58 protein-coding genes are annotated in these 50,849 nt (G+C 73.5%); 37 read left to right on the top strand and 21 right to left on the bottom strand.

Going from position 1 to position 50,849, the window contains the following annotated elements; translation table 11 throughout:
• Positions 1 to 400 precede the first annotated feature (400 nt).
• The gene (locus VGL20_11980) at positions 401 to 898 is read right to left on the bottom strand and encodes a PadR family transcriptional regulator (GenBank protein ID HEY2704402.1); all 498 of its coding nucleotides are present in this window, start codon (positions 896 to 898) and stop codon (positions 401 to 403) included.
• 178 nt (positions 899 to 1,076) lie between these two features.
• On the opposite strand from VGL20_11980, the gene VGL20_11975 reads away from it, so the two are divergent.
• Both VGL20_11975 and VGL20_11970 read left to right on the top strand, forming a co-directional pair.
• Positions 1,077 to 2,090 carry a carbamate kinase gene (locus VGL20_11975; GenBank protein ID HEY2704401.1) on the top strand — a complete coding sequence of 338 codons (1,014 nt, stop codon included), beginning with the start codon at positions 1,077 to 1,079 and terminating at the stop codon, positions 2,088 to 2,090.
• Positions 2,087 to 3,628 (top strand): protein FdrA, encoded by a 1,542-nt coding sequence (locus tag VGL20_11970; GenBank protein ID HEY2704400.1) that lies wholly within the window; start codon positions 2,087 to 2,089, stop codon positions 3,626 to 3,628. Before VGL20_11975 ends, VGL20_11970 begins: the two co-directional genes overlap by 4 nt.
• A 3-nt stretch (positions 3,629 to 3,631) precedes the next feature.
• On the opposite strand, the gene VGL20_11965 is transcribed toward VGL20_11970, so the two are convergent.
• Together VGL20_11965 and VGL20_11960 are read right to left on the bottom strand one after the other, a co-directional pair.
• Complete coding sequence (locus VGL20_11965; protein HEY2704399.1) at positions 3,632 to 3,946, bottom strand: hypothetical protein; 315 nt, start codon at positions 3,944 to 3,946, stop codon at positions 3,632 to 3,634.
• An 81-nt stretch (positions 3,947 to 4,027) separates the two neighbouring features.
• Positions 4,028 to 4,675: a response regulator transcription factor gene (locus VGL20_11960; GenBank protein HEY2704398.1), complete on the bottom strand. Its 648-nt coding sequence runs from the start codon at positions 4,673 to 4,675 to the stop codon at positions 4,028 to 4,030.
• Positions 4,676 to 4,684: 9 nt separating this feature from the next.
• On the opposite strand from VGL20_11960, the gene VGL20_11955 reads away from it, so the two are divergent.
• Positions 4,685 to 5,803, top strand: coding sequence for a GAF domain-containing sensor histidine kinase (locus VGL20_11955; GenBank protein ID HEY2704397.1), 1,119 nt, complete (start codon positions 4,685 to 4,687; stop codon positions 5,801 to 5,803).
• 2 nt (positions 5,804 to 5,805) lie between these two features.
• Here VGL20_11955 and VGL20_11950 read toward each other — a convergent pair whose 3' ends face one another.
• Together VGL20_11950 and msrA are read right to left on the bottom strand one after the other, a co-directional pair.
• Entirely contained in the window at positions 5,806 to 6,150 is a 345-nt protein-coding gene (locus tag VGL20_11950) for a hypothetical protein (GenBank protein HEY2704396.1), read from the bottom strand.
• A gap of 49 nt (positions 6,151 to 6,199) precedes the next feature.
• A complete protein-coding gene (gene msrA, locus VGL20_11945) occupies positions 6,200 to 6,742 on the bottom strand; it encodes a peptide-methionine (S)-S-oxide reductase MsrA (protein HEY2704395.1) in 543 nt (180 codons plus the stop codon).
• A gap of 215 nt (positions 6,743 to 6,957) precedes the next feature.
• On the opposite strand from msrA, the gene VGL20_11940 reads away from it, so the two are divergent.
• From VGL20_11940 to VGL20_11900, 9 genes are all read left to right on the top strand, one after another.
• Positions 6,958 to 7,176: a hypothetical protein gene (locus tag VGL20_11940; protein ID HEY2704394.1), complete on the top strand. Its 219-nt coding sequence runs from the start codon at positions 6,958 to 6,960 to the stop codon at positions 7,174 to 7,176.
• 124 nt (positions 7,177 to 7,300) lie between these two features.
• Complete coding sequence (locus VGL20_11935) at positions 7,301 to 7,987, top strand: DUF3105 domain-containing protein (GenBank protein ID HEY2704393.1); 687 nt, start codon at positions 7,301 to 7,303, stop codon at positions 7,985 to 7,987.
• 212 nt (positions 7,988 to 8,199) lie between these two features.
• On the top strand, positions 8,200 to 8,547 hold the full coding sequence (locus tag VGL20_11930; GenBank protein ID HEY2704392.1) for a hypothetical protein: 348 nt from the start codon (positions 8,200 to 8,202) through the stop codon (positions 8,545 to 8,547).
• Between the two features lie 92 nt (positions 8,548 to 8,639).
• Positions 8,640 to 9,134, top strand: coding sequence for a PH domain-containing protein (locus VGL20_11925; GenBank protein HEY2704391.1), 495 nt, complete (start codon positions 8,640 to 8,642; stop codon positions 9,132 to 9,134).
• Positions 9,131 to 10,402: a PH domain-containing protein gene (locus VGL20_11920; GenBank protein HEY2704390.1), complete on the top strand. Its 1,272-nt coding sequence runs from the start codon at positions 9,131 to 9,133 to the stop codon at positions 10,400 to 10,402. Before VGL20_11925 ends, VGL20_11920 begins: the two co-directional genes overlap by 4 nt.
• Before the next feature lie 137 nt (positions 10,403 to 10,539).
• Positions 10,540 to 11,136 (top strand): hypothetical protein, encoded by a 597-nt coding sequence (locus VGL20_11915; protein ID HEY2704389.1) that lies wholly within the window; start codon positions 10,540 to 10,542, stop codon positions 11,134 to 11,136.
• Positions 11,137 to 11,350: 214 nt separating this feature from the next.
• Positions 11,351 to 12,394 (top strand): iron ABC transporter substrate-binding protein, encoded by a 1,044-nt coding sequence (locus VGL20_11910; protein ID HEY2704388.1) that lies wholly within the window; start codon positions 11,351 to 11,353, stop codon positions 12,392 to 12,394.
• Positions 12,394 to 13,956 carry an ABC transporter permease subunit gene (locus tag VGL20_11905; GenBank protein ID HEY2704387.1) on the top strand — a complete coding sequence of 521 codons (1,563 nt, stop codon included), beginning with the start codon at positions 12,394 to 12,396 and terminating at the stop codon, positions 13,954 to 13,956. Before VGL20_11910 ends, VGL20_11905 begins: the two co-directional genes overlap by 1 nt.
• Positions 13,953 to 15,083, top strand: a complete 1,131-nt coding sequence (locus VGL20_11900) for an ABC transporter ATP-binding protein (protein ID HEY2704386.1) — start codon at positions 13,953 to 13,955, stop codon at positions 15,081 to 15,083. The genes VGL20_11905 and VGL20_11900 overlap by 4 nt, the downstream gene beginning before the upstream one ends.
• On the opposite strand, the gene VGL20_11895 is transcribed toward VGL20_11900, so the two are convergent.
• A complete protein-coding gene (locus VGL20_11895) occupies positions 15,028 to 15,861 on the bottom strand; it encodes a trypsin-like peptidase domain-containing protein (GenBank protein HEY2704385.1) in 834 nt (277 codons plus the stop codon). The two genes, VGL20_11900 and VGL20_11895, sit on opposite strands and share 56 nt — an antisense overlap.
• A 107-nt stretch (positions 15,862 to 15,968) precedes the next feature.
• Between VGL20_11895 and VGL20_11890 the strand changes: the two genes are divergently transcribed.
• Genes VGL20_11890 through VGL20_11880 form a run of 3 tightly spaced genes read left to right on the top strand, consistent with a single transcriptional unit; the run spans position 15,969 to position 18,217 of the window.
• Positions 15,969 to 16,262, top strand: a complete 294-nt coding sequence (locus VGL20_11890; protein HEY2704384.1) for a UBP-type zinc finger domain-containing protein — start codon at positions 15,969 to 15,971, stop codon at positions 16,260 to 16,262.
• Between the two features lie 34 nt (positions 16,263 to 16,296).
• Positions 16,297 to 17,565, top strand: a complete 1,269-nt coding sequence (locus VGL20_11885) for an FAD-dependent oxidoreductase (protein ID HEY2704383.1) — start codon at positions 16,297 to 16,299, stop codon at positions 17,563 to 17,565.
• Positions 17,558 to 18,217, top strand: a complete 660-nt coding sequence (locus VGL20_11880; GenBank protein ID HEY2704382.1) for an LUD domain-containing protein — start codon at positions 17,558 to 17,560, stop codon at positions 18,215 to 18,217. Before VGL20_11885 ends, VGL20_11880 begins: the two co-directional genes overlap by 8 nt.
• Before the next feature lie 61 nt (positions 18,218 to 18,278).
• Here VGL20_11880 and VGL20_11875 read toward each other — a convergent pair whose 3' ends face one another.
• Both VGL20_11875 and VGL20_11870 read right to left on the bottom strand, forming a co-directional pair.
• Positions 18,279 to 19,097 (bottom strand): ferritin-like domain-containing protein, encoded by an 819-nt coding sequence (locus tag VGL20_11875; protein ID HEY2704381.1) that lies wholly within the window; start codon positions 19,095 to 19,097, stop codon positions 18,279 to 18,281.
• Positions 19,094 to 19,906 (bottom strand): ferritin-like domain-containing protein, encoded by an 813-nt coding sequence (locus VGL20_11870; protein HEY2704380.1) that lies wholly within the window; start codon positions 19,904 to 19,906, stop codon positions 19,094 to 19,096. The genes VGL20_11875 and VGL20_11870 overlap by 4 nt, the downstream gene beginning before the upstream one ends.
• Positions 19,907 to 20,076: 170 nt before the next feature.
• Here VGL20_11870 and VGL20_11865 point away from each other — a divergent pair, with 170 nt between their 5' ends.
• The 6 genes from VGL20_11865 (at position 20,077) to VGL20_11840 (ending at position 24,043) form a co-directional block, all read left to right on the top strand.
• The gene (locus VGL20_11865) at positions 20,077 to 20,637 is read left to right on the top strand and encodes a sigma-70 family RNA polymerase sigma factor (GenBank protein ID HEY2704379.1); all 561 of its coding nucleotides are present in this window, start codon (positions 20,077 to 20,079) and stop codon (positions 20,635 to 20,637) included.
• Positions 20,634 to 21,380: an anti-sigma factor gene (locus VGL20_11860; GenBank protein ID HEY2704378.1), complete on the top strand. Its 747-nt coding sequence runs from the start codon at positions 20,634 to 20,636 to the stop codon at positions 21,378 to 21,380. Before VGL20_11865 ends, VGL20_11860 begins: the two co-directional genes overlap by 4 nt.
• A gap of 62 nt (positions 21,381 to 21,442) precedes the next feature.
• Complete coding sequence (gene tatA / locus VGL20_11855) at positions 21,443 to 21,697, top strand: twin-arginine translocase TatA/TatE family subunit (protein ID HEY2704377.1); 255 nt, start codon at positions 21,443 to 21,445, stop codon at positions 21,695 to 21,697.
• A gap of 18 nt (positions 21,698 to 21,715) precedes the next feature.
• A complete protein-coding gene (tatC, locus tag VGL20_11850) occupies positions 21,716 to 22,459 on the top strand; it encodes a twin-arginine translocase subunit TatC (GenBank protein ID HEY2704376.1) in 744 nt (247 codons plus the stop codon).
• Positions 22,460 to 22,493: 34 nt separating this feature from the next.
• Positions 22,494 to 23,468 carry a TIGR03557 family F420-dependent LLM class oxidoreductase gene (locus tag VGL20_11845; GenBank protein ID HEY2704375.1) on the top strand — a complete coding sequence of 325 codons (975 nt, stop codon included), beginning with the start codon at positions 22,494 to 22,496 and terminating at the stop codon, positions 23,466 to 23,468.
• A gap of 92 nt (positions 23,469 to 23,560) precedes the next feature.
• Positions 23,561 to 24,043, top strand: a complete 483-nt coding sequence (locus VGL20_11840; protein HEY2704374.1) for a transcriptional repressor — start codon at positions 23,561 to 23,563, stop codon at positions 24,041 to 24,043.
• 71 nt (positions 24,044 to 24,114) lie between these two features.
• Here VGL20_11840 and VGL20_11835 read toward each other — a convergent pair whose 3' ends face one another.
• Positions 24,115 to 24,546 (bottom strand): hypothetical protein, encoded by a 432-nt coding sequence (locus tag VGL20_11835; GenBank protein HEY2704373.1) that lies wholly within the window; start codon positions 24,544 to 24,546, stop codon positions 24,115 to 24,117.
• Between the two features lie 172 nt (positions 24,547 to 24,718).
• Here VGL20_11835 and VGL20_11830 point away from each other — a divergent pair, with 172 nt between their 5' ends.
• From VGL20_11830 to VGL20_11815, 4 genes are all read left to right on the top strand, one after another.
• On the top strand, positions 24,719 to 25,873 hold the full coding sequence (locus tag VGL20_11830) for a multicopper oxidase domain-containing protein (protein ID HEY2704372.1): 1,155 nt from the start codon (positions 24,719 to 24,721) through the stop codon (positions 25,871 to 25,873).
• A gap of 93 nt (positions 25,874 to 25,966) precedes the next feature.
• The gene (locus VGL20_11825) at positions 25,967 to 26,314 is read left to right on the top strand and encodes a YciI family protein (GenBank protein HEY2704371.1); all 348 of its coding nucleotides are present in this window, start codon (positions 25,967 to 25,969) and stop codon (positions 26,312 to 26,314) included.
• Positions 26,315 to 26,343: 29 nt separating this feature from the next.
• A complete protein-coding gene (locus tag VGL20_11820) occupies positions 26,344 to 27,570 on the top strand; it encodes a DUF6596 domain-containing protein (protein ID HEY2704370.1) in 1,227 nt (408 codons plus the stop codon).
• Positions 27,571 to 27,653: 83 nt separating this feature from the next.
• Positions 27,654 to 28,481 (top strand): CHRD domain-containing protein, encoded by an 828-nt coding sequence (locus VGL20_11815; protein HEY2704369.1) that lies wholly within the window; start codon positions 27,654 to 27,656, stop codon positions 28,479 to 28,481.
• A 1-nt stretch (position 28,482) separates the two neighbouring features.
• Here the strand turns inward: VGL20_11815 and VGL20_11810 are convergent, their stop codons facing one another.
• From VGL20_11810 to VGL20_11790, 5 genes are all read right to left on the bottom strand, one after another.
• Positions 28,483 to 29,475 carry a G1 family glutamic endopeptidase gene (locus VGL20_11810; GenBank protein ID HEY2704368.1) on the bottom strand — a complete coding sequence of 331 codons (993 nt, stop codon included), beginning with the start codon at positions 29,473 to 29,475 and terminating at the stop codon, positions 28,483 to 28,485.
• 297 nt (positions 29,476 to 29,772) lie between these two features.
• Positions 29,773 to 30,696: a carbohydrate kinase gene (locus VGL20_11805; GenBank protein ID HEY2704367.1), complete on the bottom strand. Its 924-nt coding sequence runs from the start codon at positions 30,694 to 30,696 to the stop codon at positions 29,773 to 29,775.
• A 17-nt stretch (positions 30,697 to 30,713) separates the two neighbouring features.
• Positions 30,714 to 31,775: an ABC transporter permease gene (locus VGL20_11800; protein HEY2704366.1), complete on the bottom strand. Its 1,062-nt coding sequence runs from the start codon at positions 31,773 to 31,775 to the stop codon at positions 30,714 to 30,716.
• Complete coding sequence (locus tag VGL20_11795; protein ID HEY2704365.1) at positions 31,768 to 33,336, bottom strand: sugar ABC transporter ATP-binding protein; 1,569 nt, start codon at positions 33,334 to 33,336, stop codon at positions 31,768 to 31,770. Before VGL20_11795 ends, VGL20_11800 begins: the two co-directional genes overlap by 8 nt.
• Positions 33,333 to 34,358 (bottom strand): ABC transporter substrate-binding protein, encoded by a 1,026-nt coding sequence (locus VGL20_11790; protein ID HEY2704364.1) that lies wholly within the window; start codon positions 34,356 to 34,358, stop codon positions 33,333 to 33,335. The genes VGL20_11795 and VGL20_11790 overlap by 4 nt, the downstream gene beginning before the upstream one ends.
• 234 nt (positions 34,359 to 34,592) lie before the next feature.
• Between VGL20_11790 and glgC the strand changes: the two genes are divergently transcribed.
• The 3 genes from glgC to VGL20_11775 all read left to right on the top strand — a co-directional run bounded on the left by glgC (position 34,593) and on the right by VGL20_11775 (position 38,953).
• The gene (glgC, locus tag VGL20_11785; protein ID HEY2704363.1) at positions 34,593 to 35,837 is read left to right on the top strand and encodes a glucose-1-phosphate adenylyltransferase; all 1,245 of its coding nucleotides are present in this window, start codon (positions 34,593 to 34,595) and stop codon (positions 35,835 to 35,837) included.
• Between the two features lie 13 nt (positions 35,838 to 35,850).
• Complete coding sequence (glgA, locus tag VGL20_11780) at positions 35,851 to 37,098, top strand: glycogen synthase (protein HEY2704362.1); 1,248 nt, start codon at positions 35,851 to 35,853, stop codon at positions 37,096 to 37,098.
• A gap of 127 nt (positions 37,099 to 37,225) precedes the next feature.
• Complete coding sequence (locus tag VGL20_11775) at positions 37,226 to 38,953, top strand: alkaline phosphatase family protein (GenBank protein HEY2704361.1); 1,728 nt, start codon at positions 37,226 to 37,228, stop codon at positions 38,951 to 38,953.
• A gap of 4 nt (positions 38,954 to 38,957) precedes the next feature.
• On the opposite strand, the gene VGL20_11770 is transcribed toward VGL20_11775, so the two are convergent.
• From VGL20_11770 to VGL20_11760, 3 genes are all read right to left on the bottom strand, one after another.
• The gene (locus VGL20_11770) at positions 38,958 to 39,122 is read right to left on the bottom strand and encodes a hypothetical protein (protein HEY2704360.1); all 165 of its coding nucleotides are present in this window, start codon (positions 39,120 to 39,122) and stop codon (positions 38,958 to 38,960) included.
• A 6-nt stretch (positions 39,123 to 39,128) separates the two neighbouring features.
• Positions 39,129 to 39,800: a GPR1/FUN34/YaaH family transporter gene (locus VGL20_11765; protein ID HEY2704359.1), complete on the bottom strand. Its 672-nt coding sequence runs from the start codon at positions 39,798 to 39,800 to the stop codon at positions 39,129 to 39,131.
• A 142-nt stretch (positions 39,801 to 39,942) separates the two neighbouring features.
• On the bottom strand, positions 39,943 to 40,149 hold the full coding sequence (locus VGL20_11760) for a hypothetical protein (GenBank protein ID HEY2704358.1): 207 nt from the start codon (positions 40,147 to 40,149) through the stop codon (positions 39,943 to 39,945).
• A gap of 158 nt (positions 40,150 to 40,307) precedes the next feature.
• Between VGL20_11760 and VGL20_11755 the strand changes: the two genes are divergently transcribed.
• From VGL20_11755 to VGL20_11745, 3 genes are all read left to right on the top strand, one after another.
• Entirely contained in the window at positions 40,308 to 40,865 is a 558-nt protein-coding gene (locus VGL20_11755; protein ID HEY2704357.1) for a hypothetical protein, read from the top strand.
• A gap of 105 nt (positions 40,866 to 40,970) precedes the next feature.
• On the top strand, positions 40,971 to 41,435 hold the full coding sequence (locus VGL20_11750; protein ID HEY2704356.1) for a hypothetical protein: 465 nt from the start codon (positions 40,971 to 40,973) through the stop codon (positions 41,433 to 41,435).
• Positions 41,436 to 41,583: 148 nt separating this feature from the next.
• Entirely contained in the window at positions 41,584 to 41,736 is a 153-nt protein-coding gene (locus VGL20_11745; protein ID HEY2704355.1) for a hypothetical protein, read from the top strand.
• Here VGL20_11745 and VGL20_11740 read toward each other — a convergent pair.
• The gene (locus tag VGL20_11740; GenBank protein ID HEY2704354.1) at positions 41,733 to 42,263 is read right to left on the bottom strand and encodes a MarR family transcriptional regulator; all 531 of its coding nucleotides are present in this window, start codon (positions 42,261 to 42,263) and stop codon (positions 41,733 to 41,735) included. The two genes, VGL20_11745 and VGL20_11740, sit on opposite strands and share 4 nt — an antisense overlap.
• Before the next feature lie 131 nt (positions 42,264 to 42,394).
• Here VGL20_11740 and VGL20_11735 point away from each other — a divergent pair, with 131 nt between their 5' ends.
• The 3 genes from VGL20_11735 to VGL20_11725 all read left to right on the top strand — a co-directional run bounded on the left by VGL20_11735 (position 42,395) and on the right by VGL20_11725 (position 44,737).
• Positions 42,395 to 42,682, top strand: a complete 288-nt coding sequence (locus VGL20_11735) for a hypothetical protein (protein HEY2704353.1) — start codon at positions 42,395 to 42,397, stop codon at positions 42,680 to 42,682.
• Between the two features lie 116 nt (positions 42,683 to 42,798).
• On the top strand, positions 42,799 to 43,518 hold the full coding sequence (locus tag VGL20_11730) for a peptidylprolyl isomerase (protein ID HEY2704352.1): 720 nt from the start codon (positions 42,799 to 42,801) through the stop codon (positions 43,516 to 43,518).
• 7 nt (positions 43,519 to 43,525) lie between these two features.
• The gene (locus VGL20_11725) at positions 43,526 to 44,737 is read left to right on the top strand and encodes a hypothetical protein (protein ID HEY2704351.1); all 1,212 of its coding nucleotides are present in this window, start codon (positions 43,526 to 43,528) and stop codon (positions 44,735 to 44,737) included.
• Positions 44,738 to 44,773: 36 nt separating this feature from the next.
• Here the strand turns inward: VGL20_11725 and VGL20_11720 are convergent, their stop codons facing one another.
• Together VGL20_11720 and VGL20_11715 are read right to left on the bottom strand one after the other, a co-directional pair.
• Positions 44,774 to 45,220: a Fur family transcriptional regulator gene (locus VGL20_11720; protein HEY2704350.1), complete on the bottom strand. Its 447-nt coding sequence runs from the start codon at positions 45,218 to 45,220 to the stop codon at positions 44,774 to 44,776.
• Positions 45,221 to 45,309: 89 nt separating this feature from the next.
• Positions 45,310 to 46,398, bottom strand: coding sequence for a glucose 1-dehydrogenase (locus tag VGL20_11715; protein ID HEY2704349.1), 1,089 nt, complete (start codon positions 46,396 to 46,398; stop codon positions 45,310 to 45,312).
• Positions 46,399 to 46,537: 139 nt separating this feature from the next.
• On the opposite strand from VGL20_11715, the gene VGL20_11710 reads away from it, so the two are divergent.
• Entirely contained in the window at positions 46,538 to 48,322 is a 1,785-nt protein-coding gene (locus tag VGL20_11710; GenBank protein HEY2704348.1) for a thiamine pyrophosphate-requiring protein, read from the top strand.
• Between the two features lie 240 nt (positions 48,323 to 48,562).
• Positions 48,563 to 49,669: a sigma-70 family RNA polymerase sigma factor gene (locus tag VGL20_11705; protein HEY2704347.1), complete on the top strand. Its 1,107-nt coding sequence runs from the start codon at positions 48,563 to 48,565 to the stop codon at positions 49,667 to 49,669.
• 114 nt (positions 49,670 to 49,783) lie between these two features.
• Here the strand turns inward: VGL20_11705 and VGL20_11700 are convergent, their stop codons facing one another.
• Positions 49,784 to 50,485 carry a DUF4214 domain-containing protein gene (locus VGL20_11700; protein HEY2704346.1) on the bottom strand — a complete coding sequence of 234 codons (702 nt, stop codon included), beginning with the start codon at positions 50,483 to 50,485 and terminating at the stop codon, positions 49,784 to 49,786.
• On the opposite strand from VGL20_11700, the gene VGL20_11695 reads away from it, so the two are divergent.
• Positions 50,472 to 50,849: hypothetical protein (locus VGL20_11695; protein ID HEY2704345.1), on the top strand; the 378-nt coding region annotated here is incomplete at its 3' end. The two genes, VGL20_11700 and VGL20_11695, sit on opposite strands and share 14 nt — an antisense overlap.

The following is a 50,849-nucleotide window of genomic DNA, read 5'->3' as shown; positions in this document are numbered from 1 at the left end:
GAAAATGCTGTAGCCGCGGAAGATCGACGACGTGCTGCGGCAGTCCACGCAGACACGGTTCGCGAAGTCGATCTTCGTGAAGATCCCGAGGCTGCCGACGATCCTGGTGATCGGATCCCAGGAGACGTCGACGACCACCGGTGCCTTCGCCGGGGCTTGCGCCATCTGAACCATGAGCGAGCTCTCCTCAGTGAGGTGTGGCCAGGCCGGTGGTCGGCTCGGGTCTGAAGCGGGGTCGGTGCCGGCCGGATCCCATTCACGGGCGCGTGGATACGGGGGCCCGATTGGCAGATGCGAATCTGATCGGTATTTCGCCGGGGGTCAATACCGCATTTCTGCATGCATGGGCGCGGCGACCGGTAGGTGCAATCCCCAGGTAGGGACTAGGTGCGGATTACAGTTACGGCGCGACGGGAGGAGCGTCGGCGCCCACCGCCTGCGCGACCGCGGGTCGCGGCTCGGCGTCGAGCAGCCGGCGCGACCAGAACGCGTCGTCCGCGGCGTGGTCCCGGGCGGGCTGCGGTGCCTCGGTGCGGTCGCCCAGCTCGTAGCGCCGGAGCAGCCCGTGGAGCAGGACGCTGGCGTTGGCGAGCTCGCTCATCCACGCCTCCCCCGCCCCGCGGCCGGCGTCGGTGATCACGTAGGTGCGGCGCTCCTTGCCCGACTCCGACCGCTCCCAGATCGAGGACACCAGGCCCTGGTCCTCCATCGCGTTGAGCACGCGGTAGATGGTCGGCGAGTCGACCCGCCAGACCAGCAGCGCCTCCAGACGGTGCTGGAGGTCGTAGCCGTGGCCGGGGGCCTCCTCGAGGAGGAGCAGCAGCCCGGGCTGGACGAGGTTCCGGGGTCGGAGCACCTCGGCCACGCCCTTCCAGGTGCCCCCATGCTGCCTGTCCATGCCGACGATCGTCCCCTCCGCCCTGGTGCGATCCCGCCCGCGTGCCCTCAGGCTACCGCCGGGCGCACCCCCCGTACACCCCCGGCCTCCGGGCGCGGCAGGGCGGAGCCGTCTTGCGGCGCACCCGGCCGTTCACTATCCTCCAAGACGCATACGCCATGCGTGACGCTCGCACTGGATGGAGATGGACAGGATCGCGGTCATCGCCCTCGGCGGGAACGCGTTCACACGCGCCGGGCAGGCGGGCACCTACGAGGAGCAGGAGGCCAACGCACTGACCATGGCGCGGGCGGCCAGGGGGCTGCTCCGGGCGGGATGGGGCGTGGTCGTCGTGCACGGCAACGGCCCCCAGGTCGGCAGCCTCGCCATCGCCCACGAGGAGAGCGCCGGGGTCATCCCCCCGCAGCCGCTCTTCAACCTCGGCGCCATGACCCAGGGCCAGATGGGCAGCCTCATCTCGCTGGCGCTCCGGCGGGTGTCGGGCTGGCCGCGGGTGCAACCCGCCGCCCTGGTCACCCACGTCACCGTCGATCCCGCCGACCCTGCCTTCTCCCATCCCACCAAGCCGATCGGACCCTTCCTCGGCCGCGACGAGGCCGAGGCCCTCGCCGGCCGGCGGGGCTGGTCGATCGTCGAGGACGCCGGCCGCGGTTACCGGCGGGTGGTGCCGTCGCCGGAGCCGATCGAGATCCTCGAGACCGGCGCCATCCTCGCCCTCATCGACGCCGGCTACGTGGTGGTGGCGGCCGGCGGCGGCGGCGTCGCCGTGGTCTCCACCCCCGACGGCTATCGTGGCATCGATGCGGTCATCGACAAGGACCTCGCCGCCCAGCGCCTCGCCACCTCGCTGCTCGCGGAGGCGCTGGTGCTGGTCACCGGGGTGGAGACGGTGATGCTCGACTTCGGCACCCCGGACCAGCGCGCCGTCGAGGAGATGACCCTCGAGGAGGCCGAGCGCCACCTCGCGGACGGGCAGTTCCCGGCGGGGAGCATGGGCCCCAAGGTGCGCGCCGCCACCCGCTTCCTGCGGGGCGGCGGCAGGGTGGCGGTGATCACCACCCCGGAGCTGGTGTACCCGTCGCTCGAGGGCCGCGCCTCGCTGCTCGAGGGCACCTGCGGCACCAGCATCGTCCGCCACGCACGGGCCCCGGGCGGCGGCGCCGCCGAGACCTCGGCGCTGGTGGGGTCGTGACCGCGGCCCGCTGCGCCCTGCTGCGCGACACCTTCGTCGACTCAGTGCTGCTGATGAGCGCCACCCGCGCCATGGTCGAGGGCGACGGGGTGGAGTGGGCGACCGCGGTGATGGCCACCCCCGCCAACGTCGGGGCGCTCCTCGCCGAGGGGGTGGCGGAGGCCGACCTCGCCGGCGCCTCGGCGAACGACCTCGCGCTGGCGGCGCGCGCCGGGTCGGAGGAGGCGGCCGACGCCGGGCTGGCGCGGGGCCGCGACGCGCTCTTCGCCGAGCGTCCCTCCCGCCCCGACGGCGGCGAGCAGCGCGGGGCGCGCACCGTCGAGGAGGCGGTCGCCACCCGCCCCGACCTCAACGTCGCGATCGTCTCGGTCAGCGGCGAGTACGCGGCCCTGGCCGCCCACCACGCCCTCACCGCGGGCCTGCACGTGCTCCTCTTCAGCGACCACGTCAGCCTCGACGAGGAGGTCGAGCTCAAGGACCGCGCCGCGCGCCTGGGCCTGCTGGTGATGGGGCCGGGCGCGGGGACGGCGATCCTCGGTGGCACCGGGCTGGGCTTCGCCAACGTCGTCGGGCCGGGGCGGGTGGGCGTCGTCGCCGCCGCCGGCACCGGGGCCCAGGAGGTGTCGTCGCTGCTCGACCGCTGGGGCGCCGGGGTGTCGCAGGTGATCGGGATCGGCGGCCGCGACCTCTCCGCGGCGGTCGACGGCCGGATGGCCCGGGTCGCCATCGCCGCCCTCGAGGCCGACCCCGGGACCGACGCGATCCTCCTCGTCTCCAAGCCGCCGGCCGAGCCGGTGGCCCGCGCGCTGCTGGGGGCGCCCCGCACCAAGCCGCTGGTCGCCGCGGTGCTCGGGGTCGCCCCCGACCTCGAGGTGGCCCCGGGGGTCGAGCTCGCCGGCACCCTGGAGCAGGGGGTGATCGCGATCCTGGGCGGGCTCGGCCTGCCCCTGCCCGACCCCGGTCGGGGGCTCGCCGAGCACGTCGCGGCCGCCTGCCGCGGCCTGCCTGCGAGCCGCACCGCGGTCCGCGGCCTGTTCTCGGGCGGCACCCTCTGCTACGAGGCCCAGCTCATCCTCGCGGCCCACCTCGGCAGGGTGTACTCGAACGCCCCGGTGAGCAGCCGGGACGGCCTGCCCGCGCCCGCCGGAGCCCACGTCTGCCTCGACCTCGGCGAGGAGGAGTACACCCAGGGACGCCCTCACCCGATGATCGACCCGGAGGCACGGCTCGAGCTGATCCGCCGCGAGGCCGCCGACCCCGCCACGGCGGTGGTGCTCCTCGACGTCGTCCTCGGACACGGCGCCCACCCCGACCCCGCCGGGATGCTGGCGCCGGTGTGCGCCGAGATCACGGCGGCGGCGGACGGCCCCCGGGTGGTGGCCTACGTGCTCGGCACCCGGGACGACCCCCAGGGGTACGGCCGGCAGCGCAGCACCCTGGAGGAGGCGGGATGCATCGTCACCCCCACCGCCGCCCGGGCCGCGCTCGCCGCCGCCGGCATCGCCGCCCGCAGGCCGGAGCTGGCCGGCCCAGCCTGAGCCTCAGCCCCCGGCCCGGTCCTCGGCGTCGCGCTCGTCGCCGGCGAAGGCGGCCAGATAGCTGACCGACAGCCCGCCGAGGATCAGCGCGCCGAAGAGGCCGATGGGGAACCACTGCTCCACCCCCAGCCCACCGCTGTGCGCGAACCAGGCGAGCATCACGAAGGCGCCGGCGGCGCAGACCAGCGGTCCCAGCCACACCAGGCCGCTGCGACCGGGCCGGTCGGCGCCGAGCCGGCGCTCCCAGCCCTGGAGGACGGCCACCACGCGCCCCGCGGGACGGGTGCGGCGGGTGACGACACGGTTCGCGACGGTCATGCCTCCAGTCTGCGCCACCGCCGCCACCGGCACCAGCGACCGGGGTCGGCACCGGCATGGGACCTTGGTCGGGGTCCGGCCTCAGGGGGCGCCGCCGGGCACCTCGAGCCCGCCCGCCCCGGAGCGCACCGCGACCAGCGCCGCCTGGGTGCGGCTCCGCACCCCCAGCTTGTCGAGCACCCGGGTGACGTGGGCCTTCACGGTCTTCTCCGCGATGCCCAGCCGGGCGCCGATCTCCTTGTTCGCCAGCCCCTCCGCGACCAGCCCGAGCACCTCCCGCTCGCGCGGGGTCAGGGGCTCGGCCGCCCGCCGCGGCCGGATGGAGGTCGCCAGCCGCCGCGCCGCCTCGGGCGAGAGCTCGACCCTGCCCTCGGCGGCGGCGCGCACCGCGGTGACCAGCGCGTCCCCGCGGGAGTCCTTGAGGAGGTACCCGGTGGCCCCGGCCCCGATGGCGCCGACCACCGCCTCGCCGTCGACGACCGTGGTCAGCACCACCACCTCCACCCGCGGGAACCGCTGCTTGATCCGGCGGGTGGTCTCGACGCCGTCGAGCCGGGGCATCAGCAGGTCCATCAGCACCACGTCGGGACGGAGGGCCTCCACCACCACCAGCGCCTCCTCGCCGTCGGCGGCCTCGCCGACCACGCGGATGCCGTCCTGCTGGTCGAGGAAGAGCCGCAGCCCCTGCCGGACCACCCAGTGGTCATCGACGACCACGACCCGGATCATGGAGGCATCATGCCAGGACCGCCGGACGACTACCGCAGGCTCACCGCGCTGCTCGCCGACTGCGGGACCACCCTGGCCCGCGGCGGGCCGATGTCGGAGGTGCTGCAGCGGTGCGCGGTCGCGATCGTCGACCGGCTCGACGCCGCCTTCGCCCGGGTCTGGGTGCTCGAGCCCGACGGCGAGACCCTGGTGCTCCGCGCCAGCGCCGGCCTGTACACCCACCTCGACGGCCCGCACGGCACGGTCAGGGTCGGTGAGCTGAAGATCGGCAGCATCGCCGCCGAGGGCCGGCCGATGATGACCAACGACGTCGTCCACGACCCGCGCATCGACCACCCCGAGTGGGCGCGCGCCACCGGCATCGTCGCCTTCGCCGGCCACCCGCTGGTGGTCGACGGCCGCACCGTCGGGGTGATGGCGCTGTTCTCCTGCTCGCCGCTGGGGACTGCGGTCATCGACCACCTCGGCTCGGTGGCCGAGGCCGTGGCCCAGTTCGTCGCCCGCACCCGCGCCGTCGAGGAGGAGCGCGAGCGGCTCGCCCGCGAGCTCCACGACTCGGTGAGCCAGGCGATCTACGGGGTCGCCCTCGGCACCCGCTCGACCCTGGCGATGCTGCGGCGGGGCGGGGATCCCGAGGCCGCCGCCGCCGCGCTCGAGGAGGTGGTGGCGATGGCCGACGCCGCCCTCACCGAGATGCGGGAGCTGCTCGTCGAGCTGCATCCCCGCCACCTGCTCGACGACGGGCTCTGCGGCGCGCTCCGGCGGGTCACCGCGGCGATGGCCTCGCGCCATCGCGGCGTCGTGGTGGAGTTCCCGCCGTGCGCCGAGCCCGACCTTCCCGGCCCCGCCAAGGAGGCGCTGTACCGGATCGCCCAGGAGGCGCTGCGCAACGCCCTGCGCCACGGCCGGCCGGCACGGATCACGGTGCGGCTGCTGGAGGAGCCGGACGCGCTGACCCTCGAGGTGGCCGACGACGGCGACGGCTTCGACCCCGCCGCCGTCCCGACGGGGCACCTCGGGCTGGTCTCGATGCGCGAGCGGGCGGCGCGGGCCGGCGGCCGGCTGCAGGTGAGCAGCGCGCCGGGCCGGGGCACCACGGTGCGGGCCTCGCTGCCCCGCGCAGGTTGAGGCTACGCCACCTCGCGGGCCGTGGCCGCCTCCGCGGCGCTGAGCCGGGAGCTGACCACCCGGTGGGCGACCAGCGCGCCGAGCGGCCCCCCGGTCACGAGGACGATGGCGGGGAACCACCATCCCCAGAAGCGCGAGGTCGCGCCGCGCACCGCCAGGAAGAGCTCGATGATGAACCCGACTCCGTGGACGGGGCCGAGGGAGCGGGCGAGCTGATGATGGCCGGTCAGCGCTCCGCCCGCGAGCGGGACGAGGAGCACGAAGTCGACGATCGCCACGATGGCGACCCAGTGGAGCTGGCGGCGGACGGCCGCGGACGCGACGGGTGCGATCGGTGCAGAGGACATCGGGCCGCCATGGTAGCCAGGGGGCCGGGGAGCCCGTCGTTCGGGTGGGTCAGGCGCCGGCGCGGAGCCGGGCGGCGAAGCGCTGTCGCAGCTTCGCGAGCTTCGGGTTGATGACCGCCTGGCAGTAACCCTGCTCGGGGTTCCGCGCGTAGTAGTCCTGGTGGTACTCCTCGGCGGGGTGGAACACCTCGAGGGGGACGATCTCCGTGACCACCGGTCGCGGCCACAGCGACTGGACGGCGTCGCGGGACGCCTCCGCCGCACCTCGCTGGGCGTCGTCGTGGGTGAGGATGATCGACCGGTACTGGGTGCCGACGTCGTGGCCCTGCTGGTTCGGGGTGGTGGGGTCGTGGATCGCCCAGAGGACGTCGAGGATGTCCGCGTAGGAGATGACGTCGGGGTCGTACTCGACCTGCACGACCTCGGCGTGGCCGGTCCGGCCGGAGCACACCCGCTGGTAGGTGGGGTTCGGATCCTGCCCACCGGCGTAGCCCGAGACCACGCCGGTCACGCCCTCGACCCGCCGGTAGGCGGCGTCCAGGCACCAGAAGCACCCGCCACCGAGGGTGGCGACCTCACGTCGCTCGCTCATCGGATCACCCTACCAGCGTCGGGGGAGATCAGGGCTCGGACCCCTCGTGCTGGAGAGACAGGGTGGCGGGCGCGGCGCTCGGCCCTCGCCTGGCGGCGCAGCACGCGCTTCTCCTCGCGCGCCTCCGCTTCCCTTGACAGTCCCCAGGGGGGGACAATTGTGGATGAGGGCACCGGCGCTCCTACGCCGGGCCCGGCGCTGCTCGGGGGCTGGTCATGGGTGACGTCACCGACGAGGATTCCGCCAACAGGGCGGCGGACCCCCACGCCGACGCGTGTCCGCGCTGCCGGACCCCGACGACGGTCGCCGAGTACACCGGCCCGGGAGGGCCCGGCCGCCTCGTCTGCTGCCTCACCTGCGGTCGGGTGCTCTCGGTGGAGACCCATGCGGTGACGGCCAGCCAGCCCGCCTGGAAGTGGAGCTCGCCGGCCTGACCCGCATCCGCATCACCGCGTTGATGAGCGCCAGGTGGGTGAAAGGCCGGCGCCGCTGGGGCGGAATGCCGCCGCCGCGCCCGCCGGCCTGAGCAATGGCGCTGGTCGGTACAGTGACCGGCCGATGATCCGACCGCGCACTCCCGCCCGACGGGGTGCGGCGCTCGCCGGCATCGCCGCGCTGTCCGCCTGCGGGAGCACCGGCGCCACCGGCACGAGGTCGCCGTCCCCCCGCCCCAGCGTCGCGACCCAGGTCGGCACCGCCGGCTGCTCGTACGGCCCCGGCAGCCTGGGGACGTTCCGCCCCGATCCGCCGCGCACCAACGGCGGGTCCGACCACGCCCAGGTCGTCCCCGAGATGCCCCACGATCACGTGACCCCGCCGACCCGGGTGGTCTACGCGCACGACCCGCCCACCAGCGGCTGCCACTACAGCCTCGGCTACGGCCAGGCCCCGATCACCGCGGGCGTCCATCCCGCCACCCCCGTGGTCCCCGCCGAGCACTGGGTCCACAACCTCGAGCACGGCTACGTCGCGGTGCTCTACAACTGCCCCCAGGGCTGCGACGCCGACGTCCAGTCGCTCACCCTGTGGCTGCGCCGGCAGGCGCCCGACCCCGGGCTGAAGGCGCGGCCCGGCGTCACGCCGTACGCGAAGGTGATCGTCATCCCCTGGCCGTCGATGACGCCGCGGTTCGCCGCGGTCTTCTGGGACTACTACGACCCGATGGACCGTCTCGACCTGGCCGAGCTGCAGCGCTTCTACGACAACCACCTCGACACCGGGCCCGAGGGGCCGAACACACCGTAGTCCACGACCTCGCGGACGTGCGTCGCATCGCCGGTGTCGGGGCTCCGCACATAGGTGGGACGGGCATGTAGAGGGCCGCGGGCCGTGCTTGCGTTTCTCCGCAGATCTGTCAGGATCCCGGGCAAGGAGTGACGTCCAGGCGGTGGACGGCGCGAGGGGAGGCACGAGCGGCGGTCGTGTCTCGCGGCACGCCCTGGGGCGGGAGAACGAGCATGACGGCACGCATGGTCACGACGCGGGTGCTGGTGGCGCGCGCCCGCGAGCACGGCCGTGCGCTGACCACGCTCGGCGACTCCGTCGAGTGGTCGGGGATGGCCTGGTCGGATGTGGTCGGCGACCCCGAGTGGGCGTACAACGCGGCCGCACTGGACGCGTGCACGGCGGTGGCCGCCCGGTTCCGAGGGGTCGACGAGCTCCGCCCGGCCGACGTCGCACCGCGCGCGCTCGACCTGAGGGGGGTGCGGGATTCCCGCAGGGGCTCGAGGGTGACCACCGCGCGGATGGGGCTCGGCTGGCTCGGTGTCGGCCGGCGACGGCACACCTCCGGCGCCAACCGATAGTCTGGGCCGCCGAGGAGGAGGCTGGGCTGTCCGCCGGACCGGGTGAGCCACCCCTGATCCGCTGAGGATCGCGTGGGGCATGATCCCCGGCGATGACCACGGACGCGCTCTCCGGCGGCACCGAGGACGGCTGGCGCCGGATCTCCACCCGGGTGCCACGGCTGCGGCTCGTCCAGCTGCTGGTCCTCGCCGTCCCCCCGTTCGCGGCCCTGGCCCTGGGCCTGGGGGTCGCCGGCGCCCTCCCTGCGGCGCTGGTCGTGGCCGTCCTCACCGCCGGCCTCGCCGGCATGACCTACCGGTTCCTGCTGGCACGCTATCGGGCCTGGGGCTATCACGAGCGCGAGGACGATCTCCTGGTGCGGCGCGGCTGCCTGATCCGGCGGGTCTCGGTGGTGCCGTACGGCAGGATGCAGTTCGTCGACGTCGTCGCCGGGCCCTTCGAACGCTCCTTCGGCCTCGCCACGGTGCGGCTCCACACCGCCGCGGCGGCCACCGACGCCCGCATTCCCGGGCTCGACCAGGCCGAGGCCACCCGGCTCCGCGACCGGCTGGCCGCGCTCGGTGAGGCGCGGGCGGCCGGCCTGTGAGCCCTCCCGCGACCGACGGCTGGGTGCGGCTGCATCCCCTGAGCCCGGTGCTCCGGGGCGGACGGCTCGTCATCCCGGCCGTCCTGGTCACCGCCCAGGCGACCGCGCGGGGCGGCAGCACCGGGGTGCGCCTGGCGGTGTTCACCGCCCTGGTCACGTTCGGGGCGGTCGCCGCCATCGTCTCCTGGCTGGTGACCCGCTGGCGGGTCGACGGCGGCACCCTGCGCATCGAGACCGGGCTGGTGCGCCGCGACTCGCGCCAGATCCCCCTGAGCCGTCTGCAGGCGGTCGACATCGTCCGGCCGCTGCTCGGCCGGGTGCTGGGGCTGTCCGAGCTGCGCCTGCGGCTCGCGGGCTCGCATCACGGCGACGCGCGTCTCGCCTACCTCGCCGAGGGCAGCGCCGAGATCCTGCGCGCCCGGCTGCTCGCCCTCGCCCACGGGCTCGCCGAGGAGACGCCCGCTCCCGCCGAGCTTCCGCTGTTTCACCTTCCGGCACCGCGGCTGCTGGCGTCCACCGCGCTGAGCGCCCTGGGGCTGACCGGTGCCGCCCTCGTGGTCGTGGCGGTGACCGTCGTGACCATCTCGCCGCCGGCGGCGGGGGCATTCCTCGCCCCCGTGGTGGGATTGTGGGTGACCGCCTGGAGACGGCTGAACAGCGAGTTCGACTTCGCGGTGGCCGAGGCCCCCGACGGGCTTCGGCTGCGGGCGGGACTGCTGGAGACCCGCGCCGAGACGATCCCCTACGGCCGGGTGCAGGCGGTGCGCATCAGCGAGCCGCTGGTCTGGCGCGCCGCCGGCTGGTGCCGCGTCGAGGTGGACGTCGCCGGCCAGGGCCAGGTCCGGCGGGGCGACCAGGAGGGACGGCGGGTCACCCGGGCGCTGATGCCGGTCGGGTCCCGCGATCAGGCGCTGGGGCTGGTCTCACGGGTGATGCCCTGGCCGCTCCCGGCCTCCACCCGGCCGCCTCGCCGGGCCCGCCTGAAGAGCCCGCTCCGCTATCACTTTCTCGCCGCGGGGTTCGACGGACGCGCGGCGATCACCCAGAGCGGCCGGGTATGCCGGGCAACGGACGTCGTCCCCCTGGCAAAGGTGCAGAGCATCCGCTGGGTGCAGGGGCCGCTGCAGCGCCGCCTGCGCCTCGCCACCCTGCACCTGGACACGGCTGGCCGGAACGTTCACGCGGTGCTGCGCGACCGGGACGCCGCCGAGGCGGACTGGATGATGCGCCAGCTCACCGACCTCTGCAGGGCTGCACGGCGGCGCTGACATGTGACGTCGGCATAGCGACTGCATTCGCGGCCAGAGAAGGGTGCATAATGCGCGGGACTGGAGCGGGTTGTCCGATCAAGTCCGCGCGAAACCGCAGATACGGTCACGCAGTTCGTGTCTTGGGAGGCCTCCGAATGGCGAGAGCCCGTCAGCAGACCGCGGCGCCGGCGCAGCCGACCCGCCGCAAGCGGGCGGTCAACGTCGACGCGATGCGCACCGCCGGTGACGACTTCCTCGCGCGTTTCGGAGGACTGCTCGACGAGGTCGTTTCGCTGCGCGAGGCGGTCGTCCAGGCACAGGACGAGAACGAGCAGCTGCGCGCCGAGCTCGCCGAGGGGATCGACCTCTTCCGTGATGCCCGAGCACTGGTCGCCCGCGCCGAACCCGTCCGGCGGGGACGGCGACGGGGCGCCGCGTCGCCGGCTCCGGCATCCGCACGGCCCGCACGCGGTGCGGCACCTCGTGGCCGCTCCCGCGCGGCGTCGGCGAACGGCACCGGCCGGGTCGCGCGCGCGTCCGCAAACGGCCGGGCCACGCCCGCGTCGGTGACCGCGGACGTGGTCCGTGCCGTCATCGGAAAGCTGGGAACCGCCACCGCCGGCGAGATCGCCGCGCAGATCAGCCAGGCCGGCACTCCCGTCTCCGGGCGCGCGATTCGTCACATCGCCAAGGGTGCGGGCGCGGTCATGCGCCCCGGCGAGGGCGGACGGATGGTCTACTCCCTGAGCTGACCCGCGCCGGGCGGTCCCGCCTCCGCTCGCTGACGCCCGGTCGACGTTCAGCGAGGGTTCACTTCGTGTCGGTGGCGCTGCTCATCGCCTCGGCGATCGCCGTTCGGGCCGAGACCGGCAGGATCTCCCTGAGGCTCTTGCGGCATCCGCCCCGTTAGGCTAGGCTACCCCGGACCTTAGGTCGAACTAAATGCACGGTGAGGGGGGCCAGGGGATGACGTCGAGAAGACCCACCCAGGCGGCCGGGGCGGGGCTCGCCGGCGCGGTCGTGGTCGCGCTCGCGGGCTGCGGCTCGGCGACGCCGGCGGTGACCACCGCGGCCCGGCAGGTCGGCTCGGCGGGCACCATCACCGTGTACAGCGGTCAGCACCAGCAGACCGTGGGCGCCCTGGTGCAGGACTTCCAGAACCGCACCGGCATCGAGGTGCACGTGCGCTCGGGGGACGAGGCCGACCTCGCCAACCAGCTCCTCCAGGAGGGGACCAGCTCGCCCGCCGACGTGTTCTTCGCGGAGAACCCGCCCTCGCTCTCGATTCTCGACGAGAAGCACCTGCTCGCCACGGTGCGACCGGCGACGCTGGCGCTCGTGCCCCGCCAGGCCAGCTCCGCCGCGGGTCACTGGGTGGGCGTCTCCGCCCGCGCCGCCGCCCTCGTCTACAACACCCAGGCGGTCGCCGAGAAGGACCTGCCCACCTCGGTGCTCGACCTCGGCAGGCCGGAGATGAAGGGCAGGGTGGCGGTCGCGCCCTCCGAGACCGACTTCCAACCGGTGGTCACCCGGGTGGTCGGCGCCCGGGGGTCCGAGGCCACCGCCGCCTGGCTGACCGCCCTCAAGGACAACGCGAAGGTCTACGACAGCAACGAGTCGCTGATCAGGGCGGTGAACCGCGGTGAGATCGCCATGGGCCTGGTCGACCACTACTACTGGTACCGGATGCGCGACGAGGTCGGCAACGGCGGCGTCCACTCCGCGCTCCACTACTTCCCCCCGGCTGACGCGGGCGGCCTCGTCGACATCTCCGGCGCCGCCGTGGTCGCCTCCGGCCAGCACCAGGACCTCGCCCAGCGGTTCGTCGCCTACCTGGTGAGCGAGCCGGCGCAACGGATCATCGCCACCAGCGAGAGCTGGGAGTACCCGCTGCTCCCCGGGGTGCCAGACCCGCGGCTGCCCCCGCTGGCGCAGCTGACCAGCCCGGTGGTCGACCTCGGCACCGGGAGGGAGGCACTGGACCTGCTCCAGCAGGCCGGGCTCCTCTAGTGGCGGCGCGGTCCCTGGCCGGCCGGCGCCCGGTGCGGGCGCGCGGGGTCGCGCACCGGCCGGCGCCGGCGGCGCTGACGATCTCGGTGGTCGCGATCACGGCGATCCTCCTCCTCCCCGTCGCCGCGGTGGTGCTGCAGGCGCTGACGGTGAGCCCGCGCCGGGCGGCGCACCTGCTCGCCCTGCCGCTGGTGCCGACGCTGCTGACCAACACGGTGACCCTCACCCTCGGCGTGACCGTCGCCTGCGCGGTGGTCGGCGTCGCCGCCGCCTGGCTGGTGGAGCGCACCGACATCCCCGCCCGCCGCCTGCTCGCGGTGCTGCTGGTGCTGCCCCTGGCGATCCCCGAGTTCGTGGCGGGGAGCAGCTGGGTCTCGCTGCTGCCGTCGGTGCAGGGCTTCGGCGGCGCGTGGCTGGTGATGACCCTCTCCCTCTACCCGTGGGTGTACCTGCCGGTTGCGGCGACGCTCCGGCGCAGCGACCCGGCGCTCGACGACGTCGCCCGCAGCCTCGGGGCCGGCCCGGTGCGCCGGTTCCTCCGGGTCACCCTGCCCTCGGTGCGCACCGCGGTCCTGGGCGGGATGCTGGTGGTCGGGCTCTACCTGCTCGCCGAGTACGGCACCTTCGCGGTGCTGCGCTTCCGCACCTTCGCCACCGCGATCTTCACCCAGTACAGCCTGGGATTCGACGCCGCCTCGGCGTCGGTGCTCACCCTGGTGCTCTGCCTGATGGGGGTGATGCTGCTGGCCGGCGAGTACGCCCTGCGGGGCCGGAGCGGCCATCCCGGCACCCGGGCGGCGCTGCCGGCCGCTCCGGTGCGGCTGGGCCGGGCCGCGCCGCTGGCGGTGCTGGCGATGGCGGTGCTGGTGGTGCTCGCCCTCGGCGTGCCGGTGGGGTCGATCGCCTACTGGATGATCCGCGGCAGCTCGACCACCCTGCCCTCGGGGTCGGTGTTCGCGGCCACCGCCGAGTCGCTGCTGCTGGGGGCCGGGGCCGCGGTGGTGGCGACTCTGCTCGCCCTCCCCGTGGCGCTGCTGTCGCTCCGCCACCCCTCGCGGCTGGCGCACACCCTGGAGCGGGGCGCCTACCTGGTGCGGGCGCTCCCCGGGGTCGCGGTGGGGCTGACCATCGCCGCCTTCGCCATCCACCACCTCCGGCCGCTGTACCAGGGCACCGCGCTCCTCGAGGCCGGCTACGTGGTGCTCTTCTTCCCCCTCGCCCTGATCGCGGTGCGCGCCGCGCTGGCCCGGGTGCCCCCGGAGCTCGAGGATGCGGCCCGCTCGCTGGGCGAGACCTGGCTGGGAACGCTCCGCCGGGTCACCGTGCCGCTGCTGCTGCCCGGCCTGGGTGCGGCGGCGGCGCTGGTCTCGCTGTCCGCGACCACCGAGCTGACCGCGACCCTGCTGCTCCGGCCCACCGGGGTCGAGACCCTGGCGACCCGGTTCTGGCTCTACACCTCGAACCTCGCCTACGGGGCGGCGGCACCGTACGCGGCGGTGATGGTGGTCACCTCGGCGGTGCCGGTGTTCCTGCTGACCCGGCTCGGGCTGGCACGGTCGTGAGGGCGGCCCGCTCGGTCGAGATCGAGAACCTGCACGCCGCCTACGGCGCGGCGCCGGTGCTCCGCGGCGTCGACCTCCGCATCCCCGGGGGGGGCCTCGCCTGCGTCCTCGGACCCTCGGGATGCGGGAAGACCACCCTGCTGCGGGTGCTCGCCGGCTTCCAGCCCGCCACCGAGGGCCGCGTCCGCATCGCCGGCTCGCTGGTCGACGACGGCCGGCGGCGGGTCCGGCCGGAGCGCCGCCGGGTCGGCTACGTGCCCCAGGACGGGGCGATGTTCCCCCACCTGTCGGTCGCCGACAACGTGGGCTTCGCCCTCACCGGCAGGGGGCGGCACCGCCGGGCCGCCCGGGCGGCCCGGGTCGCCGAGCTCCTCGATCTGGTGGGGCTGGGCGGCCTCGAGCGATGGCACCCGCACCAGCTCTCCGGCGGGCAGCAGCAGCGCGTCGCCCTCGCCCGCGCGCTCGCGTGCGACCCCGAGGTGGTGCTCCTCGACGAGCCGTTCTCGTCCCTCGACGCCGCCCTGCGCGTCCGGCTGCGGGCGGACGTGCGCGCCATCCTCGGCGCCACCGGGGTGACCGCCGTGCTCGTCACCCACGACCAGGCCGAGGCCCTGTCCCTCGCCGACCTGGTGGCGGTGATCCGGGAGGGTCGGGTGGTCCAGGCGGGGGCGCCCGCCGAGGTCTACGGGCGGCCCGCCGACGCGGCGGTCGCCACCTTCGTCGGCGAGGCCACGCTCCTCCCCGCGACCGTCGAGGGCGGGGTCCTCCACACCGCGCTGGGCCGGCTGGCCCTCGATCCCGCCTGCCCCGCCGCCGGCGCAGCGCTTGCCGTGCTGCGTCCCGAGCAGGTGCGCCTCGCCACCGGTGCCCGCGATGCGGACGGCGGGCTGACCGGGCGGGTGACCGGCACGGAGTACCAGGGCCACGACAGCCGCGTCGAGGTGCAGGTCCAGCTCCCCGGCGGCCCGCTCACGCTCGCCGCCCGCGGCGGCGGCGTGACCAGGCCGGAGCCCGGCGCGGCCGTCACCGTGGAGATCCCCGGCCCCCTCTGGGCGATGTCAGGTCGGCCGGTCACCGTCCCGATTTTGCGAACGCCTCCGTCCCCATCACCAGCCGCACGGCCGTGAAGGCGGAGTGGAGGTGCATGTAGGCGAGCTCGTGGGCGAGGTCGCCGACGCCGTTGGTGCCGGGGCCGGGAGCGAGGTCGAGGGTGCTGAGCACGCCGAGGGCGTTGCCCTGGGCGTCGAGGAAGCCGCTGCCGGAGTCGCCGGGCACGCCGGGCGGCTGGGTGCTGACGGTGTGGCTCCATCCGCCGCCGAGGTCGCCGTTGCTGGTCCCCTGCTTGCGGCTGATGGCGCCGGTGCCGAGGCCCAGCTGCGAGTTGCCGTACGAGTACACGGGGTCGCCGGCGCTGGTGCCGGCGCTGCGCAGACCGGTGGGACCGCCCCAGACCGGCACCGTCGGGTTCACCGAGCCGACGTCGGCGGGGTCGAGCCGCACCAGCGCGAGGTCGTTGTACTGGCAGGTGTCGGCGTCCTTCTCGTGGAGCCCCTGCATCGAGAGCCAGGAGTTGTAGACGAGCGTGCCCGGATGCTTGGCGCCGGTGATCGAGACCGGGGTGCCCAGGGGCAGGGAGGCCGCCGAGCAGCCGTTGGTCTCGCTGCTGCCGCCGGTGCCCGAGCAGTGCGCCGCCTGGCCGATGTAGGTGTCGGTGCCGTCGACGTAGATGAAGTTCGCGGTGCACTGGGCGCCCTTGGTGAAGAGCTGCACGCCGGGGTGGATGGACGCCGAGCTCGCCGGCGCCCAGCCCGCCGCGGCTGCGGCGGAGGGTGCCCCGCCTCCCCAGCCCAGGGCGGTCGCCACCATGGCGGACACGAGCAGGACGGACCGGAGCTGGGTACGCATGGCGCATGCACTCCCGCTGACGCTGTGCTGGCTGGCTGCACCCGAACTGTAGCGCCGGCGTCACCGCATCACCGGATTCAGTTCGCGGCACTACACTGGACCCTGCCATGGCGACCTGCACCCACCTCGACGAGATCAACGACGTCACCCCCTCCTCCCCCGGCTGCGAGGACTGCCTGAAGCAGGGCCGCCACGACTGGGTCCACCTGCGTGTCTGTCAGGAATGCGGACATGTGGGATGTTGTGACAGCTCCCCAGGGCGCCACGCCACCGGCCACTTCCGAGCCGTCGGGCACCCCCTGGTCCGCTCCTACGAGCCCGGCGAGGACTGGTTCTGGTGCTACCTGGACAACGTCGCCTTCGAGCTCGAGGGCGCCCCCCCGGCACCGTCACACCCCTGAGCCCCCGGCCGCGGCCGCAGCGCTGGAGCCCGCGATGATCGACTACGACACCCAGCCGGTGACGCCGCAGGTGAAGCTGTACGGGTCACGCTCCTCCACCGACGCCTACGCCATCCGCGACTTCCTGACGCGCAACCGCCGGCTCTTCGACTGGTTCGACGTCGACGGCGAGGCCGCCACCGACCCGGCGCTCACCGTGGACACCCGCCTGCCCCTCTGCGTCCTTCCCGACAGGACCCGGCTGGAGGCCGCCACCGTCGAGCGGGTCGCCTCCGGGCTGGGGATGATCGTCCCACCGAAGCTGGCGGAGTACGACGTCGCCATCGCCGGCGCCGGCCCGGCGGGGCTGGCGGCAGCCGTGTATGCCGCCTCGGAGGGGCTGCGCACCGCGGTGATCGAGTCCGTCGCCCCCGGCGGCCAGGCCGGCACCACCTCGATGATCGAGAACTACCTCGGCTTTCCCGGCGGCATCAGCGGCAGCCAGCTCGCGTCGCGGGCCACCGTGCAGGCCGAGCAGTTCGGCGCCGAGATCCTCGTGGCGCGTCCGCTCGCCGACATCACCACCAGCGCCGGCCTCTACCTCAGCCGGCTCTCCGACGGCACCGTGATCCCGGCTCGCGCCGTGGTCGCCGCCACCGGCGTGCAGTGGCGACGGCTCGACGTTCCCGGCGTGGAGCGGCTTCTCGGCGCCGGCGTGTACTACGGCGCGGGGCCGAGCGAGGCGCGGGCGTGCGAGGGCGCGGGGGTCGTGATCGTCGGCGGCGGCAACTCCGCGGGTCAGGCCTGCCTGCGCTTCGCCAGGTACGCGAGGCAGGTGACCCTGCTGGTGCGCGGGCCGGCGCTGGGCGCCTCGATGTCGCAGTACCTCGTCGACCAGGTCACCGCCGTCGAGAACATCGAGGTGCGCACCTCCGCCGAGGTGGCCGCGGTCGACGGCGACGCCCGGCTGCGCACCCTGCGCGTCGCCCTCGACGGCGGCGACAGGGTCCAGACCACGGCGGCGGACGCGCTCTTCATCTGCATCGGCGGCATGCCCTGCACCGGGGGGATGCAGGAGCTGCAGCTGGTGCGCGACCGCGCCGGCTACCTGGTGACCGGGACCGACCTCTCCCCCGGCGGTGGGGTGCCCGACGGCTGGCCCCTGGCGCGTCAGCCGTACCCGCTCGAGACCAGCCTGCCCGGCGTCTTCGCCGCCGGCGACGTCCGCCACGGCTCGATGAAGCGCTGCGCCGCCGCCACCGGCGAGGGTGCGATGGCGGTGGCGCTGGTGCACCGGTACCTCGCCGAGACCGGGGGTGAGTGAGCCGCTGGCGACGGCGACCGCCGGGGAGCCGCCGGCCCCCAACCCGGAGTTCGCGGTGCTCGCCACCGCCGAGCGCATCGCCGCCGCCGCCCGGGCGCTGGGGGCACACGGGATGGACGCCCTGGTCGTGCCGACCGGGCAGGAGGCGCGTCGCGCCGTGCTCGAGCGGCTGCCCGACGGCGCCGAGGTCTTCAACAACACCTCGCGGACCCTCGAGGCCATCGGCGTCGCCGAGGACATCGAGCGAACCGGCCGCTACCGCCCGACCCGGCTCGCCCTCTACCAGATGGACCGGCAGATGCAGGCGAAGGAGATGCGGAAGCTCGGCGCCTCGCCCGACCACGTCGTGGGCAGCGCCCACGCCGTCACCGAGGACGGGTCGCTGCTGGTGGCCTCGGCGAGCGGCAGCCAGCTGGGACCGCTGGCGTCGGGCGCGAGCCGGGTGGTCCTGGTGGTGGGCGGTCAGAAGATCGTGCCCGACATCGCCACCGGGCTGCGCCGCATCCACGAATACTGCTACCCGCTCGAGAACGAGCGCGCGCTGCGGGCCTACGGGGTGCCGAGCGGGGTCAACAACGTGCTCATCGTCACCCGGGTGCTCGCGCCCGAGCGCGTGACCGTCATCCTGGTCGGAGAGGTCCTGGGGTTCTGACCCGCGAAGGACCGCCGCCCGCGGTGGGCGGCGGTCCCAGGCACGTGTGGGGGTCGGCGGGTCAGCCCTCGGTGAGGTCGTTGGGAGAGGCGGCCATGTCGGTCTTGATGAACGTGTCGGGGACCGGGTACTGGCCGAGGACGTAGTTGAGGATGGCGACGTGCTGGGCCTCGACCGGGGCGATGGTCAGCGCCACCAGCCGGTTCTTCTTGTCGGTGACCAGCGCCGCACCGGCGGTGTAGGTCTCCATCGCGACGGTCTCGAGGGTGAGCGCGAGCTTGGCCGCGTCGACGACGGTCTTGACGCTGGGGAGCGCGCCGTCGACGACCTTCTTGTAGTGGGGGTCGGGCGCGGTCTGCGCCGACTGGCCGGCGCCGGTGAGCGCACCGTTCCAGGCGTTGGCGTGGTCGGTGTGCTGTCCCTTGGCGGTGGTGACGAAGGTGCCGATCGCCGGCGGCACGGCTCCGAGGGCACCCTTGCCGGCGGCGTCCAGCACCGTCTGGTAGGTGTTGATCGCCAGGATCTCGAGGCTGGCGGCCAGCCGGGCGACGGTGAGGTCGACGCTCTGCGAGGTGGCGGTCGAGGTGGTGGTGCCCGCGCTCGACGGGCTGTTCGAGCCACCGCAGGCGGCGAGCAGGACGCCGCCGCCGAGCGCGCCGGCGGTCACCAGGCCGCCGCGGAGGAAGTTGCGCCGGGTCGCGTTCATGCGGCTGATCGCCTGCTCGCGCTCGGTCCACTCGCGCCAGCCCTCGGTCATCTCGGCGACCGCGACCTGGAAGCGCGGGAACATGTCCCGGTGCATCTGGTCGAGGTCACTGGTCATCGCGAGCAGCTCGCGCTCCGACAGGTCCATGCTGTTGTCCTTCTTGCCGCGGCTCACTGGACCGCCCCTTCGGCCGCGGGCCGCGCCGCGTCCGTCTTGTAGAAGTTGTTGGGGAAGCCCACCGACCCGGCGGCCGCGGGCAGCTTGCTGGCGTCGACCGCGGGCGTGATCGTGATCAGCTGCGGGGCACCGCCGGCGATGAGCGCGGCCACGGCCAGCAGCACCGCGCTGTGCTGCGCCTCGACCGGCGCGATGGTGGCGAACGCGTTCAGGGCGTTCTTGTCGTCGACGTCACCGCCGAACTTCACGTAGGTCTGCGCGGCGGCATCCTCGAGCGTCTGGGCGAGCGCCACCACGTCGGCTGGGCCCTTGATCTTTCCCAGCGCAGGAGCGACGACCGCGTCGTAGACGACCTGGTCGATCTTGGGCTGCGCCACGCCACCGAGCTGCATCGCCGCGGCGTTGAAGGCGTTGGCGTGGTCGGTGTGCTGCTTGATGGTCATGACCACGAACGCCTTGACCGTCGGGATCGCCGCACCGCTGACGGCGGGGGGAAGGCCGGCCGCCTTGGTGTACACCGCCACCGCCAGGTTCTCGATGGAGGCCGCGGTCTGCAGCATCATCACGTCGGCGGAACTGGCCGCGTATGCGGTGGTCATCATCCGAGAGAACATCGACGCGCCGAGCGCGCCACCGCCGACCACGCCGGCGGCGAGCAGCGAGCGGCGCAGGAAGGTGCGACGGCCGGGATCGGCGGTCTCGATCTCGCCCCGCGCGCGGCGCTCACGGCCGGTCTCGACGATCTCGTCGACGGCCTGGTCGGTGAGCCGCATGGCGGTGCTGTGAAGGTCCTGGGATTCCTCCATCAGGTCCGTCATCCTGGGTTCGTCAAAGGTCACGGTGAACGCCTCCGAGAATGGGTGTTGCGGTGAGTGCCTACGCGGGGCGCCGGGCGGACGGATCACAGACCGCCGCAGTGATCCGCGGGGCCGGTCGCGGCGTATGGGGCACCGTGAGAACACCCACGGAGCCGGCCATGACCACCGACGAGAGAGCCGTCGAGCTGATCGCCCAGGGCTCGCCCGAGGGGATGGAGCTGCTCTACGACCGCTACGGGTCGCTGGCCTATGCGGTCGCGCTCCGCGTCCTCCATGACGCGTCCGCGGCGGAGGACGTGGTCCAGGAGGCATTCCTCTCCGTCTGGCGGGGGGCGGCGACCTACCGTCCCGACCGCGGTGGGGTGCGCTCCTGGCTCTGCACCGTGGTGCGCAACCGCTCCATCGACCGCACCCGCGGGCGCGCCGGCCGGTCGCGGGACGAGCTCCCGCTCGAGCACGTCGCCGCCGGCTCCTCCACCAGCGACACCTGGACCGAGGTGATCGCGGAGCTCGATCGCGAGCACATCCGCGGTGCGCTCGAGCGGCTTCCCGCCGAGCAGCGCACCACCATCGAGCTCGCCTACTTCGGGGGCTGCAGCCAGTCCGAGATCAGCGCCCGCATGCAGGTGCCCCTCGGCACCGTGAAGGGACGCACCCGTCTGGCCCTGCGCACCCTGCGCGGTGTGCTGGGCGGATGGTGCGTGGAGCAGCCGGCATGAGCTGCGACGAGTCCGAGCTGCTGCTCGCCGCCTACGCCGTCGGCGGCCTGGATCCCGGCGAGGAGGGCGGCCTCCGCCTCCACCTCGAGGGGTGCCGGGGCTGTCGCGAGGTCGGCGGCGCGCTCCTGCACGTGGGGACGATGATCGCCGGCACGGTGACCCCGGTCACCCCACCTCCGAGCCTGCGCCGCAACCTGATGGCACGGGTGGAGGCCGAGGCGCGGGCGAGCGCGGCCGCGGCGGTGCCCCAGCGCTCCGACCGGTGGCACCGGCGGCTCTGGGGCCGGGTGCCCTCGGGCCGGCGGTTCACCGCCGCCGGCGGGCTGGTGGCCGCGACCGCGAGCGTGCTCGCCGCCTGGTCGGTCGCCGGTCCGCACCCCGCCGCTGCGGTGGCGGTCCGGGTGCCCACCTGCGGGTCGGCCGGTGTGCCCGCGACCCGCTGCGCCCTCGACTACGACCCCAGCCGGCACCAGGGGGTGCTCACCGCCAACGGCCTGACCCTCCCGGCGGTGCTCGGCGGCACCTCCGCGCAGACCTACGAGGTCTGGCTGATCCCCGCCGGCGGCGCGCCGCTGGCGGCCGCGTACCTCGCCCAGGGCCCGGACGGCGGCAGCTGGTCGTCGGTGATCTCCCGCAGCCTCCACGGCTTCGCCGCGATCGCCGTCACCGCCGAGCCCGCGGGCGGCAGCCTGGCCCCCACCGGGCCCGAGGTCCTGCGGGTGCCGCTGCCCCCCGGGATCTGATCCAACCCGCGCCCGTCCCAGTAGTTCCCGACAGACGCATCCACTCCCACGAGGTCCTCGACATGCCATTCGGCACCGGTCACCTGCCCCTGCTGATCATCCTGCTGGTGGTCGCCGTCATCATCTTCGGCCCGGGCAAGCTGCCCGAGCTCGGCTCCGGGATGGGCAAGGCCATCCGTGAGTTCAAGCATCACACCAGCGACCTGCGCAGCAGCGTCATCAGCCCCGATCCCGCGCCCGTTCCCGCGCCCGTCGTGCTGCCGGTGAGCGGCGTGGATCCCGTCGCCGCGTCCCGCGACCACCGCCCCGCGGCCTGAGACCGGAGGCCGGCAGCCGTGCAGAACGCCCTCCCCTCCGACCGCCGCATGACGGTGATCGAGCACCTCGAGGAGCTCCGACGCGTCCTCATCATCAGTGGGATCGCGTGGATCGGCTGCACGCTGCTGGCCTTCGTGTTCAACGGCGCGATCATCGGACTGCTCGAGCGACCGCTGATCAGCGTGCTCGCGCACGGGCACCACATCGTCGGCGCGCCGATCGTCACCAGCCCCACCGAGGGCATCAGCATCCCGCTGAAGGTGGCGTCGATCTGCGGGATCATCGGCGCGCTGCCGGTGATCCTCTGGCAGATGTGGGGCTTCATCGCCCCAGGGCTGAGGCGCTCCGAGCGGCGCTTCGCCGGTCCCTTCCTCGCCACCGCGCTGCTGCTGTTCGCCGTCGGCGGCACCTTCGCCTACCTGGTGATGCCGGTCGGGCTCGGCTTCCTCGCGAACTTCCTCGGCGGCAACGCCGAGTTCCTCCCCGACCTCAACGCCTACCTCTCCTTCTTCACGCTGCTGATCGTCATCTTCGGCGTGACCTTCGAGCTGCCCGTCGCGGTGGTGCTGCTCGGCCTGCTCGGCATCGTGTCATCGGCAAAGCTGCGCCGGCAGCGGAAGGCCATCTGGGTGGGGATCGTCTTCGTCTCGCTGGTGGTCACGCCGGGGGCGGACCCCTTCACCCCGGCCGCGCTGCTGGTCCCGCTCATCGCGCTGTTCGAGGCCAGCATCCTGGTGCTCGACAGGGTGTTCAAGCGCTGAGCAGCGTCCGGTACCGGCTGTCAGACTCGTCCGCATGCGCTTCGGATACTCGATGATCTGCGAGCAGTCGACGCCCCGACAGCTGGTCGACAACTGCCGCCGCGCGGAGGCGACCGGCTTCGACTTCGCGATGATCTCCGACCACTTCCACCCGTGGCTGGAGAGCCAGGGCCAGTCCCCGTTCACCTGGAGCGTGCTGGGTGCGCTCGCGGACAGGACCGACCGGATCGAGCTGATCACCGGGGTGACCTGCCCGACGATGCGCTACCACCCGGCGGTCGTGGCCCAGGCCGCCGCCACCATCCAGCTGATGAGCGGGGGCAGGTTCACCCTCGGCATCGGCGCCGGCGAGCGGCTCAACGAGCACGTGGTGGCGCGCGGCTGGCCGCCGGACGACGTCCGGCAGGAGATGCTCGCGGAGGCGATCGAGATCATCCGCCGGCTCTGGCAGGGCGGCTTCCAGTCGTATCGCGGCCGGCACCTCAGCCTCGAGGACGCCCGGCTCTACACCCTCCCCGACCAGCCGCCGCCGATCGCCGTCGCCGCCGGAGGGCCCCGTGCCGCCCGGCTCGCGGGTGAGCTCGCCGACGCCCTGATCGCGGTCGAGCCGAGCCGCGACCTGGTCGAGGGCTTCCGCCGCGCCGGCGGCCAGGGGCGGCGCACCTACGGCCAGATCGCGGTCTGCTGGGCCGCCGACCGGCAGGCGGCGGTGCGCACCGCCCGGGAGATGTGGCGCTTCGCCGTTCCCGGATGGAAGGTGATGGCCGAGCTGCCCAACCCTGTGAACTTCGAGGCCGCCACCCGCGTCGTGAAGGACGAGGACATCACCGAGCTGGTGCCCTGCGGTCCCGACCCGCAGGTCCACGCCGAGGCGATCCGCGCCTTCGCCGAGGCCGGCTTCACCGACCTCGCCGTGGTCCAGGCGGGCCCGGAGCAGGAGGGCTTCCTCCGCTTCTGGGAGACCCAGCTGGCCCCGCTGCTGCAGCAGGAGGCCGCGACCGCGATCTGACCGGCCCCGGGCAGGGCGGCGCGCCGAGGCCTCGACGATCGGGCCGCCGAACCCCTCCCGTGAGCGCCCCGGAGAGGTGCATGATGGTCGGCATGGCAGCAGCTCAGCGGGCGTCCTCGCCGGGCACTCCGGACCACGCGTCCGCGGTCCGCGCCGCTGGCCTGCGCTGGACGCCGCAGCGCCAGCTCATCCTCCAGACACTCCGGGAGGCCCGCGGCCGGCACATGACCGCGGACGAGGTGTGGCGGGCGGTGAGCGAGCAGTACGCGACCCTCAACCGGTCCACCGTCTACCGGGTGCTGGAGACCCTCACCGGCATCGGCCTGGTGCGCCAGACCCGGCTCGGAGGCGACACCGCCCAGTTCGAGCTCGAGAGCGACGACGCCCACCATCACCTGGTCTGCGTCCGCTGCAAGGGGATGGTGGAGATCTCCGCCGAGGACGTGGCGCCGCTCGCCCGGCGGCTGCTCGACCGCCACGGGTACCACGTCGGCGCCACCGTGCTGACCGTCGAGGGCGTCTGCGCCGAGTGCCACGGCACCGCGGTCACCACCGAGATGCCGGCTCCCGACTGAGCCTCACGGCTGGTGACGGGAACCACTCTCACGGTGGCTGGGAGCCCCCGGACTGCGCCGAGGGTCCCCCCTCACCGGCTGACCGGGTCGGCGCCGAGAGCCGAGAAGAGGGCCTCCAGACGCCTGCTGATGGCTGCGATCGCCGCCGCGGAGCCGTCGAGGTGGAAGCGCCCCCGGCGGGTCAGCCGGAATCGGCGGTCGTCGACCCCCGGGCGCGCCGCACCCCGGCGGACCAGCCCGGCCCGCTCCAGCGAGCGCAGGCGGCGGCCGGCGCCACGGGCGTCGCAACGGTAGCCGAAGCCCTCCAGCCCGGCGGCGACCGCGCGGGCGTCGGCGGGATGCTCGCTCAGGACGAGGAGCAGGCAGGGCAGCAGGCAGCTCGCCCGCAGCGCCTCGCCGCCGGGCCCCCGGGCCTCCGGGCCTCCGGAGTGCCCGGAGTGGTCGGTCCAGCCGGCCGCCGCCGGCCACGTGGCGGCGACCTCCGCCACCGCGAGGCCGTTCATTTAGTTTCCCCTAAGTTGCGTGTTAGTTACCTGTAAACTACCCCGCAGGCAGCCGCACGTCAAGCGCTCCACGGCCCCGCGCAGGTTGAAGTCGGCGGCTGGTCAGGGTAGCCTTACGGCTGCGCTTAGCCTGACCTAAGCGCGCACTTATACCGAGGCAAGGGAGGCTGTGATGTCACGAGGGGTGTGGGGAGGGCGGTGCCCCCGCCTGCTGCTGCTGGCGCTCGGCGGGTGGCTGCTGGCGGGCTGCAGCGGCAACGGCACCGCCACCGCCGGCCGGCTGGCGGCCGCGGCGGGCGCCGGCCAGGTCCGGCTCCACTACATCGCCGCCGACGAGGTGGCCTGGGACTACGCGCCGGCCGGCCGCAACCTGGTCACCGGGCAGCCCTTCGGGGACGCGGAGAACACCTACATGGCCACCGGCCCCGGCCGCATCGGGCGGGTGTACACGAAGTCGGTGTTCCGCGAGTACACCGACGCCACCTTCACGACGCCGGCGCCCCGCCCCGAGGCGTGGAAGCACCTCGGGCTGCTCGGCCCGGTCATCCACGCCGAGGTCGGCGACACCATCCGGGTGGTGTTCACGAACCACACCTCGCGCCCGGCGAGCATGCACCCGCACGGAGTGTTCTACGACAAGGCCTCCGAGGGCGCCGCCTACGCCGACGGCACCAGCGGCGTCGACAGGGCGGACGACTCGGTGCCCCAGGGCGGCATGCACACCTACGTGTGGCAGGTCCCCGAGCGGGCCGGGCCGGGGCCGATGGACCCGAGCTCGGTGATGTGGATGTACCACTCCCACACCGACGAGGTCGCCGACACCTACGCCGGTCTGATGGGGGCGATCGTGGTCACCCGGCGGGGCATGGCCCGCCCCGACGGCAGCCCCAGGGACGCCGACCGGGAGCTGGTCACGATGTTCATGGTCTCCGACGAGAACCGCAGCCCCTGGCTGGACGACAACATCAGGACCCACACCTCGGCTCCGGCCACGGTGAGGAGGGACGACCCGGACTTCGTCGAGAGCAACAAGAAGCACGCCATCAACGGCTACGTGTTCGGCAACCTCCCCGACCTCGACATCCGCAGGGGCGAGCGGGTCCGCTGGTACGTGATGGGCATGGGCACCGAGGTCGACCTCCACACCCCCCACTGGCACGGGAACACGGTGCTGGCGATGGGGATGCGGACCGACGTGGTGGCGCTGCTGCCGGCGACCATGGTGGTCGCCGACATGGTCCCCGACGACCCCGGCATCTGGCTCTACCACTGCCACGTCGCCGACCACATCTCCGCCGGGATGCTCGCCCTCTACGTGGTCAGGTGATCTCGTCGCCGCGGGCTGTCGATCCGGGCGGTTTCCATTCGTCGGGGTAGCATGAGGCCCCAACAGCCGGGCCAGCAGGGAGACGAACAGGCCATGGCGCAGTACCTGATCCTGATCCACGAGGACGAGGCGTCCTATGCCAACGCCGAGCAGGCGACCTTCGAGCAGGTGATGAAGGCACACCAGGACTTCGGCACCAAGCACGGCGCCGTGCTCCGCGGGGGCAACGCGCTCCAGCCCACGAGCACCGCCACCTCGATCCGCCGCGACGCCGCCGGCAACGTGGCGGTCACCGACGGCCCCTTCGCCGAGACCAAGGAGGCGCTCGGCGGCTACTACATGGTCGAGGCCGCCGACCTCGACGAGGCGATCGCCATCGCCAAGGACGTCCCCGCACGGTTCGGCGGCGTCGAGGTTCGCCCCGTGATGGTCTTCGACTGACCGGCGCGCCTCCGGCGGCCGCCTCCGCGGTGGCGGCGGCGGTCGCCGAGGCGCACCGTCGCGAGTGGGCCTTCGTGCTCGCCGCGACGGTGCGCACCACCCGCGACATCGACCTCGCCGAGGAGTGCGTGCAGGACGCCTACGCCCGGGCGCTCAGCACCTGGACGTCCCGCGGCATCCCCGCGAATCCCAGCGCCTGGCTGACCACGGTGGCGCGGCGGCGCGGCGTCGACCTGCTCCGCCGGCAGGAGCAGTTGCGGCGCACCCTGCCGCTGCTCCTCGACGACCAGGTCGCCCCCGGGCCCGGGGAGACCGGCGAGCACGATGTCCCCGACGACCGGCTGCGGCTGATCTTCACCTGCTGCCATCCGGCGATCGCCCTGGAGAGCCAGGTGGCGCTCACCCTGCGGCTGCTCTGCGGGCTCACCACCGCGGAGGTGGGCCGCGCCTTCCTGGTGAGCGAGCCCACCATGGCGGCGCGGATCACCCGGGCCAAGAGGAAGATCGCGGCGGCGCGGATCCCCTACCGGGTGCCGCCCGCCGAGGATCTGCCCGCCCGCATCGAGGCGGTGCTCACCGTGGTGCACCTCCTGTTCACCACCGGGCACACCGCCCCGGTGGGCGACGGCCTGGTCCGCGGTGACCTGGTCGAGCGTTCCCTCGACCTGGCCCGGATGCTGCGGACCCTGCTCCCCGCCGACGCCGACGTCGCCGGCCTGCTGGCGCTGATCCTGCTCACCGACGCCCGCCGGGCCAGCCGGCTGGGCGACGACGGCCGGCTGCTGCTGCTCGCCGACCAGGACCGCGCCCGGTGGGACCGGCGGGCGATCGGCGAGGGCCTCGCCCTGGTGGGGGAGGCGTTGCGGCGCCGGCCGCCGGGGCGGTTCGCGCTGATGGCGGCGATCGCCGCCGTCCACGCCGAGGCACCGAGCTGGCAGGACACCGACTGGCGCGAGGTGGTGGCCCTCTACGACCTCCTGGCCCAGCTCTGGCCGTCACCGGTGGTCGCGCTGAACCGCGCCGTCGCCCTCGGCCTCGCCCGCGGCCCCGAGGCGGGGCTGGTGGCGCTCGAGGCCCTGGCGGCCGAGCCGCAGCTCGCCGGCTACAGCTACCTGGCGGCGGCCCGGGCCGACTTCCTCCGCCGCCTCGACCGTACCGCCGAGGCGCGGGTGGCCTACGAGGAGGCGCTGGCGCTCACCGAGAACGCCGTCGAGCGCGACTTCCTCGCCGGCCGGCTGGCCCAGCTGGATGGCTGAGCCGGGCCCACCCCTCCCCCACCGGGGGGCGGCCCGGCTAGAATCGCGCGTCGCGAGGATGTGGAGCTGAGAGGAGGCTGACGGTGATCAGTACGCGCACGGGTCGTGGTGTGTTCGGTGCCCTGGCCGCGGCCGCCGCCCTGGCCGCCTGCGGAGGCAGCGCCCCCCCTCCCTCGGCGCAGCCCTCCGCCGGCGGCGGCGCCGCCGCCGCCACCAAGGCGTCGGCACAGCTGGCCCACGTCCCCACCGGCACCGCCACCATCGCCTACGACGCCGGCACCCAGGTGCTCACCGTCAGCCTCCACGTCACCGGCGCTGCGCCCAAGGTGGCGATGCCCTCGCACATCCACAAGGGCACCTGCGCCGGGGCGCCCGGCGACATCCTCTACACCCTCAACCCGGGGATGCCCGACGACAAGGGTGTGGTCGATGTCACCACCAAGGTGCCGAACGTGCCCGCCGTGCCCACCGGCGCCTACGTGCACTTCCACACGGGCCCGACCACCGGCACCCCGGCGGAGAAGAAGTCGATCGTCTGCGCCGACCTGACCGGCCATCCCGGGCAGCTGGCGATGGGACCGAACGGCGCCGCCGGCGACAACGTCACCGGCACCGCCACCCTCATCCGCGACCCCGGCACCAGGGAGCTCACCGTCAAGGTCGTGCTCGACGGCCTCGAGCCGAGCACGTCCCACCCGGCGCACATCCACAACGGCCGCTGCGAGGCCCAGGGCTCGGTGGCGATCCCGCTCACCGCGCTGCAGGCCGACGCCAAGGGCCACGCCGAGTCGACCACCACCGTGAAGGACGCTCCCGAGTTCGGCACCTGGTACGTCAACGTCCACCGCGGACCCGGGCTGAACGGGCCGGAGTTCACGCCGATCAGCTGCGGCAACGTGGTCGCGTCGTAGCTCATCGACCGTAGGTCACGGAGAAGGAGCCGCCGGGCCCGGAGCCGTCGGGGCTGACGCCGCCGGGGGTGGCGGTGCCTCCGCTGGCGTCGTGGAGCAGCAGCGCGGTGAGGTGACCGGCAGCGGCGCTCCCGATTCCCTCCGTGCCCTGGTTCGCGGTGCAGGAGTGGAAGTCGACGGTGCCGAAGTCGGCGAGCGGGGTGATCGTGCCCGTCGACGGCGTGGTGGTCGCCTCGGTGATCCACTCGGCGGTGTCGAGGGTGGTCTCCGGGGCGGCGAAGCCGACGGTCGTGGCGTAGCCGGCGGTGCGGTCGGCCAGCTGGATGCTGCCGCCGCCCCCGGCGCCGCGGAGGCCCACCGAGACCGCGACCACGTCGCCGGGTGCGATCTCGCGCACGATCACCTGCGGCGGCTGCTGCGCGGCGGTGAGCAGCTCGTACCAGAGGAAGTGCACCGGCGACCCGTTCCGGCACATCGCTCCCGACCCCGCCTGGTACAGCGGCAGCGAGCCGTCGCCGCCCAGGCCCACCCAGAGCGCCAGGGTCGCGTCCGGCGCGGTGCAGCGCACGGTCGGCTCGGTCCACGACCCCGAGACCTGCGAGAAGGAGCCGGCCTCGACGTACCCGGACCAGTTGCCGCTCGCGGCGGTGAGCGGCCGCAGCGCAGCGGCGGGGTGCGGCGGCAGTGCGGCGACCGCCGCCGGGACCGCCCTGGTCACCGGCGTCCGCACCGGCGCCGGCCGTAACGGCGCCGGGCGGAAGCGGATGGCTGTCGGAGTTGTCGCCGGCATGGGCATCGATGTGGCCGCGGGGGTGGGCTGCGAGGTGTCGAGGACCGCGGGCGAGGTGCCCGCGGCCTCGACGATCTGCGGCGCCGTCGCCACCGTGGGCGCATTCGCGGCCAGGGGCCGCTCGAGCACGGCGGCGCTGGCGCAGCCCGTGAGCGTCGCCAGGGCGATGAGCGCGGCACCTCGTACGGTGAGGAACTTGAGCATGTCGGTACACCTTCCACTGCGGATGATCTCGACCCATTCGCCGGCTCTGTGCCGGTCTGCCGCATCACTGCGGCGGGCACCGACTCGACGCTCCGGATTGCGCGCAACCTACGCGCGGCGAGAGACCTTAATCACTCGCCACTGCGGTCGTTTCCGCCGCGTTGCATGGCGACGCTCTGGGCGCGATTGCGCGCCGGGTGGACATGTCCACACATGTTTCTGCCACATGTAGCCGCAGGGTGAGATGCACCTCACCGACGTCGCCGGAGGGATTGCACGGTCCCGTCCGGCCGGGGATCAGTCCCCCAACTCCCGCCGAAACGGCGGGTCCGCCCCGGCCCGGCTCACCGTGATCGACGCCACCTCGCTCGCGAAGTCCAACGCGGCCACCACCTCGGGCGCGGTGAGCGCCGCGGGGCCGGCGGGGCCGAGGCGGTGGTGCCGGTCCAGCCAGTCGAGCAGGCCCGCGGTGAACGAGTCGCCGGCACCGATGGTGTCCACGAGCGTCACCGGCGTCGCCGCACGGGTGATCTCCTCGCCACCGACGAACGCCATGCACCCCGCCCCGCCGAGGGTGACGACCACGAGCGCGGGTCCAAGCCCGCGCCAGCGCCGGCCGATCTCGGTGACCGCCTCGCCGGGGTGGACCCACTGGAGGTCCTCCAGGCTCACCTTGACCAGGCTGGCGCATCTCAACCAGCCCTCCAGGCGGCGGCGGTAGGTCTCGCGATCGCCGGCGAACGGATGGCGCACGTTGGGGTCGAGGGAGATCGCACGCCGGCCCTGCTCGCGCCGGAGCAGGTCGCCGATGGCCTCGGCCCCCGAGGGCAGCGCGAGCGCCACCGACCCGGTGTGGATCGCGTTCACCTGCTCGGGGAGGTCGGTGGGGAGCTCCGACGCCGCCCAGGTCGCCGTGGTGGTGCCCTCGACATAGAAGGTGTACCCGGCGCCGCCGCGGGCGTCGAGCTCCACCACCGCGAGCGTGGTCGGCTCGGCCGCGTCGACGCTGAGACCGAGGTCGACCCCGTTGGTCTCGAGGTGGGCGCGCAGGCGGCGCCCGAACCCGTCGCCGGACAGGCGTCCCGCGAAGGCGACGGGCGTGCCCAGCCGCGCCAGCGCGACCGCGGTGTTGGCGGGAGACCCCCCGGGGTGGGCGACGTAGGACCCGTCCGGCGCCTCGACGAGGTCGATCAGCGCCTCGCCGAGAACGACGACTGTCATTGCGGCGCTCCCGCCGGTCAGCTGCCCCGCTGGGCGTTCCGGGTGTTCATCTGGTCGAACCCGACCGCGACCAGGATCAGGACGCCGATCGCGATCTGCAGGTAGAACGCGTTGATCGCCAGCAGGTTGCCGCCGTTGTTCAGCACGCCCATGATCAGCGCTCCGGCCGCGGCGCCGAGGGCGCTGCCCTTGGCGCCGAAGAGGCTGGCGCCGCCGATGACGCAGGCGGCGATCGCGTTCAGCTCGAACCCGGTGCCGGCGGTGGGGATGCCCGCACCCAGGCGGGAGGTCAGCAGCACCCCGCCGAGCCCGGCGAGCAGGCCGGAGATGGCGTAGACGGCGACCGTCACCATGGCGACGGGGACACCGGCGAGCCGCGCCGACTCCGGGTTGGAGCCGACCGCATAGATGTACCGGCCGAAGACGGTGCGGGTGAGCATGAACCACACCGCGACGGTCACCGCGACGGCGATGATCAGCAGGTTCGGGATGCCGAGGATGGTGCCGTTCGCGATCGCCTGGAAGGCGTCGGGCAGCCCGTTTCCCTGCACCGTCTTCGCGTCGGTGATGACCAGCACGACCCCGCGGGCGATGCCCAGCATGCCCAGGGTGGCGATGAAGGGGGGCAGCTTGAACCTGGTGACCAGCAGCCCGTTCGCCACCCCCAGCGCGCCACCGATGGCCAGCCCGACGAGGATGGCGACCGGCGCCGCCATCCCGGCGACGAGCAGCTGCGCGGTGACCGCGCCGGACAGGCCCAGCACCGAGCCCACCGACAGGTCGATGCCCGCGGTGAGGATCACCAGCAGCTGGCCGACGGCGATGATCCCGAAGATCGCGACCTGCCGCGCCAGGTTGGAGAGGTTGCCCCCGGTGAGGAACTCGTTGCTCGCCAGCGTCAGGGCGCCGACCGCGACGAGCAGCACCACCAGCCCGCCGCTCTCGCGGCCGGCGATGTCGCCGAGGGTGAGCACCCGGGTGCGCGGCGGCGCCGGTGCGTCGCCCGCGGGCGCGGTCGCCGCCGGTGCGCTGGTGATCGTGGTGGTGAGGATGGGTTCGCGCCAGATCAGCCTAGGCATCGCTGGTCACCTGCCCCGGCGCGGGGATCGAGGGCTTCGCCCGGCTCGCGCCGCCGCTGGCGAGCCGCAGCACGTCCTCCTCGGAGGCGGCCCTGCCGAGCTCGCCGGCGACGGCGCCGCCGCGGAGCACCAGGACCCGGTCGGCGAGGCCGAGCAGCTCGGGAAGATAGGAGGAGACGACGACGATCGCCAGCCCCCGGTCGGCCAGGTCACGGATCACGGCGTAGAGCTCCCCCTTGGCACCGACGTCGATGCCCTTGGTGGGCTCGTCGAAGACCAGCACCTTGGGCTTGGTGAGCAGCCAGCGGGCGAGCAGCACCTTCTGCTGATTGCCCCCCGACAGGGTCGACACCGGCTGGTCGTAGGAGCCGGCGCGCAGGCGCAGGCTGTCGAGCAGCGCGTCGGCCTCGGCGGCCTGCTCCCGCCCGGGCAGCAGACCGTGGCGCGAGCCGCTGCGCAGGCTGGCGATGGTGACGTTCTCCCGGATCGACAGCTCCGGGAGCAGGCCGAGCACCTTGCGGTCCTCGGTGAGCAGGCCGACGCCGGCGCTCATCATGCTGCGCGGTCCGTGCGGCTTCACCACCCGCCCGTCGATCTGGATCTCGCCGTCGTGGATCGGACCGGCGCCGAAGATCGAGAGCAGCAGCTCGCTGCGGCCGGAGCCCAGCAGCCCGCCGATCCCGAGGATCTCCCCCTCGGCGACGTCGAGGTCGATGCTGGGTCCACCGGCAAGACGCCGCAGCCCGCGCACCCGGAGCCGCGGCTTCGCCTCCTCGCGCCGCTCCGAGGGAGGATAGAGCGCGGTCACCTCGCGGCCCACCATCGCGGTGATCAGGCGGTCCTCGTCGTAGTTCCCGATCGGTCCGCTCTGGGAGAGGCCGCCGTCGCGGAGCACGGTCACCCAGTCGCCGATCTCGAACATCTCCTCGAGCCGGTGGGTGACGTAGAGCATGGCGACGCCCTCGCTGCGCAGCCGCCGGATCAGCGCGAGCAGCCGGGCGGACTCCGCCTCGGTCAGCGCCGTGGTCGGCTCGTCGAAGACGATCACCTTGACCGAGTCGGCGGTGAGCACCTTGGCGATCTCGACCAGCTGCCGGGTGGCCGCCGACAGCCCCTCGACGATGGCGGTGGGGTCGACCCGGTCGAGACCCACCTCGGCGAGCGCCTTCCGGGAACGGCGGTTCAGCTCGGCGCGGTCGACCAGCCCCCGGCGGGAGGGCAGCCTGCCCATGAACAGGTTCTCGGCCACCGACAGGTGGGGAAGCAGGCTGAGCTCCTGGTAGACCGCCTGCACCCCGGCGGCCCGCAGCGTGGCCGGGGCGGCGGTGGTGACCGGCTCGCCGTCGATCTCGTAGGTGCCGCCGTCCCGGCGCAGCGCGCCGGTCAGCACCCGGATCAGCGTCGACTTGCCGGCGCCGTTCTCGCCGGCCAGGCAGTGCACCTGGCCGGGCAGCAGCCGCAGCGACACGTTGCTGAGCGCCTGCACCGGCCCGAAGGCCTTCGACACGTCGCGCAGCTCGAGGACCGCGGTGGCGGGCGGAGCCGGGGCGGCGGTGCTCACGAGCCGGCCTTGGCGGTCGGGGGCTCGAGCAGCAGCCTCACGTCGGGCTGGTTCATGTTCGCCTTGTCGGCGACCACCGCGCCGGGGTCGATGTCGCGCGGCGGGATGCGATTGACGATCGCCATCCCGGCCAGCACCACCCCCTGGTAGCCGAAGAAGTACGGGTTCTGCACCACCAGCGCGTCGATGGTGCCGGAGGCCAGGGCGGCGTTCTCCTGCGCGTCGGAGTCGAAGGCGACCACCGCGACCTTGCCGGCCAGCTGGTTGTCCTTGATCGCGCGCGCGGCGCCGACGCCCGAGGTGTTGTTGTCGGCGAACACCCCGAGCAGCTGGGAGTTGGAGGTCAGCGCGTCGTTGACCTGGGAGGCCGCGGTGTTGATGTCGTTGTTGTTGTAGCGTTCCGCCGAGGCGGTCACGTCGGGACAGGCGCCGGCGAGACCCTGGCGGAAACCGGCGTCACGGTCGGCCAGCGACTGGATCCCGGCCACCGACGACTCGATCATCACCGTCCCGGCGGTCTTCCCGCGCGCCTTGAGGAGGTCGCACATCCGCTGCCCGGCGCGGCTGCCGGCCTTGATGTTGTCGGTGCCCACGAAGGCCTCGGACGCCGTGGTCACCCGGGTGTCCACGGTGATCACCCTGATCCCGGCCTTGCGCGCCCGGTCGATCACCGAGTTCAGCGCCCCCGACGAGTTGGCGGCGATGACGATGCCCTGGGCGCCGCGGGAGATGGAGTTCTCGACCAGCTGCACCTGCTGGTCGATGTTGGTCTCCGAGGTGGGGCCGAAGGTGCTCACCCTGATCCCGAAGTCGCCTCCGGCCTGCTTGGCTCCGGCCAGCATCACCTGCCAGAAGGAGGAGTCGCTCGCCTTGATGATGACGTCGACCTTCTTCCCGCTCACCGCCCCGGCGGCGCCGCCGCCTCCGCCCGACCCGGTCGACGAGCCGGTCGCCCGGCCGCCCACCACCCCGGCCACCAGCGTGACCAGCGCGATCGCCAGGACGAGGGAGAGGGAGAACACGGTGCGGGTCCGGACCGCCTCCGGGGGTTTGGCCGTCTCCTCGGCCGTCCGAGGTCCGTCAGCTGTGCTCGTCGTCACCACCACCTCCCCCATGTGATCTCGACCGAGTGGTGGGCCCCGCCGCGCCCCACGGTGCGTGTGATACTGCGCAGGCGCCACTTCTGTGTCAATGTCCGGTATCGGAGACGCGCGCGCGGCGGCCACGGTGGTGCACGATGGGGCCAGGATCGCCCAATGGCCCAGCACCCCCAGCCCTCTGTCTTCGCGATGGTCCTCGCCGGCGGCGAGGGCAAGCGCCTGTCCCCGCTGACCACCGACCGGGCCAAGCCCGCGGTGCCCTTCGGCGGCGTGTACCGGCTCGTCGACTTCGCCCTGTCCAACCTCGTCAACGGCGGCCACCTGCGGATCGCGGTGCTGACCCAGTACAAGAGCCACAGCCTCGACCGCCACATCACCCAGACCTGGCGGCTGTCGCCCCTGCTCGGCAACTACGTCGCTCCCGTCCCCGCCCAGATGCGTCGCGGCCGCCACTGGTTCGCGGGCTCGGCCGACGCCATCTACCAGAACTTCAACCTCCTGCAGGACGAGGGCCCCACCCACCTGATCGTGGTCGGAGCCGACCACATCTACCGGATGGACCCGCGCCAGCTGATCGCGCATCACATCGCGTCAGGGTGCGAGGCGACGGTGGCGGCGATCCGCGCCCCCCTCGACCAGGCGGACCAGTTCGGGGTCATCGAGGCGGAGCAGGGCCGCATCCACGCGTTCCGCGAGAAGCCCACCGACGCGGTGGGGCTGCCCGACGCGCCGGACATGGTCTACGCGTCGATGGGCAACTACGTCTTCACCGTGCAGCCGCTGATGGAGGTGCTCGCCCAGGACGCCCGGAGCGGGAGCAGCCGCCACGACATCGGCGGCGACATCATCCCCCGCTTCGTCGACCGGCACCAGGCGTCGGTCTACGACTTCACCACCAACGATGTGCCCGGGGAGACCGAGCGCGACCGTGGCTACTGGCGCGACGTCGGGACCCTCGACGCCTACTTCGACGCCCACATGGACCTGGTGTCCGTGCACCCGATCTTCAACCTGTACAACCGCGCCTGGCCGATCTACTCCGCATACATCCCGCTGCCCCCCTCCAAGTTCGTCTTCGACTACGAGGACCGCCGCGGCGTCGCCGTCGACAGCATGGTGAGCCCGGGGGTGATCGTCTCCGGCGCCACGGTGCGGCGCTCGGTGCTGTCGCCCGAGGTCCAGGTGCACTCGCGAGCCCTGGTGGAGGACTGCGTGCTCCTCGACTCGGTCGAGGTGGGCCGGGACGCGGTGGTGCGTCGCGCCATCGTCGACAAGCAGGTGGTGATCCCGCCCGGGGCCCGCATCGGCGTCGACCCCGAGCGCGACCGCGCCCGCTTCACGGTGTCGGACGGCGGCGTGGTGGTGATCGGCAAGCGCCAGGTGATCGAGGAGCCGACATGAGCCCCCTGAGAGGATGAGGGTGGCGCTGCTCACCCGCGAGTACCCGCCGGAGGTCTACGGCGGCGCCGGCGTGCACGTCGAGTACCTCTCCCGGGAGCTGGCCCGGCGGGTCGACCTCGAGGTGCACTGCTTCGGGGCGCCGCGCGAGTCGCCGCTGGTGGCGGCCACCTACCAGCCCTGGGAGCGGCTGGCGGGGAGCGCTCCGAGCGCCGCGGCGCTGCAGACGATGTCGGTGGACCTGGCGATGGCCAGGGGGGTCGAGGGCGCCGACCTGGTCCACTCGCACACCTGGTACGCGAATCTGGGCGGCCACCTCGCCGGGCTGCTCTGGGAGGTGCCCCACGTCGCCACCACCCACAGCCTCGAGCCGCTGCGCCCGTGGAAGGCGGAGCAGCTCGGCGGCGGCTACGCCCTCTCCCGCTTCTGCGAGCGCACCGGGCTCGAGGGCGCCGCCGCGGTGATCGCCGTCTCCCGGCAGATGCGCAGCGACGTGCTCTCCTGCTACCCGGCGATCGACCCGGCGCGGGTGGAGGTGATCCACAACGGCATCGACCCCGAGGAGTACCGGCCGGTGCCGGACACCGACGCGCTGCTCCGCCACGGCGTCGATCCGGAGCGGCCCTTCGTGCTCTTCCTCGGACGCATCACCCGCCAGAAGGGCATCGTCCACCTCCTCGAGGCGGCGCCGCTGATCGACCCGGCGGCCCAGCTGGTGCTGCTCGCCGGGGCGCCGGACACGCCGGAGATCGCCGCCGAGGCGCGCGGCCTCTACGAGCGGGCGCAGCGGCGGCGCGGCGGGGTGGTGTGGATCGAGACCGAGACGATGCTGCCCCGGCCCGAGGTGATCCAGTTCCTGACCCACGCTCGCGTGCTCGTCTGCCCGTCGGTCTACGAGCCCTTCGGCCTGGTCAACCTGGAGGCGATGGCCTGCGAGACCGCGGTGGTGGCCAGCGCGGTCGGCGGCATCCCCGAGATCGTGGTCGACGGCGAGACCGGGTACCTCGTGCCCTGCGAGGTGGAGGCGGTCAGCGGCGCCGCGCCGGATCCCGCCGCCGCGCAGCGCTTCGCGAGCGGGCTGGCGGCGCGCGTCGACGAGCTGGTCGCCGACCCGGAGAGCGCCCGCAGGATGGGCCGGGCCGGACGGCGCCGGGTGGTCGAGCACTTCGACTGGCGGGTGATCGCCGCGCGGACCGAGGCGCTCTATGCGCGGGTGCTCGGCGAGTGGGCGACGGGATCCCGTACCAGGGTGACCGGTCCTTAACAACCTCGGAGGGCGGTTCTTCACCACGGCTTCCCCCACTGCTCATCTCTGCAGGACTTCGACAGTCATCCCCGTTGTCACTCGGGCAGGCAGATGGCCTGCGCACGGCAACAGGGAAGGGAGAGACATGCAGAGACGACGATCGACTCTCGTCGTGGGGATGGCCGCCGTGGTCGGGCTCGCGGGCGTGTCCGCGGGCGTGACCGCGACCGCGGCGAAGAAGCCGGGGGACCCGGCGGCGGCGGTGGGCACGACCACGCCGATCAAGCACCTGGTCGTGATCTTCCAGGAGAACGTCTCCTTCGATCACTACTTCGGCACCTACCCGAAGGCGCTCAACCCCGTGGGCCAGCCCGCGTTCACCGCGAAGCGGGGCACCCCGACGGTGGACGGGCTGAGCGGCGCGCTGCTGACCGCCAACCCGAACCTCGGCAACCCCCAGCGGCTCGACCGCTCCCAGGCGCTCACCTGCGACATGGGCCACGGCTACACCGACGAGCAGTCGGCGATGGACCACGGCGCCGCCGACAGGTACGTCCAGTTCACCGGCCGGCCCAACGGCACCGGCAAGACCCTCGGCGAGTGCCTCGGCGGGGCGCCGACCCCGGGCAACTACGCGGTCATGGACTATTACGACGGCAACACCGTGACCGGGATGTGGAACTACGCCCAGCGCTTCGCGATGAGCGACAGCTCCTTCGCCACCGGCTTCGGCCCGTCCACCCCCGGCGCGATGAACGTCGTCAGCGGCCAGACCTTCGGCGTGAACTGCGCACGGCCGGCGGCGGCCTTCGCGGTGTACCACGCGCCGGCGGACTGCCCCCCGCCGGTGGGGACGGCGGGCTCGACCCCGGCAACCCCGGGCTCGGTCGCTCCCGTGGTGGCGAACGCCGGGACGACCTACGGCGACTCCGACCCCTACTTCGACGTCTGCAGCAACAACGCGATCACCGAGCAGCACGGCGGCAGGACCGTCGGTGACGAGCTCGGCGTGCAGGGGCTCACCTGGGGCTTCTTCACCGGCGGCTTCGCCAGCCCCGGCTACGTCCCCGGCAACCCGGCCAGCGACAACCTCACCCCCTCGGTGCTGTGCAACGGCACCCACACCAACATCGGCGGCGCCACGGTGAGGGACTACATCCCGCACCACGAGCCGTTCCAGTACTACCAGTCGACCGCGAACCCGCAGCACCTGCCCCCGGCCTCGGTGGCGGCGGTCGGCCACCAGGACCAGGCCAACCACCAGTACGACACCGCCGACTTCTTCGCCGCGGCGAACGCCGGCAACCTGCCGAGCGTGTCCTACCTCAAGGCCCCCGCCTACCAGGACGGTCACCCCGGCTACTCCGACCCGCTCGACGAGCAGACCTTCGTGGTCAACACCATCAACCAGCTGCAGAAGCTTCCCACCTGGAAGTCGACCGCGGTGGTGATCGCCTACGACGACTCCGACGGCTGGTACGACCACGTCATCCCGCCCGTCCTGTTCCAGTCGCAGACCACGCTCGACACCCTCACCAACCCCGGGATGTGCGGCGGCACCGCCGACGGCAAGATCCCGACCGGGTTCGGCGGCCAGGTCGAGAATGCCCGGTGCGGCTACGCCCAGCGGCTGCCGCTGCTGGTGATCTCGCCGTTCTCCAAGCAGAACTTCGTCGACCACGCCGCCACCGACCAGAGCTCGGTGGTCCGGTTCATCGAGGACAACTGGGGCCTGGCCCGCATCGGTGACGGCTCCGCCGACGCCTTCGCCGGATCGCTGAGCCAGATGATGGACTTCCACAAGCCGAGCAGCAGCACCCTGATCCTCGACCCCACGACCGGCCTCCCGGTCGCGAAGAAGAGGAGCCACTGACCCTCTAGTCCGGCCCCGGCGCCTCCTCGCGAGGCGCCGGGGACTCCGGGCGCTGAAGATGGTCGCCGCGCACGGTGGTGAGCACCAGGCGGGCGGCGTAGCCGCACACCCCCACGAACAGCCCGAGCAGGGCGAACTCGAGCACGGCGTCGAAGGTCTGGGCCGACATCGCGGGCTACCGGACCAGCGGTGGACCGAGCGGCGGGGTCGGCTTCCCGCCCAGGGCCAGCGAGGCGACGTGGAGGAAGCCCCAGTAGCCCAGGCCGGCGCCGGCGAGCAGCACCCACCCGGTGAGCTTGAAGCCCCCCGCCGAGCCGTTCCACACCGCCGCGGTGACCGCGATCAGCGCCAGCACCACGTCGGCGACGATCGCCGGGTACACCGCGGGGAGCCGCAGGCTGGGGATGAGCAGGAAGGTGAACATCGTCGCCCAGGCGATGAAGTACAGCGCCTCGCAGTGAACGACGTCGGCGGCGGCGATGCCGTACCAGCCGTGGCCGAGGCCGAGCAGGAGCAGCGTCAGGCTGAGCCAGAACCCGGAGAACAGCCCGAACACGACGGCGACGAATGTCTGGCCGAGGACCACCGCCCAGACGGTCGCGATCACCTGGAAGAACCCGGTCGCCCCCGCGATGATCGGGACGATGATGGCGAGAGCGGTGAGCGGCACCACCCCGATGAGCACCATCCCCAGCGTGGTGGCGGCGACCGCGAAGCAGGCGAGGCCGAGCACGATGGGATCGCCGCCGGCCCCGACGCGGACCTCGACGGGCTCGCTCACCTCCAACGTCGCGTGCACCACGGGACCGGCGGCCGCCGTCCCCCTGAACTCACCGGTGGTCGCCATCTCGGGCTCCTTCTCAGCGACGCGCGGCCGGACGCACCCGCTCGTCCGTGACCCGGTCGCCTCTGTACTAGCGCGGGCGGCGGCGGCGGGCAAGGGTCCCGTGTTCAGATGGTGAGCAACGGAGCCCGGCTCCCGCCGGGGCTCAGGTGCAGGTGCAGCCGGTCTCCTGGGCGCAGCCGGTGCAGCAGTAGGTGTGGCCGTCGCCGTCGAGGTATCCGGCGCCGAGGTTCTCCCTCCACTGCGGCTCGGGCTTGCCGCAGCCGGGGCAGATGCGCATCTCCACGGGAGAGTGGCCCTCGTCCACCTCGATGGTCGGGTCGACAGGGGGGTCGAGGATGGCGTCGCTCATCGCTCGTCTCCTAGATCGACGGGCTATCTTCTGACAGTCAGAATAGTACCAACGCCACCGGCGACGACCCTCCCCGCAGGCTGTCGAGACTGTCGGGCACGGCGTGGGTACCGACGTCATACGCTCCACGGTGTCCAGCCGTTCACAGCGAGGCGATCGTGCCACGGGCCCGCCGTGACCTCCCCCTCTCCGTCCGGCTCGCCGCCGGCGCGGTGCTCGCGCAGGCGGCCGCCGGGATCGCCGGGACCGGCCTGGCCATCCTCCTGTCGCTGGCCATCGGCTGGAGGCTGCGCGCCCCGCTGCTCCTGGTGGCCGGCTCCATCCTGGTCTGCACCTCGCTGCTCGCCGGGTTCGCCGGCCTCCTCGCCGCCAGCCTGGGGCTGCGCCGCGCGCTCCCCTGGGCACGGCCGGTGGCGCTGGCGGCGCAGGCGCTCGGCGCGCTCGCGGGCGCGGCGGCGCTGGCCCGGGGGGTGGCGGTGGGGGCCTGCCCGCTGCTGCTCGGCGCCGCCGTGATCGCCGCTCTGAGCACGCCGGCGGCCCGGACCGCGCTCTGCCCGCCCCGGCATCGCGCCCCGCTGCCGCACCCGCGCCCGGCGCCCCGCCCGGCCGGCCGGAGAGCGGCGGCCCCGCTCCCGGCAGCGGCCGCCGAGCCCCACCGGCCGGAGTGGTGGGAGCTCGCCGGATTCGGCCTGCCCCGCCCCGAGCCGCGGACCTGAGCGGCACCTCATCCGAACCGGCCCTCCGGTGCGTGTTGAGAGACGACCAGGGTGCCGGCGAGGCACCGACCAGACCGGCGGGCTTGCAACCAGGAGAGGGGAAGAATGACCACCAACCACATGCCGGGCCGCATCCGCGGCCTGCTCGGTGCCGCGGGCGCCGCCGCGGTGCTGGCGATCGGGAGCGCTCCGGCGATCTCCGCGTCGGCCGCGACCGTGCACCACACCACCGTCCGCCACCAGGCCGTCACCGCCGCGGATGCGGACAACGGCAAGACCATCACCGTCCGCTCCGGCGGCAGGGTGACGCTGAAGCTGGCCAGCACCTACTGGACCGTCCGGGGCAGCTCCGATCCCAAGGTCCTCCACCAGCTCGGCAAGACCTCGACCCAGCCCGCAAAGCCGGGCGCGTGCGTCCCCGGCCAGGGCTGCGGGACCGTCACCGCCACCTTCGTCGCCATGCACAGGGGCACTGCCGACGTCACCGCCACGCGCACCACCTGTGGCGAGGCGATGCTCTGCTCACCGGCGCAGGGCAGCTACGTCATCCACGTCGTAGTGGCCGGCTGACACCACCACGTCTCGTCGACGGGGGGCGGCGCCCACCAGGCGCCGCCTCCCCGCCTGCCGGCGCACCGATGTTCGACGTATCATGCGGCTGCCCGGGAGGGCCCGCTCCAGGCGGGACACGTCCGGTCGCAGAGGAGGAACGGCGGTCATGCAGTTCGAGGCTGGGCAGGCGTTTCTGGCCGACATCGACTCGTCCGTCGGATCCGTGATCGTGGTCATCGCGGTGGTCCTCGGGGTCGTCGCGGTGCTGGCCTTCGCGGTCCACGTACTCACCTCGTCCGCCGTGGGCGGCCGCAGCTAGACCCCGGGACCCACCTCGGCCGGCTGCCCGCCGGCTGCGCGCAGCCTCTGCCCCGATGGGCACCCGGTGCCACCATCCAGGTGCGCGAGGATCGCCTCGCTGATGCCGCGCAGCCGCGCCAGGTCGGCGGCCGACAGCGATCCCAGAAAGTGGGTGCGAAGGCTCTGGGTGGCCGCATCGCCCGCCGCCACCACCGCCGCCAGCCCCTTCTCGGTGAGCGCCGCGTAGGAGCCGCGCCGGTCGGTGGTGCACTGCCGGCGCTCCACCAGGCCGGAGGACTCCAGCTGGGTGACCGCGTGGGTGAGCCGGCTGGGCGCCGACTGGGTGGCCTCGGCGAGATCGCTCATCCGCATCGCCGCCCCCGGTGACTCGGCGAGGTGGCGGAGCAGCTCCCAGTAGCTGATCGGCAGGCCGGCGTCGCGCTGCATGTCGCGGTCGATCTGTGCGAACAGCCGCCGCGCCGCGCAGGCGTACGCCCGCCAGGTGCGGGCCTCCTCGTCGTCGAGCTCCGCTGGTGTCGAGGTCATGGCGCTCATCGTACCCCAGTATTTGACCGCTGAACTACCCTTGTGCTACGGTACTGAACAGTTCAGTACTGAAGCAGATTGAGGGCCCTGGTCCGAGGACCAGGGATGGGAACCAACGAGGCGGGAATGAGATGAAGCTTGGACTGCGCATGGCCGGTGTGGGAGTTGCGCTCCTCGCCGGAATGGTGACGACCGGAACCACGGTGCTGGCGTCGACGGCATCGCCCAGCTCGTCGGCGGTGACGGCGTCCTGGGATCGAGGCGGTGACCACCGCGGCGGCGACCGGGGCTGGGGTGGCGACCACCACAGCGACCGGGGCTGGGACGGCGACCACCGGAGCGACCGTGGCGACGGGCATCGCGGTGACGGGAATCGCTGCGACTGGAACCGCGACGGGAACCGCGACTGGAACTGCTGACACGAGCCCCTCGGGTGCCGGCGGTGACGACCGCCGGCACCCCTTCGGCGCCCCCGCGGACCCCCTGATCGGAGCACCCTCGCACGCTGCGGGCACGAGCGCGTACCCTGCGGCGGATGCGTACTCCAGCCCTCCTCGCGGTGGCGGCGGCGGCCGGCCTCGCCGCCTGCGGCTCCTCCTCGGGATCCTCCGGATCCACCTCGGGGTCGACCTCGGACACCACCGGCGGCGCCTCGACCGCGACCGCGACCGCGGTCCCGACTCCAGCGGGGTCGCTGACCCCGATCGCCACCCACACCAGCTGCACCGGACACCGCTTCGGCACCGCGATGGCGCCGCTCAACCCGCCGTCCAACCCGCACGTGTACCCGGCCGCGCCGCCGATGCAGATCGACCAGGCCAAGCTCTACGCGGCGACCATCACCACCGGCCGCGGGACCATGGTGCTCTGCCTCGACCCGAAGCTGGCGCCGCTCAGCGTGAACAACTTCGTCGCCCTCGCCCGGAACCACTTCTACGACGGGCAGCACTTCCACCGCGTCGTCCCCGGCTTCGTCGTCCAGGGCGGTGATCCCCAGGGCGATGGCAGCGGCGGTCCCGGCTACACCTTCAAGGACGAACCGGTCAAGGGCGAGTACTCGGACGGCTGCGTCGCGATGGCCAACGCCGGCCCCGACACCAACGGCTCGCAGTTCTTCATCTGCATCGCCAACGACGCGCGGCTGCCGAAGAGCTACAACCTGTTCGGCGCGGTCGACAGGGGGCTCGAGGTGGCCCACGCGACCCAGGTCAATGATGTCATGACCACGGTCACGGTGGCCGCCCAGGCGGACTGAGGCAGGCGTGCGACGCTCGACCCCGGCCGTCGCGCTCGCCCTGGTTGCGCTCGCCGCCTGCGGCGGGTCGCCGGCCCCGCAGGCGTCGGCCCGGCCGTCCCCGACCGTGCCGGGGCCGAGCCCGTCCCCGGCCGCCGGCGGCCGGACGCTCGCCGACCTCCACATGGTCAGCGCGTCGGTGGGATGGGCGCTGCTCGAGGTCGCCGGGGAGAGCCCGCCTCCGGGTCGCGGGGGCCACGTCATCCGCACCACCGACGGGGGCGACCGCTGGACCACCGTGCTCCGGGACGGCCGCCAGCCGGTCGACGCCGACGTCCACGACGCCGACCACGCCTGGGTGCTCGAGGCCGACCCGCGCCAGGATGCGCCGGGGGGACAGACGGTCGTGGTGCGGTCGACCGCCGACGGCGGCAGCAGCTGGTCGACCACGCCGCCGCTGGAGGTCGCGGGCACCGCCGCGCACCTCCAGTTCGCCGACGCCACCCACGGCTGGGTGTTCGCGACCTCGACGACGGGGGTGGCGAACAGCCTCGACCAGGCGGTGCTCTACCGGACCGTCGACGGCGGCACGACCTGGCAGCCGATCACCTCCCTCCCCGACGCCTGTCCGGGCGGGGGCCCGGTCTCCGCGCCCAGCTTCGCCGACCCCCAGCACGGCTGGCTGGGAGCCTTCTGCGACCGGGTGTTCCTCGAGGCCACCCACGACGGCGGCCTGACCTGGGCGCCGCAGCCGCTGCCCGGCTTCCCCGGGCCGCCGTCCACCGTGCCCGCCGGGGCGCTCCGGTACCGCACCGACGCGCCGCAGTTCACCTCCCCCACCGACGCCGCCGTGTTCGTGCACCGCGGCATCACCTCCGGGGGCAACGCCCTGCAGGACGCCGCCGTCCTCGTCAGCCACGACGGTGGTGCGACCTGGGGGGCGCACCGCCTGCCCGCGGCCGAGCTCCAGGGCGGCTTCGTCGACCCCGGCCACGGATGGATGGTGGGGGCAGGCCCCGGCGGCCTCACCGAGAGCCGTTCCCTCTACACCACGAGCGACAGGGGAGCGACCTGGTCGAGGGTCACCGGACCGCAGGACTACCTCGCCGGCACGATCAGCTTCGTGAGCCCGACCGAGGGCTTCATCGGCGGGTCCGACGGCCCGGCCAGCGCCGGGCTGCTGCTCCACACCACCGACGGCGGCGCCCGCTGGACGCCGATCGCCGCGGCGGTGCCCTGACACGACGTGCGGAACGGGAACCGTTCCCGTCAGGCGCTAGGAGGCCCGCTCCGCGGCGACGCAGTCCCTGCAGAGGCCCATCAGGTCGAGGCGGTGGCCGTGCAGCTGGAAGCGACGGCGCCGGGCCAGGGTCGTCAGCGCGCGCTCGATCTCCGCCTCCAGCTCGTCGGGAAGCTCGACGTCGAGCATGGTGCCGCAGGAGCTGCAGATCAGGTGGTGGTGGTGGCCGAGCAGGTCCTCGGCGAGCTCGAAGCGGGCGAAGTCGCCGGCGCCGACCAGCCGCTGCACCAGCCCGATCTCCTCGAACACCGCGAGGTTGCGGTAGACCGAGCTCTGGGGCAGCTCGGTTGCGACCGCGAGGATCTCGGCGATCGTCATCGGCTGCCGGGCCGCCGTGAGCACGTCGATGAGCACGCGGCGGTGGCGGGTGTACCGGCTGTCGCCCTGCTGAAGGCGAGCTGCGACGGTGTCGTGGAGCTCCACCGCCATAGCGTACCCGCTGGACGGGGCGTGCGGCCAGCACTGTCTCGGCGGGCTTCCCGGCCACGAATGGGAACCGTTCCTGCCGCCGGTCAGCCCCCGCTCCCCACCGCGACCACCTCCTTGATGCCGTCACCGTGGCGGGTGAGCAGTCCCGGGGCCTCCTCGAGCGCGTGCCTGCCGGTGATCATCTCCCGCAGCGGCTCGGGCCAGCGCCGGTGGAGCTCGAGCAGTGACGCGGCGGCGGACTTGTAGGCGGAGCGCCCGGCGTTGACGGTGCCGGCCACCACCCGGTTGCCGAGCACGAGCCGCCGCATGATCGCGCTCACGTCCTCGTCGCGCGGCGGCTCCGGACCGGGCACGCCGGTGAGCAGGAGCACGCCGTTGGGCCCCAGCACCGAGATGGCGTCGACGGCGAGGGCGGCGACCCCGGCTGCCTCGTAGACGGCGTCGACCGGGCCGAGCAGCCCGGGCAGGTCGCCCAGCGCGACCTCCTCGGAGGAGATGTACTCGGCGCCGATCGCCCGGGCGAGGGCGGCCTTCGACTCCGAGGGCCGCGAGTAGACCACGGTGCGGAAGCCCCGGAGGAGCAGCGCCATCGCCCCCAGCAGTCCCACCGGGCCGGCGCCGAGCACCACCGCGGTGCTGCCCTCCGGGGTCCAGGGGAGGCGCCGCTGGATGGCGAGCAGCTGCTCCAGCGCCTTCTCGGCGATGGTGAGCGGCTCGGCGAGCACGGCCACGTCGCGCAGCTCGGCGGCCACCGGGACCAGGTAGCGCTCGGCGTCGGCGATCAGCTCGGTCATGTAGCCGTGGCAGCCCTTGATGCCCCGCTCGCGGTACTCGCCGGTGACGCAGTAGTCCTGGCGGCCGTCGCGACAGGGGCGGCAGCGGGGCCGGCCGCAGGGACGGCGCACCATCGGCACCACCAGGTCGCCGGGGCGCATCCCGGTCACCCCGACGCCGGCGTCGACCACCTCGGCGAGCGCCTCGTGGCCGATGACCAGCCGCTCCTCCCCCTCCGGCGGGGTGCCGTACTCGAAGGCGGCGATCTCCCGGTCGGTACCGCAGACCCCGACCTCGAGCACCCGAGCGAGCACGCCGTCGGCGGCGGCGAGCGCCGGCTCGGCGATCTCGACCACCTCGATCGACCGCGCGCTGGGGTGGACCGCCACGGCTCTCATCCGGCTCCCAGGGTAGCGGGGTCGCCGCGGCGCGGCCAGGTGCGAACCGCCGGGCACCCGGTTCTCACCACGGCAGCGCTCAGCGCGGGTACACATGGGGAACACTGGACCCCTCTGGATCCGAGACGGGAGAGCACCGATGGCGAAGACGGTGGCGGACTTCCTGGTCGAGCGCCTCCACTCCTGGGGTGTCCGGCGCATCTACGGCTACCCCGGCGACGGGATCAACGGGGTCACCGCCGCGATCCGCCGCTCCGATGGGCTCATCGACTTCGTGCAGATGCGCCACGAGGAGAACGCCGCCCTCGCCGCCTGCGCCCACGCCAAGTACGCCGACGAGCTGGGCGTCTGCCTGGCCACCTCCGGCCCCGGGGCGATCCACCTGCTCAACGGCCTGTACGACGCCAAGCTCGACCACCGACCGGTGCTCGCGATCGTCGGCCAGCAGCCGCGGACGGTGCTCGGCGCCAGCTACATGCAGGAGGTCGACCTCCCGTCGCTGTTCAAGGACGTGGCCGGCGACTACCTCGAGGTGGCCACCCACCCGGCTCAGGTCCGCCACCTCGTCGACCGGGCGGTGCGCACCGCGGTGTCCCGGCGGACGGTCACCGCGCTCGTGCTCCCCGCCGACGTGCAGGAGGAGGATGCGGTGGCGCATCCGCCGCACGAGCACGGCTTCACCCTCTCCGGGCTCGGCATCTCGCGGTCCACGGCGGTGCCCTCCGACGCCGACCTCGACTCCGCCGCCGAGGTGCTGAACCAGGGGCGGCGGGTCGCCATCCTCGTCGGGCAGGGGGCGCTCCACGCCTCCGCCGAGGTCACCGAGGTGGCCGATCTGCTCGGCGCCGGGGTCGCCAAGGCCCTGCTCGGCAAGGCGGTGCTCCCCGACGACCTCCCCTGGGTCACCGGCGCCATCGGCCTGCTCGGCACCAGGCCGAGCTGGCAGCTGATGCAACAGTGCGACACCCTCCTGATGGTCGGCAGCGGCCTCCCCTACTCCGAGTTCCTCCCCCAGGAGGGCGCCGCCCGGGGCGTCCAGATCGACGTCGACGGCCGCATGCTCGGCCTCCGCTATCCCATGGAGGTCAACCTCCTCGGCGACAGCGCCGCCACCCTGCGGGCGCTGCTGCCACGGCTCCGGCGCCAGGAGGACCGCGGCTGGCGGCGCCAGGTCGAGGGCTGGGTCGAGGACTGGTGGAAGGTCGTCGAGGCCCGGGCGATGAACGACGCCGACCCGGTGAACGGCCAGCGGGTCTTCTGGGAGCTCTCCTCCCGCCTCCCCGACCGGGCGATGATCGCCTGCGACTGCGGCACCGCCACCGGCTGGTACGCCCGCGACATCCGGCTGCGCGCGGGGATGAGCGGCTGGCTCTCGGGCACGCTCGCGACCATGGGCACCGGCCTGCCCTACGCCATCGCCGCCAAGTTCGCCCATCCCGACCGCCCCTGCATCGCCCTGGTCGGCGACGGCGCCATGCAGATGAACGGCATGGCCGAGCTGATCACCGTCGCCAAGTACTGGAGGCGATGGAAGGATCCGCGGCTGGTCATCCTCGTGCTCAACAACCGCGACCTCGCCTTCGTCAGCTGGGAGCAGCGGGTGATGGTCGGGGACATCAAGTTCGAGGCCTCGCAGGACATCCCCTACGTGCCCTACGCGCGCTACGCGGAGCTGCTGGGGCTGCGCGGGATCCGCGTGGACCGGCCCGAGGACGTCGCCGGGGCCTGTGACGAGGCCCTCGCCGCCGACCGGCCGGTGGTCTACGAGGCGGTGGTCGACCCGGATGTGCCCCCGCTGCCCCCGCACATCACCTCGAAGCAGGCGACGGCGATGGCCCGCGCGCTTCTCAAGGGCGACCCCGACGGCGCCGCCATGGTCCGCCAGACGCTCCGTGACCTGGTCGAGGAGTTTCTGCCACGCTGAGCTGCTGAGCTGAGCCGAGCCGGCGCCGGCCGCCCACGGGCCGGAAGGATTCGTTGCGAGGTCGCTTTGCGTTTCCGGGGCCGCCGCGGTATGGTGGTGGGTGAGCGGTGGACTCGTGTCCGCGCACGGGTGGAGTCAGGGCTCTGCCCGCATGCTGTGAGAGCGGCCGTGTGCGCCGCCCGTTGTCTTGCAGCGATCCCTACGTGAGCTCCCCTACGTATGACCACCATGACCGCCCCCATGCCGCCCCCGGCGGCCCGCGCCCTCGCCGCCATCGACGACGAGCTCGTCGGCCGCGCCGAGGTCCTGATCCTCCGGGGTCGGGACCAGGGCGTCCTCACGCCCACCGAGCTCATCGCCGCCTTCCCCGAGATCGAGAGCGACCCCGACGGCCTCTCTCGCGTGGCCGAGGCGTTCCAGGCGATGGGCATCGCGGTCGGCGACGACTCCGACGACGAGCTCGAGACCCCCGGCGCCGCCGCCGGTGCGGTCGAGGAGGGCGAGCTCGGCAGCGCCGCCCTCGACGACCCGGTGCGCGCCTACCTCAACGAGATCGGCCGTGTGAGCCTGCTCACCAAGCGCCAGGAGGTCGAGCTCGCCCAGCAGATCGAGGCCGGCTCCGAGGCCGCCCGCCAGCACCTGATCGAGGCCAACCTCCGGCTGGTGGTGTCGATCGCCCGCAAGTACATGGTGCGGGGCCTGCCCCTCCTCGACCTCATCCAGGAGGGCAACCTCGGCCTGATGCGGGCGGTCGAGAAGTTCGACCACCGCCGCGGCTTCAAGTTCTCGACCTATGCCACCTGGTGGATCCGCCAGGCGATCACCCGGAGCATCGCGGACCGGTCGCGCACGATCCGCGTGCCGGTGCACGTCACCGACCGGATCAACCGGGTGATCCGGGTCTCGCGCCGCCTCTCCCAGGAGCTGGGGCGCGACCCCAACGACGAGGAGATCGGCGAGGAGGTGGGCGTCACCCCGGAGCAGGTGCGTGAGCTCCTGATGATCTCCCGCGAGCCGGTCTCCCTCGACAGCCCGGTGGGCGACGACGGCGACGACTCGCGCCTCGAGGACTTCATCGAGGACAAGGAGGCCGAGGCGCCGATCGAGGCGGCGACCCGCAGCCTGCTCACCGGTCAGCTCGAGGACGTGCTCTTCACCCTGACCCCCAGGGAGCGGCGGGTGCTCCAGCTCCGGTTCGGGCTCGCCGACGACCAGCAGCGCACCCTCGAGGAGGTGGGCCGGCGGCTGGGGATGACCCGCGACCGGGTCCGCAAGATCGAGCGGACGGCGCTCAGCAAGCTCCGCGACCCCGCCCGCGCCGCCCGGCTGCGCGACCTCGTCGCCTGATCCCGACCCCTCCGGGGGCCGGGAACGCGAACAGGGCGCCCGGGGGTCACACCCCCCGAACGCCCTGCGGGGAAGCCGTCGCCGCGGCGGCCCGGCCGCGGCATGTGATGTCGGTCAGATCCTCGAGAGGAACTCGTTGGAGCCGACGAAGCCGAGGATGACGTCCTCGTCCCGGGTGCCCCCGGCCAGCGCGGCCGCCCAGTAGGCGAGCTCGGGGGAGCCGGCGGTGCGCGAGAGGTAGGTGAGGTAGTAGCCGGCGATGCGCTGCTCGAGCATCTCGGTGCTGCCGATGAGCGAGGCGGCGACGGAGTAGGCGGGCGCGCCGTGGTTCAGTCGGTCGACCCAGTAGGCCTCGCCCGAGGGCTCGGCGGTGCGCTGGAGCACCGCGGTGTAGAGGGTGTCCACGTACCCCCTGGGATTGCCGCCGCTGTTGGTCCAGAACTCGTTGGAGCCGATGAAGGAGAGCCGGACGTTCTCGTCGGTCGTGCCGCGCCCCATGGCGTCGACCCAATAGGCGATGCCGGCACTGTCGCCGCCACGGCCCAGGTACTGCCAGTAGGCGCTCTGCACCAGGTTGGTGCGGTACTCGACGGAGCCGAGAAGGGCGTGGGCGATGGCCACCGGGCCCTGCCCGCGAGCCATCACCTGGTCGATCCAGTAGGCCTCGCCGGCGCCGTCCGCGGTGCGGGAGAGCACCTCGAGGTAGAGCTCGTCGACCAGCCGCCTGGCCCACGGGATGGTGCCCGGCGTTGGCGGCGGAGGAGTCGAGCCGCCGCCACCGCCGCCGTGGTTGATGGTGGTGGTGGACGTGCTCACCGAGGTGACCTGGACGGTCGCGACCTGGGTGCTGGTCCTCGTGACGGTGGTGGTGACCGTGGTGGTGCTGTTCGTGCCGTTCGAGGTCGACCCGTTCGAGGTGGTCGTGGTGGTGGTGGTGCCGCCGCCGGGGGTCGCGGTCGGGCTCGGCGTGCCGCTCGGGCTCGGGCTCGGCGTGCTCGTCGGGCTGCCGGTCGGGCTCGGGCTCGGCGTGCTCGTCGGGCTGCCACTCGGGCTCGGGCTCGGGCTGGGCGTGCTCGTCGGGCTGGCGCTCGGGCTCGGGCTCGGCGTGCTGGTCGGGCTGGCGCTCGGGCTCGGGCTCGGCGTGCTGGTCGGGCTGGCGCTCGGGCTCGGGCTCGGCGTG

The organism is Candidatus Dormiibacterota bacterium (assembly GCA_036495095.1).
GTDB lineage: Bacteria > Chloroflexota > Dormibacteria > Aeolococcales > Aeolococcaceae > CF-96.
Note: the sequence above shows the minus strand (reverse complement) of the source record. Positions and strands in the feature narration are given on the sequence as shown.

Excerpts from the sequence above, each read along its gene's own strand:
- VGL20_11980 (HEY2704402.1), bottom strand. The coding sequence starts at position 898 with ATGGACAGGCAGCATGGGGGCACCTGGAAGGGCGTGGCCGAGGTGCTC.
- VGL20_11975 (HEY2704401.1), top strand. The coding sequence starts at position 1,077 with ATGGAGATGGACAGGATCGCGGTCATCGCCCTCGGCGGGAACGCGTTC.
- VGL20_11965 (HEY2704399.1), bottom strand. The coding sequence starts at position 3,946 with ATGACCGTCGCGAACCGTGTCGTCACCCGCCGCACCCGTCCCGCGGGG.
- VGL20_11960 (HEY2704398.1), bottom strand. The coding sequence starts at position 4,675 with ATGATCCGGGTCGTGGTCGTCGATGACCACTGGGTGGTCCGGCAGGGG.
- VGL20_11955 (HEY2704397.1), top strand. The coding sequence starts at position 4,685 with ATGCCAGGACCGCCGGACGACTACCGCAGGCTCACCGCGCTGCTCGCC.
- VGL20_11950 (HEY2704396.1), bottom strand. The coding sequence starts at position 6,150 with ATGTCCTCTGCACCGATCGCACCCGTCGCGTCCGCGGCCGTCCGCCGC.
- msrA (HEY2704395.1), bottom strand. The coding sequence starts at position 6,742 with ATGAGCGAGCGACGTGAGGTCGCCACCCTCGGTGGCGGGTGCTTCTGG.
- VGL20_11940 (HEY2704394.1), top strand. The coding sequence starts at position 6,958 with ATGGGTGACGTCACCGACGAGGATTCCGCCAACAGGGCGGCGGACCCC.
- VGL20_11935 (HEY2704393.1), top strand. The coding sequence starts at position 7,301 with ATGATCCGACCGCGCACTCCCGCCCGACGGGGTGCGGCGCTCGCCGGC.
- VGL20_11930 (HEY2704392.1), top strand. The coding sequence starts at position 8,200 with ATGACGGCACGCATGGTCACGACGCGGGTGCTGGTGGCGCGCGCCCGC.
- VGL20_11925 (HEY2704391.1), top strand. The coding sequence starts at position 8,640 with ATGACCACGGACGCGCTCTCCGGCGGCACCGAGGACGGCTGGCGCCGG.
- VGL20_11915 (HEY2704389.1), top strand. The coding sequence starts at position 10,540 with ATGGCGAGAGCCCGTCAGCAGACCGCGGCGCCGGCGCAGCCGACCCGC.
- VGL20_11910 (HEY2704388.1), top strand. The coding sequence starts at position 11,351 with ATGACGTCGAGAAGACCCACCCAGGCGGCCGGGGCGGGGCTCGCCGGC.
- VGL20_11895 (HEY2704385.1), bottom strand. The coding sequence starts at position 15,861 with ATGCGTACCCAGCTCCGGTCCGTCCTGCTCGTGTCCGCCATGGTGGCG.
- VGL20_11890 (HEY2704384.1), top strand. The coding sequence starts at position 15,969 with ATGGCGACCTGCACCCACCTCGACGAGATCAACGACGTCACCCCCTCC.
- VGL20_11885 (HEY2704383.1), top strand. The coding sequence starts at position 16,297 with ATGATCGACTACGACACCCAGCCGGTGACGCCGCAGGTGAAGCTGTAC.
- VGL20_11870 (HEY2704380.1), bottom strand. The coding sequence starts at position 19,906 with ATGGAGGAATCCCAGGACCTTCACAGCACCGCCATGCGGCTCACCGAC.
- VGL20_11865 (HEY2704379.1), top strand. The coding sequence starts at position 20,077 with ATGACCACCGACGAGAGAGCCGTCGAGCTGATCGCCCAGGGCTCGCCC.
- VGL20_11860 (HEY2704378.1), top strand. The coding sequence starts at position 20,634 with ATGAGCTGCGACGAGTCCGAGCTGCTGCTCGCCGCCTACGCCGTCGGC.
- tatA (HEY2704377.1), top strand. The coding sequence starts at position 21,443 with ATGCCATTCGGCACCGGTCACCTGCCCCTGCTGATCATCCTGCTGGTG.
- VGL20_11845 (HEY2704375.1), top strand. The coding sequence starts at position 22,494 with ATGCGCTTCGGATACTCGATGATCTGCGAGCAGTCGACGCCCCGACAG.
- VGL20_11840 (HEY2704374.1), top strand. The coding sequence starts at position 23,561 with ATGGCAGCAGCTCAGCGGGCGTCCTCGCCGGGCACTCCGGACCACGCG.
- VGL20_11835 (HEY2704373.1), bottom strand. The coding sequence starts at position 24,546 with ATGAACGGCCTCGCGGTGGCGGAGGTCGCCGCCACGTGGCCGGCGGCG.
- VGL20_11830 (HEY2704372.1), top strand. The coding sequence starts at position 24,719 with ATGTCACGAGGGGTGTGGGGAGGGCGGTGCCCCCGCCTGCTGCTGCTG.
- VGL20_11825 (HEY2704371.1), top strand. The coding sequence starts at position 25,967 with ATGGCGCAGTACCTGATCCTGATCCACGAGGACGAGGCGTCCTATGCC.
- VGL20_11810 (HEY2704368.1), bottom strand. The coding sequence starts at position 29,475 with ATGCTCAAGTTCCTCACCGTACGAGGTGCCGCGCTCATCGCCCTGGCG.
- VGL20_11805 (HEY2704367.1), bottom strand. The coding sequence starts at position 30,696 with ATGACAGTCGTCGTTCTCGGCGAGGCGCTGATCGACCTCGTCGAGGCG.
- VGL20_11800 (HEY2704366.1), bottom strand. The coding sequence starts at position 31,775 with ATGCCTAGGCTGATCTGGCGCGAACCCATCCTCACCACCACGATCACC.
- glgC (HEY2704363.1), top strand. The coding sequence starts at position 34,593 with ATGGCCCAGCACCCCCAGCCCTCTGTCTTCGCGATGGTCCTCGCCGGC.
- glgA (HEY2704362.1), top strand. The coding sequence starts at position 35,851 with ATGAGGGTGGCGCTGCTCACCCGCGAGTACCCGCCGGAGGTCTACGGC.
- VGL20_11775 (HEY2704361.1), top strand. The coding sequence starts at position 37,226 with ATGCAGAGACGACGATCGACTCTCGTCGTGGGGATGGCCGCCGTGGTC.
- VGL20_11770 (HEY2704360.1), bottom strand. The coding sequence starts at position 39,122 with ATGTCGGCCCAGACCTTCGACGCCGTGCTCGAGTTCGCCCTGCTCGGG.
- VGL20_11765 (HEY2704359.1), bottom strand. The coding sequence starts at position 39,800 with ATGGCGACCACCGGTGAGTTCAGGGGGACGGCGGCCGCCGGTCCCGTG.
- VGL20_11760 (HEY2704358.1), bottom strand. The coding sequence starts at position 40,149 with ATGAGCGACGCCATCCTCGACCCCCCTGTCGACCCGACCATCGAGGTG.
- VGL20_11750 (HEY2704356.1), top strand. The coding sequence starts at position 40,971 with ATGACCACCAACCACATGCCGGGCCGCATCCGCGGCCTGCTCGGTGCC.
- VGL20_11745 (HEY2704355.1), top strand. The coding sequence starts at position 41,584 with ATGCAGTTCGAGGCTGGGCAGGCGTTTCTGGCCGACATCGACTCGTCC.
- VGL20_11740 (HEY2704354.1), bottom strand. The coding sequence starts at position 42,263 with ATGACCTCGACACCAGCGGAGCTCGACGACGAGGAGGCCCGCACCTGG.
- VGL20_11735 (HEY2704353.1), top strand. The coding sequence starts at position 42,395 with ATGAAGCTTGGACTGCGCATGGCCGGTGTGGGAGTTGCGCTCCTCGCC.
- VGL20_11730 (HEY2704352.1), top strand. The coding sequence starts at position 42,799 with ATGCGTACTCCAGCCCTCCTCGCGGTGGCGGCGGCGGCCGGCCTCGCC.
- VGL20_11715 (HEY2704349.1), bottom strand. The coding sequence starts at position 46,398 with ATGAGAGCCGTGGCGGTCCACCCCAGCGCGCGGTCGATCGAGGTGGTC.
- VGL20_11710 (HEY2704348.1), top strand. The coding sequence starts at position 46,538 with ATGGCGAAGACGGTGGCGGACTTCCTGGTCGAGCGCCTCCACTCCTGG.
- VGL20_11705 (HEY2704347.1), top strand. The coding sequence starts at position 48,563 with ATGCCGCCCCCGGCGGCCCGCGCCCTCGCCGCCATCGACGACGAGCTC.